Below are 57,671 nucleotides of genomic sequence, written 5' to 3' on the forward strand. Positions count from 1 at the left end.
CGGCTCACTGGGAAAACTCAGAACAAAGAGACACCCAACTCGCCCCTTGGACAGACTTCTACAACCAACAAAGACCTCATGCTAGCCTCAACCTACGCCCGCCCATCAGCAGGCTCCAGATGTCAACAACCTCTTGACCTCCTACAGGTATCCCGAAGACAGGGAGGATGCTCTATCGTGACTTCCGTGGGCCTAGTTGGCCAAAGATTACATCCTGGTGATAACCGGGCAGCAATCGCTTGCTAAGGTCATTCGCAAGAGGGACAGAAAGAGTCCCCCGGCACGTGTCAGTTTCCACCTCGCGGAGGGGTTACCCATGCACGACCTGATTGTCGCTTTTGCCCTCGCCACCATGCTGCTTGCTCCCTGCCTTATCACCTTCAACAGCAACGACGAAGACCCTCACGACACCTGTATGAAATAGGCCGCAAGTATCTTGCGCCTGTGGCCCCGCGCCTGTACTCTTTCCCCCAGTGCCACGCATCCTCATCATTGACGATGAAGACGACATCCGGGAGGTCGCCTCGCTTGCCCTCGAAGCTACCGCCGGATGGGAGATTCTTACGGCCTCCAACGGGCAGGAAGGCATCCAGCGCGCCGCGCAGGAGAAGCCCGACGCCATCCTGATGGACGTAATGATGCCCGGCATGGATGGGCCCACAACCTTCAAGGCCATGCAGGAGAATCCTGAAACAGCGGGTATTCCAGTCATCCTGCTTACGGCCAAAGTACAGGGCGTGGATCAGCGCCGCTTTGCCGGCCTCGGTGTCACCGCGGTACTCTTCAAACCCTTTGATCCCATGACCCTCGCCGACCAGATGGCTGAGGCCCTTGGCTGGTAGGTATCGATGTCGACTGCCCAGGAAAAGACCTCTGCTCTCATCGCCGCGCTGTGGCAGAAGAACCGGCCAATTGTGGAAGAGCGTGTCGCCGTGCTCGGAGCAGACAATGCGGACCACACAGCAATGCTCGAGGCCGCACACAAGCTCTCCGGGGCGCTTGGTATGTATGGATTTCCGGAGGCTTCGGCAATCGCGTCGCAGATCGAATCTGCTCTTCGATGCGGTGACGTGGCGCACATCCCGCAGCTTGTAATCGCATTGCGGGCTGCGATTCCGCCAAGCTAGGACTAGCTATACACTGGGTGCCCCATTCACGCGCCAGCGTGAGTGGGATCTTCGAGCGTAGCTCGAACCGCTTTTCCTGCCTCCTGAAGCATTGAACCGAGCCACATCCCACCCATTGCGCTGCAATGGATGGGGCACCCAGTGTGTGGGTCATCAAATTACAAATGCGAATAGCCCGCTAAGCAGGTCCTTCACGAATCACCCCAGCGAACAGGATGACAACGAGAGACGAGACAGGGATAGAGCTACCGGATGCGCTCCATCTCGCTGCCTGCCATCAGGAACGCGCCAATTCCCTTCAGATCGTCGGCTACTGTCCTCTCATGGATGTAGTAGTCGTACGTCCCGTCGCGATACGGTTTGCCCCCCAGCCCTGATACGGCCACGATGCCGGTCAAGCTGATGGTGCCATCAGGCAGCGTCTTCACAAACTCTCTCTGGATACCTGCCCAGCCACGTACCGCGGACGCCTGGTACCTCTTCGGCACCCAACCCATACGCGCGCCCTTCGCCATGCCGTAAACGAACATCGACGAGGCCGAAGCCTCCACGTAGTTTCCGTCCGACGATCCCTTGTCCAGGACATCCCACCAGACACCGGTCTTCCGGTCCTGCACCTTCTCGAGCGCGGCGACACAGTCGTTCAGATCCTTTACCAGAACTGCCTGCTTGGGATGATCCTTCGGGAAGTACTCCAGGACATCGACAAGAGCTACGACGTACCAGCCCATTGCGCGAGCCCAGAACTCTTTCGAGCGCCCTGTCTTCGAATCGGACCAGCGTTCCTTCCGGCTCTCATCCCAGCCGTGATACATCAGCCCCGTCTTGGGATCGCGCAGATGTTCATCCATCAGCAGGAACTGCTTCGCGATGTCGTCCCACGCTGCCTTGTCATCGAAGGTCGCAGCGTACATGGCATAGAAGGGCTCGGCCATGAAGGCGCCGTCCAGCCACATCTGGTTCGGGTAAATCGCCTTGTGCCAGAAACCACCGCTCGGGGTTCTCGGTTGCTCGTCGAGCTGCGCACGGACGAAGCGAGCCACTGTCTCGTACTTCTTGTCCTTGGTCTCGCGATAGAGCATCAGGGCGGCGCGGCCCATCTCCAGATTGTCCAGCGAGTGCGCATCGGACTTGAAGCCTTTGATCGTTCCATCCTCGGTGATCAGTGCATCCACCGTTTGCTTCACGTAATCGAAGTACTTCTCATCGTTGCTAGACCTCCACTCGGCCGTCAGGCCGTCCAGCATCGTGCCCTCTTCATAAACCCAGCGCGGCGTGGGGTTCCGGCGGATCACCGCGTCTGCCATCTGGCGCGAAGGAGATGCCTGTCCAAACGCCACCCCGGCGAGCAAAATCAGCGGTAAAGCGAGCTTCGAACCACATTTCATATGCCTTGCCAGCATACAGGATTGGTCAGACCGATTTACAGGTGCGTCTGCTCCCAGAGAAACCCGTTCACAGGAAAATGACGCAGATGCAGAAGCGTCTTCCATCCCGGGCGGCAACTCTGTCATCCTTGCTTCTATGACCAACGTGTTAGCTGGCAAGCCTGCTCCGGAATCGATTCTCGTCAATGTCCCACGGCTCATCACGGCCTACTACACACAGAAGCCAGACGTCTCCAATCCTGCTCAGAAGGTCGCCTTCGGAACCAGCGGACATCGCGGTTCCAGCCTGCACTCCAGCTTCAACGAAGACCATATCCTCGCTATTACCCAGGCCATCTGCGAGTTCCGCAAGAATGAAGGCACGACCGGTCCCCTGTTCCTCGCGGCCGACACGCATCCGCTCTCCGATCCCGCATGGGCCTCTGCGCTTGAAGTGCTGGCAGCCAATGGCGTGGAGACGATGATCGACTCCGAACAGGGCTACACTCCCACTCCTGCTCTTTCGCATGCCATCCTGGTCTACAACGCTGGTAAGACCTCCGGCCTCGCAGATGGCATCGTCATCACGCCATCGCATAATCCACCTGAGGATGGCGGCTTCAAATACAACCCACCCAGTGGCGGTCCAGCCGACACTACGGCTACGAAGTGGATCGAGAATCGCGCGAATGAGCTTCTTGCCTCCGGCCTCAAAGGTGTTCAGCGCATCTCACTAACAAAAGCGCTCGCCTCTTCCACGACGCACAAACATGACTTCGTCAGCGAATATGTCGACGACCTCGGTTCAGTACTCGATCTTCGTTCCATCGCGTCCTCGGGTCTCATCTTTGCGGTCGATCCTCTCGGAGGTGCAGGCGTTGCTTACTGGCCTCGCATCGCGGAGAAGTTCAAGCTGCCGCTCACCGTACTCTCGCGGACAGTCGACCCAACCTTCCGCTTCATGACCTGCGACTGGGACGGCAAAATCCGCATGGACTGCTCTTCTCCCTACGCCATGGCCTCACTCATTGCCGGCAAAGACCGCTTCGATGTCACTTTTGCCTGCGACACCGATCATGATCGCCACGGCATCGTGACCCGCAGTTCGAGTCTGCTGAATCCGAACCACTATCTCGCGGTGTCCATCCAATACCTTTTCACGCATCGACCGCAGTGGAGTGAGAAGGTCGGTATCGGCAAGACGCTGGTCTCTTCATCGATGATCGACCGCGTCGCCGCGGGACTCAAGCGCCCCATGCTGGAGGTCCCCGTAGGCTTCAAGTGGTTCGTCGACGGCCTGGTAAACGGCACGCTTGGCTTCGTCGGTGAAGAGTCCGCCGGCGCCAGCTTCCTGCGGCAGAACGGCTCGGTGTGGTCCACCGATAAGGACGGGCTCATCCTTGGCCTGCTCGCCGCGGAGATGACCGTTCGCACAGGAAAGGATCCGGGACAGCTCTATGCCGAACTCACCGCGAAGTACGGCTCGCCGGTGTATCAGCGCATTGATGCTCCCGCAAACCGCGAACAGAAGGCCAAACTGGGTAAGCTGAATCCCTCGCAGGTCACCAGCAAGGAGCTGGCCGGTGAGGCTATCACCGCGGTTCTCACCGAAGCCCCCGGAAACAAGGCGGCCATCGGCGGTCTTAAGGTCACAACGGAGAACGGCTGGTTCGCCGCACGTCCCTCCGGAACGGAAGATGTCTACAAGATCTACGCCGAGAGCTTCAAAGGCGAAGCACATCTGAAGCAGATTCAGCGCGAAGCACAAGAGCTGGTGACGGCCGCGATCAGCTAGCAACTTCTCGACAATCCTCGGCGAAACGGAATTCGCTGAGGATTGTCTTTTAAAAACATGAGTCGTTTCAACTTCGCGCGCAGCGGCACACCAGGCTCTCCTCCCCGCCCGCAACACATATCTTCCACATCCAACTCTTCCTATCGATACGGGAACCATATCCGTCTCACACACGTATGCCCTTGTGAATGCAAAGTTTCGGCACCTCAACGTGAACTTTCGACCGTTCGCTGTGGAAGAGCCTGGACTCCGCAGTGGCTTCAGCTACCATTAAGGTTGAAGCTCGAGGAGAGTTTGTAAGTATGGCTACCGCTACTCCGGAAGCAACCGCCGCCTGTACCCCCGTCGACCAGATCATCGCCGCGCTTCGCCGCGTAGAGGCTCTGGACGGCCTTGCGGAACAAGACTATCTCTGGCTCGCCGAGAACGGCACGGAGCAAAAACTCTCCGCAGGTCAGGAGGTCTTTCAGGAAGGCGATCCCGCTGACCGTATGACCATCCTGCTGAAGGGTGAGGTACACGTTCGCCGTCGCGAACGCGGATCGGTTGCGTTCTTTATCTCACGTGTAGGACAGCTTTCAGGCCTGCTTCCCTACTCCCGTATGAAGACCTACGGCGGCACCGGCTGGGCGGTAGGCGATGTCTGGGGCCTGCACATCTATCGGCACCAGTTCGACGATATGCTTCGCGCTATCCCCGGGATGGGACAGCGCTGCGTCTCCACGCTGCTGAATCGCGTTCGCGATGTCACGCGTATGGAGCAACAATCGGAGAAGATTGCCGCGCTCGGAAAGCTCGCCGCGAACCTTTCGCATGAGCTCAATAACCCAGCCTCTGCGGCGCAGCGAGCGGCTTCGTCACTCCTGGGAGAGCTTCGCACGTACGGCGACTTGAAATACCAGCTCGGCTCACTTTGCCTAACCGAAGATCAGAAGGCGCAGTATCGCGAGTGGGTCACGCGTATGCGGACCAAATCGCCCACGGGCAGCCGGCCGGTGATCGCTCGCGACTCCATTGCCATCGCGGCCCGTGAAGATGACTTTGCGGAGTGGCTGACGGATCACAATGTCAGTGAACCGTGGAAGTATGCCCCCGTGCTGGCGGAGACTACACTCGAAGTCTGCGACCTGGATAATCTGTCGCATATTGGCGACGAGGTATTGCCTATCGCTATAGGCACCATCACCTCCGCTCTCAAGACGGAGCGCATGACTGAGACTGTCATCGACGCGACAGTTCGCATCTTCGACCTGATCTCGGCCATCAAGGACTACTCCTATATGGACCAGGCGCCGATCCAGGAGATTGACCTTGCAGCCGCTCTGGACAACACCCTGGCCATGATGGCGTCTCGGCTTGGCCGCGTAATGGTAGAGCGGGATTACGACCCGATGGTGCCCCACGTGCCCGCCTACGGCAGCGAATTGAATCAGGTCTTTACCGCACTGATCGAAAACGCCCTGGACGCCATGCAGGACAATGGCACGCTACGGCTGCGCACCCGCACCTCCGGCCAGCTTGCCCTGGTTGAGATCTGGGACTCCGGCATCGGCATCCCGCCTGAGATGCAGTCGCGTATCTTTGAGCCCTTCTTCACCACCAAGGCTCCGGGAGAAGGTCTGGGGCTGGGGCTGGACACAGTGCAACGCATCGTCTCCAAACACTCCGGGCACATTTCGGTGGAGTCGCGGCCTGGAGCCACCTGTTTCCAGATTCGCCTTCCGATCGAACAAATGCAGGCATACTAAAGAAATTAAAAGAGATAAGGCCGCCTATCAGGCGGCCTTTCTTTATATTGAAGCCCGACGGTTCAGCCGTGGTGGAGTTGGTGATGATGTTGCACGACCGACCGGGCAAGCGCATACAGAAACGCCCCGAAGACCATCGGCAAACCAGCGATCAGAAATAACAGAGAGTAGACGACAAGCTCTCCCCGTTTCGGTTGCGCCAGGCTGGAGTGGCGGAAAGAAGTATGAAGGGCGATGCCGAGGAGAATATTTACCAGGCAGTACAAAATGATGGTCTCAGACGACATGAAAACTGAGTCCCCCTTTCCATAGGGGATCAACACTAGTACCTCGGTAATGCATTCCGCAAGAAATATTTACGAGGTTGTAGTGTGTCGTTTTACTATTTTGGGACTTTTTGTTTTACTTCGAAACTTCGACGCCGCGCCAGAACGCGACATGATGTTTCACCTGGCGCGCAGCCGGCTTCGGGTCGGGATAGTACCAGGCAGCATCAGGGTTTTCCTGACCGTCGACCACGATGGTGTAGTAGCGAGCCTGGCCCTTCCAGGGGCAACTCGAGGTGGTCGAGCTGGAACGTAGAAACTCACGCTTGACGGTCTCTTCCGGGAAATAGATGTTACCCTCGACCGTTTCGAAATTGTCACTTTCGGCCAGAAGCTGGCCATTCCATACTGCCTTCGCCATGAAAGCGTCCTAATCTTTTCAACAACTTACAGCGTACTTGGACCTTAGTCCCTGCCTATGTTGTATCAGGTTCGGCGCAAAAACGAAAGGCCGGGTAACCCCGGCCTTTCGCATTGGTAAACGTGGATCAGATTCAGGCTTCCACCAGGGGACGCGTCTTCTCAGGATCAGGCCGCTCCAACTCTTTTGGCGCAGGAGCGTCGCCGATTCTCTTCTCGAAGTGGCACTCAGTCGCTGGCTTCGCGGCCTCTTCCCCGGCCTTTACCTTCCGCTTCGGCAGAGCTTCCACATTATTCGGGCAAACCAGGAAGACGCCGTCCTTCCGTTCGACCTCAAGCAGGTAGGTGGAGTTGCACTGGGGGCATGGTCCCGGCACCAGTTTCTGGTTCGAGGTGAAATCGCACTTCGGGTAGTTCGTGCAGCCGTAGAAGGTGGTGTTACGGCGCGTACGCCGTTCGGCGATCTTGCCGCCGCACTTCGGGCAGGGCACGTCGAGCAGGTTCTGCTTGACGTACTTGCACTTCGGATATCCCGAGCAGGAGACGAACTCGCCGTAGGGTCCCTGGCGCTTTACCAGCTCGTTCTTACCGCACTCCGGGCAGATCTCACCTGTCGGCTCCGGTGGCTTCTGCTGGACCTTCTGGTTCAGCTTACGGATGGTCTTACACGGCGGATCGGCGTTATAGTCCGGGCAGCTCATGAACGGACCAAAAGGACCGTTCTTCAACACCATCTGCTTGCCGCAGTTATCGCAGTACTCCTCTTCCAGCTCCGCGTCCTGCGCATCGGGCGACGCGAGATCGGGCTTGTCGGCGAAGTTCTCCTTGGTGAAGTCGCAGGAGAACGGCTCGATGACGATCTTCTTGGCACGCTCAGACGCTTGCGCCAAAGCATCGCGAAGCTGGGCGTTATCCTCGACCTCTTCGGCGAAGGCTTCCGCGTCATCCACCATGCCCTTTACCGTCAGCGGATAGCCGAGCTTGGCAGTGATCTTCTTGATGGCTGCCTTCGGATCCTTCTTCACGCTCGAACCCGCGATGGACATCGGCTTCGCCTTCGAAAAGTTGGAACAGGAGAAGAAGCTGCCGAACTTACCCCACTTCAGGATCAGCGGAGATCCGCACTTTTCGCAGACTTCCGTGGTCGGCTTCTCCCAGCGCTTGATCTCCTCCATGTTCTTCTCGGCGACCGTGAGCTCCTGCTCAAAGTGGTCGTAGAAGCCCTTCAGCAGATCCGTCCACTTCTCCTTGCCGTCCTCAACGTCGTCGAGCTCAGTTTCGAGCTGCGCCGTGTAGTCGTACTTGAAGATGTACGGGAAGTTTTTGACCAGAAGCTCGGTCACGACCATGCCGATTTCAGTGGGCACCAGCTTCGCCTTCATCTTCTTGACGTAGTCGCGCTCCTGGATCGTGTTGATGATCGACGCGTAGGTGGAAGGGCGCCCGATGCCGAGCTCTTCCAGCGTCTTCACCAGCGAAGCCTCATTGAACCGCGGAGGCGGATCGGTGAACTTCTGCTGCGGATCGAGCTTGTTCAGGTTCAGCGCATCGCCCTGGTTCAGCGCCGGCAACCGCGTATCGGTATCGTCGGAGTCATCGTCCTGCTTGCCGGCCTCGTCCTGAGCCTTCTTCGCAACTGCCTGTGGAGCCTCGTAGACCTTCAGGAATCCATCAAACTTCAGCACCGAACCCGAGACGCGGAAGTCGTAGGTCTTATCGCTCTTCGCCGCGATGTCGACCGTGGTCTGATCAAAAACAGCCGGGGTCATCTGACTGGCCACGAAGCGATTCCAGATGAGCTTGTAGAGGCGGTACTGCTCGTCGGTCAGATATTTGCGAATCGAATCCGGCGTGTACTCAACATGCGTCGGACGGATGGCTTCGTGCGCATCCTGCGCATCTTTCTTGCCCTTGAACTGATTCGGCGAAGAGGGCAGATACTGCGTTCCCAGCTTCTTGCCGATGTAGTCACGCGCTTCGGTGATGGCATCCGGCGACACGCGCACCGAGTCAGTACGCATGTAGGTGATGAGACCCACAGTGCCGTCGCTGCCGACATCGATGCCCTCATACAGACGCTGCGCTACACCCATGGTGCGGCGGACATTGAAGCCCAGGCGTCCGGCAGCATCCTGCTGAAGCTTGGAGGTCGTAAATGGTGCCGGCGCGTTACGCCGCCGCTCCTTCTTCTCGACCGCACGAACCGCCCACGTGGCCTTATTCAGAGCCGCGATGGTAGCGTCCGTAATCTTCTGGTCGGGCAAGGCATTCGACAGGAACTGCGCCTTGCCTTCCTTATCTTTGCCATTGGCGACACGTGCCGGTTCTCCATCGATACCGACAAGACGTGCGATAAAGCTCTGCTTGCCGGCCTTCGGCGTCAACTCAGCATCAATGGTCCAGTACTCCACTGGCTGGAACGCATTGATCTCGCGCTCACGTTCCACGATCAGCCGCAGCGCTACGGTCTGCACACGGCCGGCGGAGAGCCCGCGCTTCACCTTGTCCCACAGCAGTGGAGAGATCTGGTATCCCACCAGGCGATCCAAGACGCGGCGCGTCGTCTGCGCATCGACGAGATGTTCATCGATATCACGGGCGTGCTGGAAAGCAGCCTTCACGGCCTTGGGAGTGATTTCGTTGAAGGTAACGCGCTGCACCCGCTTGCCCCGTGCGGCGGGCGAGATCTGCATCTTCAAATGGGCGGCAATCGCCTCGCCTTCGCGGTCAGGGTCAGGCGCGAGGTACACAGCATCAGCCTTGGAGGCGAGCTTTTTCAGGCGGTCAACGACCTTCTCCTTGCCCGGAGAGACGATCAGCGTCGGCTCAAAGGTACGTTTCTTGAGCTCTACCCCGATATCGTTCTTCGGCAGGTCCATGATGTGGCCGATTGAGGCCTCCACCGTGTAGTCGTTGCCAAGATATTTTCCGATTGTCTTTGCCTTCGCCGGGCTTTCGACAATCACCAGTGACTTCGCCATGAGTCTTCCTTCTGCGCTTCCAAACCGCCCGCCGCCGTCGGCGGCCTACTCGCTCTTAATACTGTTGGAGAACCTAACACGCCTCCCGGCCCCGCGGTCAACTGCGGAACATGGCTGCTTCGACGGACTGCAACACAAAACGTAACGAAACCGGGAAAGGTTCACACCATCACACGGACGTAGTTTTTGCCCGGTAACTGCCGCACCAGCCCTGCAAGTTCCAGTTCGAAAAGCGCCGCAAAGATCTCGGCGGGTCCCATCGAACCCTCGAGTTTCTCAATCAACTCATCGAGTTGGACGGCACTATCCATGGCCAGAGCACTGAGCACCTGCCGCTCCTGCTCTCCCAGTGCCGCCAGCCTTCCCTCTCCGTTGGCTGTGTTCTCGGGGAATAGAGATGCGGTTCCACCCGGTGAGGATTCATTCCCGGCCGTAAGCTGGACTCGGACGTCGCTTGGCAGATCCTCCCAAATGTCTTCCCATGTTGCAGTTAGCCGGGCTCCCTGCTTGATCAGCGTATTCGGTCCCCAGGCGTTCTTGTTGGTCACATTTCCGGGAACCGCGTAGATATCTCTCCCCTGCTCCAACGCGCAACGGGCTGTTACCCGGGTGCCGGAATACTCCCCGGCTTCCACTACCAGCACTCCGACGGACATGCCGCTGATAATCCGGTTCCGCACGGGAAAGTTCTGCGGCGCCGGGAAGGTTCCAAGCGGGAATTCGCTTACGATCGCCCCGCCCTTGAGAAGAATTTCTTCCGCAAGTCTCTTGTTTTCTTTGGGATAGATTACGTCAACACCTGTCCCCCAGACGGCTACCGTCTTTCCACCAGCGGTCAGCGCCCCTTTGTGGGCGGCGGTATCGATGCCTCGGGCCATGCCGCTCTGGATGACGAGCCCTCGCGCGGCAAGATCACGCGCTAGCAGCTCCGCCATTCCCTGGCCGTAGGTCGAGGGATGCCGTGTGCCAACCACCGCAATTCCGGGCAGGTTCAGGATTGCAGGATCTCCCCGCAGCCACAGCACTGCGGGCGGGTCATAAATCTGGCGCAGGCGTTCGGGATAGGCCTCATCCTCCGGAGTGAGAAAGGCTACTCCGGCCTCTTCCGCCTTCCGCACCTCGTCCTCCGCCGCAGCAAGCGCCCGCCCGTCGGCGACAAACTGTGCCGCGGCTGCAGGCAGTCCCAGGCCTTCCAGCTCCGTCAGCGGCAGGGTCAACAGGCTCGCGGCGTCTCCCAGGCGCTGCATCGTACGCCAGCTGCGGATCGCCCCCATGCCGGGGGAAAGGATAAGCGCCATCCATGCCAGACGCGCGTCGTTGGTACACGCATTCATTTTTGCTGCTCGGCTCCTGCACTGCAGTTGATGATGTGTAGAAACATTTTCCCTGTTGCTGGGTATCCCGGAAGAGGAGTGTGGCGGCGTTTTCATTGCGGAAAACGCCCCATGGATGAGGAAGCCCTACTCTACACCTACAGAGAAAATGCTCTAGCCACCTTACACCATGCCCAAAGGCAAAACAGAACCGCCGCTGGACAGCGATTGAGTAAACTCGAAAGAGTGGGACGTTTACGTATTTCGGCGATCGGTTTTCTGAACCCTGCACCTCTGCTCTACGACTTTGAGCACTCTGCCAAACGCGAAGCTCTCGCGAAACGGTACGACATTCACTACACGCTGCCGTCGAACTGCGCCCATGAGCTGGCGGAGGGCGAAGCTGATCTGGGACTCATTCCCATTGCCGCGCTTGCGACCATCCCTGATCTTCTGATTGTTCCCGGGTGCACGATCGCCTCGTTGCGCCGCGTCCGCTCCATTCAAATCGTAAGTCGCGTTCCTCTGGATCAGATCCGGACGCTCGCGGCGGACACTTCGTCACGTTCCTCCGTGGCCTACGCAAAGGTGCTCTTCCGGCATTTTCTTGGAACCGATCCGGAGTTCCGGCCGCATGCTCCGCTGGTGGACACCATGCTTGAGCACGCCGATGCTGCCCTGCTGATTGGCGATCCTGCACTCGTCGCCAGCGAATCGCATCCGGTCATCGAGATGCGGGCCGGCCAGCGTCTCTACTGGTACGACGTCGCCGAAGAATGGACGACGCGCACCGGGCTGCCGTGGGTAGCCGCCATCTGGGCTCTACGCGCGGAGGCTTTGGCGCAGACCGATGCCGCACAACTGATCGATGATCTGACCGCCTCTCGCAACGCTGGTCTGGCGCATATCGAGGATCTCGTAACCCATTGGCAGAAACGCATCGCCGTCTCTCCTCAGATCATCCGCACCTACCTCACTGAAAACATCCACTACGTTCTCGATGAGCGGTGTATCGCAGCCATGAAACTCTTCTTCGATCTCGCAGCGGCTACCGAAGCTATTCCGCAGGCTCCGGAACTGCGGTTTGTCGAATAACAACTTTTCATTTGCTCAACCAGAACTTTGCAACACAACTCCGCGTCCTAGCAGGATATGAGGCTCCAGGCCATCCATTCCCGCCGCGGATTAGTGCAACTTGTAACTGGCATGGGCATGGCGGGACTTTTTCTTCTGGCCGTGGTGGACTCATCGTTCATTCCACTGCCCATTCCCGGCGCCACGGACATCCTGCTGGTCATTCTGGCGGCAAGGCAGCATGCATGGCTCTGGATAACCGTCGTGGCGACAGCAGGCTCTCTGGTTGGCGGCAGTATGACTTACCACCTGGGCAAGGTGGGCGGCATGCATACGCTTGAAAAGCGTGTCCCACAGCGTTACCTGAAACGCATCACCAGTTGGACAGCCAAACATGGACTCCTTGCAGTCGCCCTGCCCGCGATTCTTCCTCCTCCTGCGCCGTTGACGCCATTCCTTCTGGCTGCGGGCGTTCTCCAGGTTCCCCGCAAAAAGTTCTACACCGCCTTTGGCATCAGCCGCCTGATACGTCATGGCGCAGCCGCTTGGCTGGGCTACCGCTATGGCCGCTCCATCCTGCGAGGATGGACGCACTTCTCCAGCGAGTGGTCCACGCCGTCGCTGATTGTGCTGTGGGGAGCGCTGATCGCTGTCTGCGCCTGGGGGGTCTATCGTCTGGTAAAGCGAGAACGCAGAGAGGCGCATCAGCACCTCTCTGCGTGAGTGCAGGATTATCGGATCTACTTCCCTTTGAAAGGCTTCTTCAGGTATTTGCGGGCTTCATCGGCCTGACTCTGGTCTCCGACCGGCGCCGAGGCCAACTGGTACTGACGCACGGCATCGTCGCGCCGTCCAAGAAGATCAAGCATCTGGCCCGCATTCAGTTGCGCACGCTTCTTTACCCAGTCGCTTGCGGCAGGAGCCGACGCCGCGGCAAGGTAGTGATCGGCAGCGTCATGGATCAGGTTCTGTCCTCGTTCCGCTTCCGCCAGGCCGTAGTAGGCCATATGCAGCCGAGGCTCGATGAAGTACCCATTCTTGTGCGCGTCGGCAATGACCGCCCGATAGGAATCGACCGCGCGCAAGCCGGTACCGCCGTCCTTCAAAAGATTCGCCTCTTCCAGGCGGAAGAGGTAATCATGCGGATATTGCGCCACCAGAGTCTGCGTTACGCCCAGGGCCTCACCGTATCGTCCATCGTGCCGTAGAAACAGGCTGAGCGCCGTACGAGACTCCACGCTGGTCACGGTCCCGCGGGCAGCACAGTCCCGCAGCAGGACCAGCCCCTTCTCCTTATTGCCGCCTACGCCGAAGATTCCGACCATGATGCGGACCAGCCTGGGAAGGCTGGCGACGGCGAACTGCTGAATTCCCATGGCCATCTTTGCGTCGACATAGTCAGGATCGATCCTTAGCACCTCTTCCGAATCAGTACGGGCGGACAGGCCTTCCTTGGCGGCCTTCGAAAAAGAATGGTCCACGAGTGTGGCGAACGACGCATGCATGCCCTTGGCGTATCCGCGGGCGAACAACGCATCTTTGTCCTTTGGATCGGCCTTCAGGCGGCGCTCCGCAAGATCAACTGCTTTGTTCGTCAGCTCTTCGATCCGCTGGCGCGTCGCAGGACTGACATTCGTCTCGCGCTTGTTGAAGATAAAGCTGTCGTGGGCGTAGTAGGTGGTATCCAGCAGATCCTGCCGGTAGAGTTCGCGATAGAGCGTAACCAGGAGCTGATACCCCACCGCCATCGGATCCTCGGGATGCGCTGCTTCAACCCTGTCAAAGCGCTGGAGCGCGCCGTCGTAATCCAGGTCGTAAAAACGCTCAAACCCTTCCCGGACTATCGGATCCAGGTTCAGGGGATTGGTATGGTGAGCCTGTGCCCACACCGGCTGCGAGATTGTCAGAATCCCCGCCGCCGCTACACTCGCTACAACGCTTCGTACCTTCATCAGACTCCATCTCACCATCAAATACATCTTTTTGTCTTGACCACCTGCCGCAGGCGACCTAGCGTAAGGTCACTGCAGTATTTGTAATTGGACGCTTCTCCTGTCTTTATGACGCGGTACGAACTGTTGACTTTGCTTGTGGGAAAGGCCCATACCAACGGCTTTCCCTTCCGAAAGTGGTACGTTAGCCGCCTTGGTCTGCCCTGGACCAGTGGCGAAGACGCCATTGCTACGCTCTGTGAGCAGCGCCGTTACTACGCCCTGCTTTTCTCTCATGAGTTTGCGTACGCCTTCTGGAAGCCGGGCGAACCCATCACCTTCCAGGTTCCATCGCAGAGCTTTCAACGCCGCATGGCGGACGGCACCATAGGCACCGTCATCCGCAAGCCTTATACGCGCCGTTCTGCACGAACAGATGCGTGGAAGTACCATCTTCGCGAGATGGCTTCAGCAGAGGAACCCCTGCGCTACATGCGGCGCTACCTGCATATTGAAGAAGAGTTCGACGACGCCTAGCTACTTCAGGGAGGCTAATGCCTTCTCTGCCGCTTTTTTTGTCTTTGGCTCGGCATCTGCCTTCAACACAGCCTCAAAGTGCTGCCGTGCTTCGTCCTTTTTGCCAAGCTTCAGCGCCATCTCCGCGGCGCCGAGGTGGGCGTCCGGATCGTCGGCAAACTGATCCAGCGCATCGATGTAGCGGCTATAGGCTCCCTGAATATTGCCGTCTTTGCGATAGAAATCGGCCACCTTCAGGTCTTCATCGAAGCGCTGTTCGGGGGTTTGCTTCTTGGTAATCTCACCTCGGCTGCCCAGATCCTTCAGCTTTACACCTGTGGGCGTCGCCGGACCGGCATCCTCATCCTCAGCCGCCTTCGACTCGTCGCTGGGCTTGCCACCATTCGGCGATGAAGAGGAAGAACCGGAGGAAGACGAAGAGGAAGAATTTCCCACAGGGTCATTCGCTGGGGGTGGATCTTCCCCCGGAAAGGGGAAGCTCTTCTTGGCATCGGCCGGCGTTATCGGCTTCTGCGCAGAAGGCGCATCGGCCTCAGACGTTGGTCTTCGGGGTGCGTCCTTTCCTTCGGCCGCATCGGCCTCAGGCTTTGGCTCCTGCGGCGTGTCTTTTCCTTCGGCTGCTTTACGTGACTCTTCTTCAGGGAACGGAAATGCCTGCTTTACCTGCTTCGGCGTCTGTTGATCGTCTGTCTTTGCTTTGGGGTCGTCGCAGGCCACGGTTTTACCTGCCGCATCCTGGCACGGCTTCGCGGGCTGCTGTGACTGCGACCAGCAGAGACCACTCAACATCACGACCGAACTCAAAACCAGCCAACGCATATGTCGTATTAGACGCCGTGACCGGTGGCGCCGCCAACCCAGGTCACCCCATTTGTTCACAGCCGTTCCGTGCTACTCTCTCCCCACAGGGATACACCCACACAATCTATGCCAGCGACACTCGTCATCCGTTCCAGCGCCATCCACGCAGCCGGTTGTTATACCACTACGCCCATCCGTAAGGGCGCACGCATCGTTGAATATGACGGCCCGCGCATCACTAAGGATGTCGCCGACGAACGTTATGCTGACCGCTTCGTCACCTACCTGTTCGGCGTGGGCGATCGCAATACGGTGATCGATGGCTTCGGTGCGGCGATGTTTATCAATCACTCCTGCGACCCGAACTGCGAGACGCAGGAGATCGATGAACGTGTCTTTGTCGTCGCCCTGCGCAATATCGCCCCCGGCGAAGAGCTGACCTACGAGTACAACCTCTACGACTCTGACGAAGAGGACCAGCCGTGCTACTGCGGCGCTAACGTCTGCCGCGGCACGATGTTCAGCGAAGAGGAGATCCGCCGGCGTAAACGCATCGCCGCACGAACTGCAAAAGTCGGCCGGGCGTAACCAACTGACCCCGATTCAGACAGGATTCATTGTTCAGGAGGGACTGTATCGGCATCGCCGCTGATACAGTCCTTAGGCAGGAGGCCTCACCGAACGATGAAACACCTACTGCCCGCTCTCATCTGCTGCGTACTTACCTCCCAAGCGGTATTTGCGCAGACGATCATTTCCCCCGCCTCAGGCGGCGACATTGCAGCGCCGCTGAATGCTGCGATCGCAACCTGCTCGTCCACCACAGGATGCACTCTCGAGATCGCTCCGTCGACCTCGACCCTCCTACTGAACAGCGTTGTCACGGTGACGAAATCCAACGTCCGTATCCATTGCATCGCCTCGGCGCCGATATATACCAATATCTCGTCCACCCCACTCAGCAGTACGACCGGTGATTATTCGGGGGTGATTGACATTGTCAATGTCGATAACGTCGAACTCAGCGGTTGCACCCTCTACACCGATTCGCTTGGCACGACAGCGGTTCCGACAATCCGTGTGTGGGGATCTTCAAACGTGCGTGTTCACGATATGACGCTGCACTCCTCCGTTTCCCCCGTTTATCCTGCTTTACTCGGAATACGGGCTGAGGGATCCACATCGGCACCAAGCCAGAACATTACCGCTGATCACAATAAAATCACGACGCCATCTATCGGCTTGTCCGTTGGGGACAATGGCCAGCATATCGATTATCACGACAACTCTGTGACAAACAGCTATCAGTGTTTCGATTTCAACGGCCAAAATGGCGGAGCACATCCGGATGCCACGGACATTAACTTCCATGACAACTCCTGCGCAGGCAATACCGCATCCAGCTACGTGGAGTCTGCCAGCAATGTCAGGGTCAAAAATAACTCGTTCTGGAAAGACAGTAGCGGACAAGCCGCCATCGTCATTCACAATACGTTGCCTACTGTCCCCAATCTGCATGTGGATATCAGCGAGAATTCATTCGTCGGCGCCGGGGTCACAGCCTACGCAGCGTGGTTCTACCAGAATGGAAACCATTGGGCCTTCAGCAACAATCGGGTGCAAACGATGAGGATGGATGGAATCCTTGTCGATTCGACCAGTGGAACTCCCGTTTATGGCGAGGTCACAAACAATCAATTCATTGATAATGGGCAGGCTGGCGCATCAGGCGGTTATTGCGGCGTCCGGTTACACCAAAGCGCCGGCAACAACGTCGGCTTCCTCACGATATCGACCAACTTGTTCGTCGATGACCAGGGCAGCAGCCCGACCCAAGCCTATCCTGTGTGCTCCGACGGTGGACAGACACCGTTTTATTTGAAGATCACCAACAATCAAAACTACCTTGCCAACGCGGAATCCCTGCCCGCTGGCTGCAACGATTGCATGGTCTCAGGCAACTTCAAGCCATAAGAGAAACTACGACAGGAGACCCGGCTGCCTTCAGGGAGCCGGGTCTCCTATTTGCGGCTCCCCAATCCACACCCCGCACAGCGATACAATCAACGCCAGTAACAATGGCCTATCAGGTTCTTGCCCGCAAGTATCGCCCTCTCCGTTTTGCCGACGTGGCCGGACAGGATCACGTCACCCGGACGCTTATCAATGCGCTGGAGCAGCAGCGCATCGCGCATGGCTATATCTTTTCGGGCCATCGCGGTATCGGCAAAACGACCATCGCCCGCATTCTTGCGTCGGCCCTGAACTGCCGCAATGCCATCGGCTCGGCTGAGCGGCCCACCGCCGAGCCCTGCCTGAAGTGCGACTCGTGCGTCGAGATCCGTCAGGGTAATGCCGTGGACGTCATCGAGATTGACGCCGCCACCAACCGCGGCATCGATGAGATTCGCGAGCTGCGTGACGCCGCCCGTTACCGCCCGGCACGCGACCGCTACAAAATCTACATCCTGGACGAGGCACATCAGATCACCGATGCCGCCTTCAATGCTCTGTTGAAGACGCTGGAGGAGCCACCCGACCACATCGTCTTCATGATGGCGACCACCGAGCCGGAGAACATTCCGCAGACCATCCGCTCGCGCTGCCAGCACTTCAGCTTTCACGCAGTTCGCCATGATGACATCCTGGCCGAGCTGCGCGGTATTGCCCAACAGGAAGAGGTCGCTGCGGATGACGCCGCACTCGCTCTTCTGGCGGAAGCAGGTGACGGTTCCATGCGCGACGCGCTCTCCATCATGGACCAGGCCATCGCCTCCGCTCCGGTGGTGGACGGCAAGGCACAGCTCGTCGCTACCCAGATTCGCGATCTGATGGGGAGTGTCCCGAACACGGTCTTTGAAGAGATTCTCGAGGCTGTCAGCGCGAACCAGTCGGCTGTTGTCATTCAGACAGCAGCACGGCTACTGGACGCCGGGAATTCCCCGACACAGATCTCCCGTCAGTTCGTGCGCTACCTGCGCAACTGCGTCGTCGCCAAGATCGCGAACCTGACCGAAGAGAACAATCAGAGCGACCTGCTGCAGATCTCGCAGGATGAACGCCGTCGCGCCGCCCGCAGCTCCAAGCTGTTCACCGAAGAAGAGTTGACGCGTTTTCTGCAGGTGATGCTGCGCACCTTCGACGATCTCGGTTTCCGGCAGGAGCCCCGTTTCCATCTGGAGCTCGGCCTGCTGAAGCTGGTTCATCTGCAGCGGCTGCTGCCGGTGGAAGACCTGCTCAGCCAGCTCCCTGTACCGACGGGGGCCAGCCCACGCCCTGCTGCAGCGCCGCCGGTACGATCCGCAACGCCTCCACCGGCACGTCCCTCCGGCGGGCAGCCTGGAAGCACCACCTCGACCACAGCAGCCGCTCCGGCGAAACCAGCGTTCTCTCCCTTTGAGGCAGACCGCTCCCGCAAGACAGAGATGTCTTCGCGGCCAACGCTGAACAACGTCATTCCTATCGATCAAACAGCAGGCAACCTGGCATTGGCTCCTGAACCCGTGCTTCCGGCCCCTGCGCCCCTGCAAGAAGTCGCAGCCCCAGTTGTTGTCGATGACCCAGTAATGGAGGCACCGCAGGCATCGATTCCTGCTGCTACGCCGGAACCGGTAGCACCCTCCATAGCCGTATTTGCTGAGCCGGTTGCTACACCCATTGCTGAACCTGTGATGGCTCCTCCGCCCGCTCCCGTCATGGCGCCACCTTCACCTCCAGTGGAGCTAGTGATTCCAGCTCCCTCTCCTGTCGCTACAGCGGTCGCAACGCCAAGCCCCGCCGCAGTTCAGGCTGCCGGAGGCTACGACATCGCTGCCCTGCAGAACGCCATCGTCAATGAGCTTTCCGCCAGCAAGGGCCACAGTTCCGCTGCCGACCAGATGGATGAGTCCACCTTCACCATCGAAGGCAATGAGCTGCGCATCCAGACGACACTCTCTGCCGGCATGTTGAAGCTGCTGATCAACGCGGAGGCGGAGAAGATCATCAAGACCTCGCTGCGACTGCAGGGCGCCGGAGACCTGAAGCTGATGCTGCTGGCCGGCTCAGCAGCGAACGCCGCCGCGAAAAAGGATAGGCCTGCCGCAGCGGGCTCCATCAAGGCCTCGGCCATGGAGCATCCGATTGTGCAGCAGGCGCAAAAGCTCTTCAACGCAGAGATCCGAACCGTGATCGATCTGCGCGAAAAATAGAATCCTCAACCGAACGACAAACCGTCCAACAAGCGTATGAATTTTTCCGACATCGCGAAGATGAGAGAGATGATGGGCCAGGCCCGTCAGATGCAGGAGCAGATGGAGCAGAAGCTCCGTCAGGCCGAGGTCGAAGCCTCCTCGGGCGGCGGCATGGTTACGGCACGCATGAACGGCAAGAAAGAGCTGCTCTCTCTCAAGATCGACCCCACGGCCTTTTCCTCGGGCATGGGCTCTCCTGCTGATATCGAGCTGCTCGAGGACCTGATCAAGGCCGCCATCAACGAAGCCGGCCGCAAAGCCGACGAGATCATGAAACAGGGCGTTCAGTCGGCCCTCGGCGGTCTCAACATTCCTGGATTAACCTAAGAACATGGCCCGCTTCGCAGAACCCATGGCGCGGCTGATCGAAGAGCTGCGCAAACTTCCCGGCATCGGTACCAAGTCGGCGCAGAGGCTCGCCTTTCACATCCTGCGTTCCAGCACGACCGATGCCGAAGCTCTCTCCAAGGCGATTCTTCAGCTCAAGGCGAGCCTTCGCCTGTGCTCGCGCTGCAACAACATCACTGACGTCGATCCCTGCGCCATCTGCTCCAGCCCCACTCGCAACCAGCGCCTGGTCTGCGTCGTGGAAGAGCCCACCAACATCGGCGCGATCGAGAAGACCCGGACGTGGAACGGAGTTTTCCACGTCCTTCACGGCACTCTTTCTCCAGTAAATGGCATCGGTCCGGAACAGCTTCGAACGGCAAATCTTTTCAATCGTTTAGCAGAGATAGAGGAAGTGATTCTTGCACTTTCTCCAACCGTTGAAGGAGAGGCGACAAGTCACTATTTAGCCCAGGAAATCCACGGGCTCGCTCCCAGCCTTCCGGTCACCCGTATCGCCACAGGCGTTCCTGCCGGAAGCGATATTGAGTACGCCGACGAGATCACATTGAGCCGCGCTCTCGACAATCGCCGTCAGCTGTAAGGCGTGCCCTCAAATCCAATTAAGTTCATGCGCTGGGTTGTCCCCAGCGGGCTTCGCTCGTTGGGAAGCATTTGCTACATGCCGGGCACGCTGGACCATCGCTTTACGTGCAGGAGCGCTGCACGCAAAGCGACGGTCATGACAGCACGCCAGAAAGCTAAGCGTTTGGAGGAAGCACCCGCAGGTCGCCTCCCGTCATCTCCTTGGGCTGCGGGATTCCGAGGAGCCCGAGAATCGTCGGAGAGATATCGCGCAGTGAGCCGCCCTCGCGAACGCCGATCTTCTTGCCCTGATCGGTCACCAGGATGAACGGCACGGGGTTGGTGGTATGCGCCGTGTGCGGACCTCCGCTGACCGGATCGATCAGCATCTCGGCATTGCCGTGGTCGGCCGTTACGATCATCGCGCCTTCACGGGCTCTGATTGCCTTGTACAGGCGGCCCAGGCAGTAATCGACCGTCTCCACACCCTTGACCGTAGGCTCTATCTTGCCCGAGTGGCCCACCATATCCGCATTCGCGAAGTTCACGACAATCACATCGAAGGCTGTATCGTTGACGGCCTTCTCGACGACTTCGGCGATTCCTTCGGCGCTCATCTCGGGAGCCAGATCGTACGTCGCCACCTTCTTCGACGGCACCAGCTCGCGCTCCTCGCCCGCGAAGGGCTTCTCGATACCGCCGTTGAAGAAGTAGGTGACGTGCGCATACTTCTCCGTCTCGGCGACACGAAGGTTGCGAAGCTCTGCGTTACCCATCACATTGGCCAGGAGATTATCCATGCTCTCCGGCAGCAGATACATGGGCAGAGTGAAGTTCTTGTCGTACTGCGTCATCGCGACGATGTGCAGGTTCTTCGGTACGCCGGCACGCGGAATCTCCAGGTCGAGCTCGGCGGACTTGGGCAGCTCGCGCCCGTCGTCTTTGGAGAGGTGCGAGTTACGAGCCAGCACGCGAATGATCTGACGAACGCGGTCGGCGCGGTAGTTGAAGCAGATGACCGCATCCTCATCCTGAATAGTTGCTACCGGCTTGCCATGCTCGGTAACGACAAAGGGGACAATGAACTCATCGGTGACGCCGTTGTTGTAGCCCTCACGCACGCGTGCGATGGCATCCTCATAAGCTCCGCCCTCGGCCTGCCCCTTCACCATGGCGCCGAAGGCCTTGGCCTCGCGCTCCCAGCGCAGATCGCGGTCCATGGCGTAATAACGTCCGCTGACGGAAGCCAGCTTGCCTACGCCATACTCACGGAACTTCTGGGAGAGCGCTTCCAGATAGCCGGCTCCGGAGCTCGGCAGCGTATCGCGGCCGTCCATGAAGGCATGCACATAGACGTTCTTCAGTCCCTGCTCTGCAGCCATCTTCAACAGCGCATAGAGATGCCGCTGGTGCGAGTGCACACCGCCATCTGACACCAGGCCGATCAGATGCAGCGCGCGTCCGTGCGCAGCCGCCTGCATCGCCTTCACCAGCGTGGGATCGGTAAAGAAATCGCCCTTTGAGACCGTCTCATCGATGCGGACGATGTCCATGCGCACAATACGTCCGGCGCCGATGTTCAGGTGACCGACCTCGGAGTTGCCCATCTGTCCATCGGGGAGGCCGACGAAGTGATCGCTGGCGCGGATCGTCGTATTGGGATACTCCGCCAGCAGAAGGTCGTAGTTCGGCTTGCGGGCCAGAGCGATGGCGTTGCCCTTGGTCTCGGTGCGGATACCCCATCCATCAAGGATGGTCAGGACGAGCGGCTTATTCTTTGACATTACTGATTCACTTTCCGCGTTGATGTGCTGCTTCGGCTGCTCGCGGCTCAGCCCCTAGAGCATTTTCACTGTTGCTGGGTATCCCTGAAGAGGAGTGCAGCGGCGTTTTCATTGCGGAAAACGCCCATAGATGTGGAAGCCCTGCACTATACCTACAGCGAAAATTCTCTATTGCAACAATGGGTGCGGCTGCCGGCAGCAGCGCACCCATCGTTGCAAAGGAAGTTTGAAGAGAGCCCCTCACAACGGCTACTCACCGCAGTTGATGGACTCAATACCGAGGAACTCTGCGCCCGGGCCCAGCTCTTCTTCGATGCGGAGAAGCTGGTTGTACTTGGCGATACGATCCGTACGGCTGGCAGAACCGGTCTTGATCTGCCCCGCACCGGTTGCAACCGCCAGATCGGCGATGAAGGTGTCTTCAGTCTCGCCCGAGCGGTGCGAGATGATCGAGGTGTATCCATAGCGGCGGCCGAGAGTGATGGCTTCCAGAGTCTCCGAGACGGTACCGATCTGGTTCACCTTGATCAGGATGGAGTTGGCTACGCCCTGCTCGATGCCCTGCTGCAGACGGCGGGAGTTCGTCACAAAGAGATCGTCGCCGACGAGCTGTACGAAGTTGCCGATCTTATCGGTCAGCAGCTTCCAGCCGGCCCAATCGTCTTCCGCTAGACCATCTTCGATGGAGACGATCGGGTACTGGCGGCACCAGCTCTCCCAGAACGACGCCATCTCTTCGCTGCTCAGCTCGCGCTTGTCGCTCTTCTTGAAGACGTACTTGCCCGTCTCCTTGTTGTAGAACTCAGACGAAGCGGGATCGAGCGCGATGGCGATCTGCTCACCGGCCTTATATCCGGCCAGTTCAATCGCTTCGAGGATCACTTCGATTGCCTCCACGTTCGACTTCAGCGAAGGAGCGAAACCGCCCTCATCACCCACGGCCGTGTTCAGGCCCTTCTTCTTGAGCACGCCCTTCAGCGTGTGGAAGACCTCGGTGCCCCAGCGCAGTGCGTCAGAGAAGCTCTCCGCGCCGACGGGCATAACCATGAACTCCTGGAAGTCCACCGTATTGTCGGCGTGCGCGCCGCCATTGAGGATGTTCATCATCGGCGTGGGCAGAATGCAGGCATTCACGCCACCGAGGTAGCGGTAGAGCGGCAGCTTGAGCTGTGCGGCAGCGGCGCGAGCGGTGGCCATGGAGACGGCCAGAATGGCGTTGGCGCCCAGCTTGCTCTTGTTCTCCGTGCCGTCGATGGCGATCATGGTCGCATCGATCAGGCGCTGGTTGCTGGCGTCCATGCCGGCCAGCTCAGGAGCGAGGATGCTCTCGACGTTCTCGACTGCCTGCAACACGCCCTTACCGAGGTAAACCTCTTTGTCGCCGTCACGCAGTTCAACAGCCTCGTGTTCGCCGGTAGATGCGCCCGAGGGCACAGCGGCACGGCCAAATGCGCCACCGGCGAGCAGGACATCTGCCTCAACGGTCGGATTTCCACGCGAATCCAGAATCTCGCGGGCGTGAATGGAAACAATCTCGGTCATCTCTCTCCTCAAATCTGTAGACAACACGCCCGAGGGGCGCACGATGCGATGGGCAAGGCGGTCGTTGAGTTTCGGTCGGCGATCGACAGCGATAGCGCTGCCACTCACTCCGGCGATCATCTCGACAAGCTCTGCCATACGGAATAACTCTCGTTTCTAGAAAATTTTAGCAGCCGAAAACCACCCAGTGGCCTGACCACGCCAGCTTTAACGGTGCTGTAGCAGTGTTTGCAACCAAGATTCCCGGGGGATCACATCCGCAACCTATGGGGCTACGCTTGGTCTATACAATTGCGCTTCTTGCGCGCCCGAGGTTTTATGTCCGTCAAGCACTCTGTGTCCACCGCTGCCCTGCTTCTGTCCATTGCGCCGCTGTTTGCGCAGCAAAGCGGCGTGTCCGTGCCCCCCAATGAGGACTATACGCAGGACGCCGCCCCGCAGAAGCCCAGCGCAGCCAAGCCCGTCGCCACCGTTCCCCCCGCCCTCGGCGAGGAACCGGCGCCTGTTCCGGCTCCCGTTCAGACCATGCCTGCTCCCGTTGCCGCTCCCAAGCCGGTACCGGCAGCCCCTGCTCCCACCGCAGTCGCCGAGCTGAAAACGCATGCCGACGCGGACCCCGATAGCGGTGTCGTGACCTACGTCCCCTCCCCCAAGGGTGAACTTCCGCAGGGCACGTTGATTCGTGTGCACCTCAACGATGAGATCTCCACAACCGACACCCCGCTCGGCGCTCCCTTCCACGCCCGGATTGCGCAGGATGTCTCGCGCGACGGCCATGTCATCATCCCCGCCGGTTCGGAGATGGTCGGGCGCGTGACAGAAGTACGGGGTGGCAAGCGGATCCGCGGTGCAGCCCTGATTCACCTGGAGCCACAGCAGATCAACCTGCCTGACGGAACGCACTTCGTAGTCCATGCGCAGGTCATCGATACCGACCAGCAAGGAACCGCTCGTATCGGCAGCGAAGGCGATATCGTTCGCCGCGATCACGCCAAGGGAACTCTGGCCGCCATGGGGCTCACCACCGGCGGCGCCACTGCTGCAGGAGCCATGGTGGGCGGCGGTGTGGGAGCTCTGGTAGGCGCGGGTATCGGTGCCGGCGCCTCGACCGTGGTCTGGCTGAAGCAGGACCGCCAGCTCACCATCATGAAGGACTCCACCATCGACTTCGCCCTAAGTGTGCCGATGATGACCACGCCACTGCACAACTAGAGACTGGTGAAAGAGCAAAGCCAAGGGGCCGGAATATCCGGCCCCTTGGCTTTGCGTTGAATGGTTGAATAGTTGTTCGTAGATGGTGATACTTTCAACCTAATCTTCGGACGTTGCTGAGCAGGCGCTTCCAGTTCTTCTGGTTTCTCCGGAAGCTCTTCTTCAGGTCTTCAAGAATTCGCTCGAAGTCTGCGTGGCCGCGCAGCTTGCTCCACGCCGGGTTGATTGAGAACCAGGGATAGTTCTCGTTCCCCAGGTAGATGGCGCGGCGCAGCCAGTGCAATGCTTCGCTCTCATCGCCCTCCACCGCGAAGTACGTAGCCAGGCGATAGGCCATCTCGGAGTCGGCCTCGGCGGCTGCCAACGTCTCATCCAAGATGAAGGTCGAGGCTTTCTGCCGATCTCCAAGCTGCACGTAGCACATCGCAATCGTCGGCGAGATGATGCGCAGCGAGGGATCGCCCGCAACCACCGACTCCAGTGTCTCTACGGCCTTCTGCAGCTCTCCCCGGCGCATCAACTGATATCCCTCGGTGATGCGCAGCAGAGCGTGATCGGGCTGCAGTGTCAGACCCTTCTGAATCTCATCACCGGCCAGCTCCAGCTGGTTCTGGTACTGGTACACGCGGGCGCGATGGTTGTAGATATTCGGGGCTCCCGAGGGATTGAGGCGGAGGGCGGTCGAGAACTGGTCGAGCGCTTCTTCGTACATGCCATCGAGCCGTAACGTAATACCCGCGATGGTATGCACGTTCCACTCATTTTCTGCGGTCTGCAGCAGATTCTCGATCCCGTGACGGACACTCTCTTTCTCACCGCGTGAGAGCAGCATGTAGACACGATAGAGATTCGCCTCAATCGATCCGGGATCCAGTGACAACGCCTTGTCGAAGGCACGGCGTGCCTCCAGCAAATGCATCTGGCCACCCAGGCCATGACGGGCATACTGCAACTGAGCGATGCCCAGACCAGTCCATCCCGGAGCAAAGTTCGGGTTCCGCGTTACCACCGCCTCCAGCAGGGTGCGAGCACGATCAAGATCGTCGCGCGATCCGGTCGTCTGCATGAAGCTGGAAAGAATCGCGCGGCCCTGAAGATAGTCTTCCGAGGTGTCTTCCGTCAGCGGTATGGAGGTACTGGGAACTGCGGCACGCTTGCGTTTCAGACCACCAAAGCCCTGCAGTGAGGCGAAGACCTCGTTACTGATCTCCGTCTGCACGGCAACCAGATCGAACGATGCCACACTGATGGCGCCGCCGGCGAGAATGCTTTGTCCGGCGACGTCCAATAGCTGCCAGTTCAGGTCAAAGCCCTTCTCCGACCGCAGGAAGTTCCCGGCCAGCACAAACTGCACCAGCAGCTTCCGGCCGATAGCCAGCGGATCAAGCTGCTGCACCGGCACATTCATCAGGGAGCTGGTGGGACGCACGACGAGATCCGAGATACGCGCCAACCTGGCCGACATAGCATCGGCAAGTGCATGCCCGTAGAGCGGAGAGACATCGCCTGCCGGAGCGAAGTTCACGAACGGAAGAACAACGATCGAGTTTTCCTTGGTAGGAGTCTCGGTGCTGTCGCGGAAACGCTCGGCAAGCATCGACAGAATGCCGGTGGAGCGCTTCTCTTCCTCCTGCGGCGTCTCCAGACGGGCGAGCGGCGAGCCTCCCGGCACAACGACAGCTTCAAGCTGCATCGTGGTCAGAATGGTCTTCAGGCTTTCGCGCAGCTCTAGTGCTGATCCGAAGCGGGCCGACGGCTGCTTCTCCAGGCAGCGGAGGATGACACTCTCAAGCTCCTGCGGAAGCGAGGGCGCAATCTCGCGCAACGGCGGCGGATCAGAAAACTGAATGGCTCGAATGGACTGGAACTCCGGCGCATCCGGACGATGGAACGGATGRCGCCCGGCAGCGAGCTCATACAGGATGAGTCCCAACGCAAAGATGTCGCTCTGCACACTCGACTGCCCGGTCACGAACTGCTCGGGAGCCATATAGGCCACAGTTCCGCCGCGAGCGGTGTATGTCGGCCCTACAGGCGCGTTGACATCGCGCTTGTCACCGGGCTTCACCGGGTCAAAGTGCATGTCCTCTGCCGAGAGCCGCCGAGCGAGGCCGAAGTCGAGGATCTTGATCAGGCCGCCATCCGTCAGCATGACGTTGGCGGGCTTCAGGTCGCGATGGAAGATGCCGAGCGCATGCGCGGCGGCGAGGCCGTCGGCCATCTGCATACCTGCCGAGAGGATGAGCTGCAGGCTCGCCGGTCCCTCACCGATGACCTTGTCCAGGCTCTTGCCGGGAATGTACTGCATGGCAATGAATGCCTCATCCTCGGTCTCACCCGTGTCATAGATCGCGCAGACGTTGGGATGGTCGATTGCGGAGGCCAATCGCGCCTCACGCAGAACGGTCGAACGGATCTGCTCGACGGTCAGGGCTCCACGCTTGATCAGCTTGAGAACGACTGGACGTTGCAGCAGGGTGTCCGTGGCAAGATAGACGACGCCGGAACCGCCTGCACCCAGCTTCCGGACAATCTCATATTGCTCGACCTGTCGTTGCTTCATATCTTGATTATCGCAAGTCGGCTGTGGAACTTTACTCCAGCACAAGCTCATGCGCTGAGTTGGGCTCGCTAAAGACGACATGGGCGGGCAAATCACTTCGCCCGCCCATGCTGTACCTCTTCAACTTTCAACTTGCAACTTTTAACTCTTACCCTAGTGCGGATACTGCGGACGTTCCCACGGCCGCGGATTTACCGGATCGTTCTTCCAGCTCTGGCGCTTGCCCAGGTACCACATCAGCGCGCCAAACAGGAACATCACGATTCCCCATTCGATGTTCAGATTATCGCCCAGCGACTTCTGATAGATGGCTGAGCCGCGGGTGAAGAATCCATAGACGGTCATCAGACCGCCGGTCACAAGAAACATCAGGCCAAGCGGAAAACGGATATCGAGTCCCATGCATTCCTCCTTACGCGAACACCAGGTTGAGAATCACCAGCAAGACCAGCACGGCGATCGCCAGCGATGCCGGCTTCTGCCACCAGGCGAGGTGCTCCTCCACCGGCTTGGGTGTGAGTGAATAGACCAGGCCGACCAGTTCAGGCTCAGGCCGTGGTTTCGTCATCAAGCTGATAGCGACGGTCACCAGCAGATTGACGGAGAAGGCCACAATTGCGGTCCAGAAGTTCTGGGCCATGTCACTCGGATAGGTGTGGACCAGCTTGATCCAGGCGCCATGGAGACCTGGGGCTGCGTTCTGCGGCAGCGTCAGACCATGATGCAGCAGAGCTGCACTGGTACCCAGGATCAGACCGCTGAAGGCGCCGTGTCCGGTCGTGCGCTTCCAGAACATTCCCAGCAGGAAGGTGGCGAAGAGCGGCGCATTCACAAAACTGAAGACCAGCTGCAACGCGTCCATGATGTTGTTGAAGCTGGTCGCTGCGTACGCCGCGCCGATCGATAGCAGAATGCCACCGACAGTCGCTATGCGTCCCATCATCAGATAGTGGGCGTCGGTAGCACGCTTATTGATGTAGCTCTGATAGATGTCGTAGGTCCACACCGTATTGAAGGCGGTTACATTGCCCGCCATGCCTGACATAAAGCTGGCCAGCAGAGCGGTGAGTCCCAGGCCGAGGATGCCCGAGGGAAAGTAATGGAGCAGCAGAGCCGGAATGGCCAGGTCGTAGTTATAGACCGGCTGGCCCTTCTCGTCCAGCATCGGAGCTCCGCTGACCGGGTTTACCTTCTGCGGAATAATGCCGAGGCTCGTTCCCGCAGTGCTGGCGCCGACGAGATGGTTTTGCGCGGCGTGCTGCGCGACAGGAATGCTGACCGCGATCAGGCCAGGCAGAATGACCAGGAAGGGGAAGAACATCTTGGGGACGGCCGCGATCAGAGGAACGCGGCGGGCGCTCTCCTCAGAGTTAGCCGCCATGGCGCGTTGGACGACGAGGAAATCCGTACACCAGTAGCCAAAGCTGAGTACAAAGCCGAGTCCCATGACCAGGCCGAACCACTCCACGCCAAGCGGGTTGGTGTTGGCATGAGTCATGCCCTGCCAGGAATGGGTCATCGGGCCGGGCAGGCGCTGCTGAATTCCGTGCCATCCACCGACATTCTTCAGGCCGACCCAGACCAGCGGAGCGAAGCCGGCCACAATCAGGAAGAACTGAAGCACTTCGTTGTAGATGGCCGAGGTGAGTCCGCCCAGGAAGATATAGGCCAGCACGATGACAGCGCTGAGCAGGACCGAGACGTGGAAGATGTATTGGTCGGGAATAATGTTGTGGAACAGACCCAGCGTCTGGATCAGCAGCGCCATGGCGTACATGGAGATGCCCGAGCTGAAGACCGTCATGATGGCGAAGCTGAAGGCATTGACCGACCGGGTCTTCTCATCGAAGCGCAGCCGCAGATACTCCGGCACGGAACGGGCCTTGGAGCCGTAGTAGAAGGGCATCATAAAGATGCCGACAAAGACCATGGCAGGTACGGCGCCGATCCAGTAAAAGTGGCTGGTGGCGATGCCGTATTTGGCGCCGGAGGCGCCCATGCCGATGACCTCCTGGGCTCCCAGGTTGGCTGAGATGAAGGCCAGACCACAGATCCAGGCCGGAATGGAGCGGCCGGCAAGGAAGAAATCGTTGCTGGTCCGCATGTAACGCTTCAGCGTAAATCCGATGCCGAGCACGAAAACGAAGTAGACCAGCATGATCAGCCAGTCAATGAAGGTCAGGGTCACGTATGGAATCCAGTCCTGACGATTTTTGCAACATCGTCATCGCGCTCATTCTAACCGGATTACTGATATCTCACGGAAGCCCTTCCTTTGGTGTCGGCAACCTTACCGAGGGGGAGGTGCATCGTACGTCGTTAACCAGGAGAGTTCGGCTGCGCCGCGTGCCCCTCTGGCCCGGGACGACGGTCAGGCTAATATGAAGCTCGGTGTCCCCCCGCTGTTCGGGAACAGGCCCCTGAAAGATTGCGGTACTCATGCTTCATTTCCTGCCGAACAAACGTATGCAATCCACGGTTCTCTTGATTGACGACAACGCGGTACAGGCAGCCACCCGCCAGACGATCCTGAAGCGTGCCGGCTACTTTGTCATTCCCGCCTTAAATCCACAGCGAGCCCTCGAACAGTTTCGAGCGAACGAGTTTCCGGCAGTCATCGACCTCGTGATTACGGACCACATCATGCCCGGCATGACCGGGGCGGAGTTTGTGCGTGAGCTTCGTACTTTTGCCCCTACCCTTCCGGTGCTGGTCATCAGCGGCATGGAGGAGGCGGAGGACGAATACGTGGACCTGAACGTGAACTTTCGCCTGAAACCTCTTCTGCCGGATAACCTTCTGGCCAGCGTTCACAGGTTAATCAACCCTGGCGACGGGGACGAAAAGCGCGATATCGCGTAGCTGGACCAAGCTTGGGACGGGCGATCTCCGGCCAATCAGTCCGCTAACCGCGCAAGCTCATTGCCCAGCATGCCTGTGGCCTGAGAAAATGAGCGGTGGAGCCTCCTCATGCCGCACCCCATGCCTACCTTTGGCAGTTTTTCCCTGCTGCTGGCCCTCGTGCTTGCTGTCTACTCCCTGGCCATGGGCGGAGCATCGCTATGGCAGATGGCAACCGGCCGTTCCGGACGCATCGCCCCTGAGCGCCTGTCGGAGACTGCCCGCCGCGCCGGCATTATGACCTTCGCCGCCGTTTCCTGCGCGGCCTTCGCCCTGGTATGGGCGGCATTCACCAATGATTATTCGGTGGCGTATATCTTCCACCACACCAACCGCGACCTGCATCCGGCGTACAAATTTTCCGCGCTATGGTCCGGTCAAGAAGGTTCGCTGCTGCTGTGGAGCTGGCTGTTGGCCGCCTACGGATTCGTCCTCCGGCTCCGCCATAAGGTCGATGTCCGGCTGACCGCCCACGCCTCCACGATCCTGGCCGGGGTTCAGGTCTTCTTCCTTCTCCTGCTGGTCTTCGCCGCTCCACCGTTTTCCATCCAGCCGGGAGAGGTTCCTCCGGACGGCGCCGGTCTCAATCCCCTGCTGCAGTATCCGGAGATGGTGATCCATCCCCCAATGCTTTACCTGGGTTACGTTGGGTTCGCCGTCCCCTTCGCCTTCGCCCTCGGCGCCCTGATCATGCGCTACCCCGGCGAGAAGTGGATCCACATCACCCGCCGCTGGACGATGGTGACCTGGCTCTTCCTGACCGTCGGCATCTTCCTCGGCGCGCACTGGGCGTACTCAGTGCTCGGATGGGGAGGCTACTGGGGGTGGGATCCGGTTGAGAACGCCAGCCTGATGCCATGGCTAACCGGCACGGCGTTCCTGCACTCCGTGATGATGCAGGAGAAGCGCGGCATGATGAAGAGCTGGAATGTCTGGCTCATCTTCTCCACCTTCATGCTGACGGTGCTGGGAACGCTGCTGACGCGCTCCGGCCTGGTCAGCTCCGTCCATGCCTTCGCGCAGTCCAGCATCGGAAACTGGTTTTACGGCTTCCTGATCCTCATCTTCTGTGTCTGCCTCTTCGTCTTTGTGCGCCAACGCGACCATCTGAAGACGGAGAACAAGCTGGAGTCGATCGTCTCCCGCGAATCCAGCTTCCTCTTTAATAACCTCATCCTGCTGGTTGCCTGCTTTACCGTGCTGTGGGGCACGCTCTTCCCGGTCCTGAGCGAGTATGTACAGGGCTCCAAGGCAACAGTCGGCGCTCCGTTCTATAACCGCGTCGCCCTGCCGATCGGCCTCTTCCTTCTGTTCCTTACAGGTGTGGGTCCATTGCTGGCATGGCGCAGCACCACCCTGCGGACGATTCGCCGGAACTTTATTCTGCCCTCCATTGCGACTGTCGCCACCGCGATCGGCCTGATGATCGCGCATGTCCGGCCTTGGGAAGACCAGTCAGAGCTCTACTCCCTGATGGCCTTTTCCCTCGGCGCCGGGGTCATCACCGCGATCCTTTCGGAGTTTCTGCGCGGCGCCAACGTTGTCGGCACGCAGACCGGCAAGAACCTCTTCACCGCCTCACTGCAACTGATCCAGCGCAATACGCGACGCTATGGCGGGTACATTGTTCACTTTGGCGTTGTTGTGATCATTGTCGGTATCGCCGGAGGAGCGTTCAATCAGTCGACAGAGCAGGAGGTCGGTTTCGGCGACAAGATCAACATCGGTCCGTATGAACTGCGCTGTCAGTCCTACACACAGGACTCGAACGCCAATTACGACACCGAGTACGCCTTGCTGGATGTTTATCGCCATGGCAAATACGTGACACAGCTTGCGCCAGAGCACCGTTTTTACGCTGCCAGCCAGACGAACTCCACCATCGTTGCGAACCGTTCAACCCTGCAGCACGATCTGTACGTCATCTATGAGGGCAAGAATCCGGAGACAGGCAAACCCATTATCAAGGCCTTCCTGAATCCGTTGATCGCCTGGATCTGGATTGGCGTACTGATCATCATCCTAGGAACCTTCGTGGCACTCGCGCCGGCCATCAAACCAGCGCTGGCAGCTTCTCGTGTCATCCACACGGAAGCCGTTGCAGTCGGGAGTGGTGACTAATGCAGATCCGTTCTTTTATGCATCGCTTCACCACACGTATGCTTCGCCATCGCATGATGCAACTCTGCGTGGTTTTATTTGGAGCGGTCCTTTTGATGGCTGCCGCAGATGATAGCGGTACACGCTTCAATAAGATTGGCCACGCCATGATGTGCGCCTGCGGTTGCGGCCAGATTTTGCTGGAATGCAACCACGTGGGTTGCCCAGACTCTGACCGCATGATCGGCGAGTTGCGGACACAAGTTGCAAGCGGCGGCGACGATACCTCGATCTTCAACTGGTTCGCCGCGAAGTACGGTCCAACGATTCTTGCTGCCCCGATCCGCGGCGGCTTCGATACCGTAGCCTGGATCACCCCGGTGGTTGTGTTCCTCCTGGCCACCGTCGGAACGGCGTTGCTGGTACGCACCTGGGTACGCCGCCGGAGAAACACTGTGACCACACCCGAGGGCATTCCGGTTCAGTTGCCGGAGAACGATGCCGTACGCGAACGAATTCGCCGGGAGACGGAGTACTGATGGGACTGGTTGCCGCTGCTGTTCTGACCCTTGCCTCACTGGCCTACATCTTTTGGCCGGCCGAGAATCCCTTTTCGCAACGTGCCAAGTCGCAGCTCGACTATCTCCGTGAGCGCAAAGAAGCCGTGTACGAGAATCTGCGTGACCTGAACTTCGAGTACAAGGCCGGCAAATACCCGGAAGAGGACTATGTCACTCAGCGGTCACTGCTGGAGAATGAAGCGGCAGAGATCATGGGCGAGATGGATCGGCTGGAACGCGCGTAACAGGAACCTCGTCAATAGTGCCAATACTCTAGTTGCCCCACCCTTCGCGATAAAACCGCGAAGAATCGGGCAACGAGGATATGGGCTCTCTTTTAGAGGGTTGGTTCCACAGACCTTCCGCGCTACGATAGTGGCATTCGCGGAGGCCGTATGACCCAGTCGATCTTCCCGATGATCCATGTGCCGGACGTTCGAGCGACAGTGGAGTGGTACGTCTCCGTCCTCGGCTTCACCAAAACAGGCGAAAACATTGAGTGCGGCGAGATGAACTGGGCCCGTCTGCGTTACGGCGCCAGCGAGATCATGCTGAATATCGAAGGCCGCCCCAGCGACGCCTTCCGCCGAGAATTCGACCTCTATCTCTACGCCTCAGACGTGGATGCGCTCTACGATCGTCTCCATAAACGCGTCGACATCGTCGAACCGCCCCATGACACACACTACGGCATGCGTGAGTTCATCCTGCGCGACTGCAATCGCTTCTGGATCACCTTCGGTCAGCCGGTGGCGAATTGAAGAATTGAATGATTGAAGAATTGAATAAGGGTCAAGCTCTCGCTTGAATGGGCGAGTCAACGAGCGTTCGAATACCGATGCCCTACCTATTTAACTTTTAACTTGCAACTTTTAACGCCGACCAATGGGGCTATCCAGAAGCCACATTCCTCTCATTGGCACTGGCCGCAAATGTTACATTCCTTTTAAAGCTGAACAATCCATCCAGGAGTCCTGCTGTGAGTCTGCGCCGCACTGCTTTGCTGGTCGTGTCTTCGCTTCTCTCCTCTCCCCTGCTGGCGGCCGGCCATGAGCCGCCGAAGTACACCCCCCAGAAGGGCACCGAGATCCTGTGGGATACGTGGGGTGTTCCGCACATCTACGCGAAGTCCGTCGAAGACATGTTCTACGCCTATGGATGGGCGCAGACAGCGGCTCACGGCAACCTGCTTCTCACCGTCTACGGGAACTCACGCGGCAGAGCCGCGGAGTACTGGGGGACGAAAGGAAATCCCATCAGCCCCGCGGCTAATAACCTCAACAACGATAGCTGGGTGTGGACCAATGGGATTCCCCAGCGCGGCGAAGAGTGGCTGTCGGCGCAGACGCCTGAGTTCCGTAAATACCTGGACGCCTTTGCCGCCGGTATCAATGCCTACGCCACGGCTCATGGAGACATGCTGAGCGGAGAGGCCAAGCGTGTCCTGCCCGTGACGACACTGGACATCATCACGCATGAAGAGAAGTTCGTGAACTTTACCTTCGTGGCGGGTTCGCGCCTCATGTTCCCGACGCGCAATGCAGGCACATCCGATGCCGCGTTGGATCTTCGCATGGCTCCGTTTGCGGATGATGATCCCTCCGTTCCGAATATGGACATGGAAGATGGCTCCAACGGCTGGGCTATCGGACCGTCACATTCCGCAAGCGGAAAGGCCATGCTGCTGATGAATCCGCATCTGGCCTGGGCCGGCGAACAGAGCTACTTCCAGGTGCAGCTTACAGCGCCGGGCATCGACCTCTCCGGCGCTACACAGATCGGACTGCCCGTCTTGCGCTTCAGCTTCTCGCCGTACAACGCCATCACCAACACGGTGAATACCAACGACGGCGCCGACCTCTACAAAATTGTCCTCAAAGACGATGGTTATCTCTTCGATGGCAAGGTGCTTCCCTTCAAGGTAGAGACACATACGTTGAAGGTCCTGCAGGCGGATGGCAGCACCAAAGAGCAGGAACTCACGATCAAGTCCACCGTTCACGGCCCTATCGTCCGCACCGATAATAGCTCGCCTATTGCTCTCCGCGTCGCCGGCCTGGACAAGCCGCAGATGTTGGATCAGTACTGGCACATGGACACTGCCCATACCTTTGCCGAGTACGAAGCACAACTCAAGCGCCTGCAACTGCCGATGTACAACGTGATGTACGCCGACCGCGATGGGCACATCATGTACTTTTTTGCCTCCACCCTGCCGAAGCGCAGCGAGGGTGACTATGCCTTCTGGGGCGGTGTGGTTCCGGGCGACGAATCGAAGTATCTGTGGAACGAATACCTACCCTATGAGAAGCTGCCAAAGCTGATCGATCCGCCGACCGGCTATGTACAGAACTCCAACCAGCCACCGTGGGATGCGGGGTGGCCGACGATGATCGACCCGGCGGAGTATCCCGCCTACGTCGCTCCGAAGTTCCCGCACTTCCGTTCTGACCGCGGCCTGCGCATGCTTTCGGAGGACAAGAAGATCAACTTCGACGCGCTGATCGCCAAGAAGCTCTCGACCCACATGGAGCTTGCCGACCGCATGCTGCCCGAGCTTTTGGAGGCGGTCAACCAGTACGGAAGTGACAGCACGAAGAAGGCTGCCGATCTGCTGAAGAGCTGGGACCGCAACGCCGAAGCGAATTCGCGGGGAGCCTTGCTGTTCTACGTCTGGGCGCAGAAGTTCACCAACGCGCAGTTGACCATCTCCACGGCTTCCGGCTCACGCAACTTTGCCGTTCCCTACAAGGTGGAAGAACCGTTGACTACGCCGCGCGGCCTGAAGGACCCGAAGTACGCCGTGCAGTTGCTGGACGAGGCCATCGGCGAGACCGTCAAGACCTATGGCGCAATCGATCGCCCCTGGGGCGAGGTCATGCGCTTCCAGATCAATGGACAGTCCGACGGCAACACCACTGCGGAACGCGGCGCGCCGATCGACGGAGTGGACCTGCCGGGCAACGGAGGTTACGGCAACCTGGGCATCTTCCGCGTTGTCACCTTCGGGCCGATTGCCAACGGAATCAAAACACCGGTCCACGGTGACACCATCACCATGGCGGTAGAGTTCACCAAAGTACCGCATGCCAAGGTGCTGGTCAGCTATGGCAACTGCTCGCAGCCGGGCTGCAAACACCACACTGACCAGCTTCCCCTGATGCGCGACAAGCAGTGGCGCGATCTGTGGCTGAGCCGCAAGGATGTGGAAGGCAACCTCGAAAAGCGCGACCCGCTGAACTAGCTCTACGACTCCGGCTGTACGAATACCGTGCAGCCGGGACCGTCCGTTTTATCCTGAAGAGGTGACTTCCTCTAAGTTTCAGCGCCTGTGCGCTTCCCTTCTCTTCGCGATTCCTGCCATTGCCGCCGCGCAGGGCACCATCACCGGCACCGTCATGAACTCGACGCGCAATAAGCCTTCCGCCGGCGACGAGGTAACGCTGATCCGCCTGCAGCAGGGCATGCAGGAGTCCACCAAGACCACCACCGACGCCAAAGGCAAATTCACCTTACAGGTACCGGACGCAGGTATTCACCTGGTGCGCGTCACGCACGACAAGACGCCGTACTTCCGTCCTGCCCCTCCGGGAACCGAGTCCGTTGAGGTTGAGGTCTTCGACAGCGCGCCCAAGGTAAACGGCATCGAGTGGGAGGCGGACGTGATGCGTCTGCAGACCGACGAGAGCGGCAAGCGGATGCGCGTCGTCGAGAACTTCTTTGTGAAGAATGACTCCAACCCAAAGAAGACGCAGTACTCTGATCGCCCCTTTGACTTCTGGCTGCCGGCCGACGCCACCATCTCGGGCTCAGCCGCGCTTGGACCGGGCGGTATGCCGGTGCAGTCTCCGCCGATGCCTCTGGAAGAAAAGGGCCACTACGCCTTCGTCTTCCCCATCCGTCCCGGTGAGACGCGCTTCCAGGTCTCCTATGAACTTCCGTACAGCGGAACGCTGACGCTCGGGCCGCGTCCGACGATGAAGACCGGCACCATCGCCCTGATGATGCCCAAGACCTTCAAGTTCGCGGCAACCGGGGGAGCGCAGTACAACCTTGTCGAAGAGCTGAATGCCCAGACCTATGTGGCGCGTGATATCGCTCCCGGCGCCAAGCTCGGATTTACCGTCTCCGGTACCGGCCAACTGCCGCGCGATGCGGCGCAGACGAGCGCTGATGGTCAGCCAGCAGCGGGTGGCGGCGACAGCCAGGCAGCAGCACCAGGCGGATCGGCAGCGACCGATACTAAGCCGGGCGGTGGACTCGGAACGCCAATCGACACTCCCGATCCATTGACCAAGTACAAGTGGTGGATTCTGAGCGGTCTGGCGCTGCTGCTCGCAGTCGCCGCAGGGTTCTTCCTCAGCGGAAAACCCGCGCAGCCTGCTGGCGCAGCGGCAGGAGCTTCGGCAACCGCACCGGCGGCGCCTTCCGCTCCTCCCCTGTTGCAGACCCTCAAGGACGAGCTCTTCTCCCTGGAAACGGATCGCGCAACCGGAAAGCTGACCGAGGCGGAATACACGGAACAGAAGGCGGCGTTAGAAGTCGTACTCAAACGCGCTATCAACCGCACATAGAAATACTTGAGGCTGCCCACGGGCAGCCTCAAGTATTTTGCGGCTCTTTCTCTTAGCTCAGAACCGTAAGCTTTCCTTCCGGTGACTTCTCGATGGCGTGCAGAAGACGGCCGTCGCCGTCCAGGTGCTGCAGCGTCAGCTTCTTCGGTGTGACCGAGAGACGGCTGAAACCATAGACCTTGTGTGCATACGGTCCACGCACCGTGGGATCGACCTTGAGCTCGTACAGATCCGCGCCGCCGCCTCCCGAGAGGAAGTAGGTCGTCGGATGCCCTTCGAACTCCAGATGCTGCAGGTCGTGGTCATGCCCGGCCAAATACGCATGGACACCGTACTTGCGGAAGAGCGGATCCCAGTCACGAATCAGTACCTTGTGGTCGCCGTGAGGCCCGTCGGAGAAGACGGGATGGTGCGCGATCACCACCGTAAAAGGGGTCTTGCGAGGCTTCTGCAGCTCCGCCTCAAGCCATGCGAGCTGGGCGATGCGTTCCTCTTCCGTCAAGGTGAAGTCGATCGTCGGCTTGCCGTCCTTCCGCGGACCAATCGGATGCGGCATGTTGCTGTCGAGCGCGATGAAGGTGATCAGCGGATTCTTCTTCGGGAACTCGAAGGTGTACCACTTTGCCGGCATGGTCCAGCGGCTGTGACCACGCCGGGCGTACTCCAGCTCTGCCTCGACCTTGCTGTTCGGAAAGTACTGGTAGTCATGGTTGCCCAGCACAGCGTATGCGGTGCAATCAAAGACGCTCTTCGGATACATCTCCTCGAAGCCGGTCTTCCAGCGGTCGGAGTCTACACCACCCTCCAGCGCTTCATACCAGTTATCTCCCAGCATTAGCAGCGCTTGCGGCTTCAGCTTCTGGCTGAGCGTGTAGTCTGCCATCCCTTTGGCAACAACCTGCTGCGCAGCGGGATTCAGATATCCCCAGTCGCCCAGCATCAACAGCTCGGCGGCCGCCGGATCCTTCGGCATCATCTTAGCCAGGCCATGGCGCGAAGCCCACAATGCTGTAGCGCTGAATGCAAAACTCTGCCGGAGGAAGCGGCGCCGATCGAGGTGCAGGTTTTCCATACGCCTGGTATATCACCGGCGTATGAACGCCGGATGACTGCCCAGCATCGTCCGCCGATCCCGCCACGTCTAATAGGAAGAAGGACGAGAACCGCCATGAACACGCYAAAAACTGCCCTGCTGCTGACATCCCTGACCCTGCTGATGATGTTCGTGGGAGGGTACTTCGGCGGGCAAAACGGCATGGTGTTGGCATTTCTGCTGGCCGCCGTCATGAACTTCGTCAGCTATTTCTTCTCGGACAAGATTGCCCTGGCGATGTACCGCGCGCAGCCGGCGACCCAGGAGCAGCTGCCACGCGTGTATTCCATCGTGGAGCAGCTTGCTTCCAAGCAAGGCCTGCCTGTGCCGAAGATCTATCTGCTCCCTACCGAATCTCCCAATGCCTTCGCAACGGGCCGCAATCCGAAGCATGCCTCCGTCGCTGTGACCGCGGGCATTCTGGATCTGCTGGACGATGAAGAGTTGGAGGGCGTCCTCGCGCACGAACTCGGGCATGTACGCAACCGTGACATCCTGACCAGCTCGATTGCCGCCACCATCGCGGGAGCTATTACCTTGCTGGCGCATATGGGCCGCTTTGCCATGATGTTTGGCGGATATGGAGGCCGGGACGATCGTGAGCGCGGTGGCGGTGGCATCGGTGCGCTCCTGATGCTGATTCTTGCACCCATCGCAGCCACGCTGATCCAACTCGCGGTCTCGCGCTCGCGGGAGTACGCCGCCGATGCCTCCGGAGCGGAGATGACCGGTAACCCGCATGCCCTGGCGCGCGCACTGCAGAAGATTGACGCCTACTCCCGCCGCCTCCCGATGGATGCGACGCCGTCGACGGCACATCTGTTCATCTCTGCGCCGCGCCTGCGCGCCAGCGATCTGGCAGGCCTGTTCAGCACGCATCCTCCGATGGAAAAGCGCGTGGAGCGCCTCATCGGCCGCGAGCGGATTTAGGAACAGAGCTGGCAGCCAACTTGCTCCAATAGCCTGCTGCGATGAAACTTGAAGCATGGTCGCCTTTCTTCGTGCCCTCCGGCTGCTCTCGCTCGTCACCTGGATGGGCGGCATCGTCTTCTTCGGCGCCATCGCCGCACCTGCGATCTTCTCTCCGCAGGTGTTGGAGATGACACAAGGCAACACACGGATTCCCGGCATCATCGTCGGCCTATGCCTGACGCGGCTGCACTGGGTCGGTCTTGGTTGCGGCATTGCTCTTCTGCTGACCACGGTCCTGCTCTATCAGCGCAGCCACCGCAACCGGCTGCAGATGCTGACCATCGTCAGTCTTACAGGACTCATGCTGTGCCTGACGATGTATATCGGCTTTCACATCATGCCCCTGATGGAACATGACCGCCAGCTCGTGGGCGGCGATTTCACCAACCTGCCCCTCACCAACCCGGAGAGAGCCGACTTCGACCGTCTACACCAGGTCTCCACGCGCCTGGAGCAGATCGTCCTCCTCTGCGCGCTGGGTGTCACCCTGGCCATGGCGAGCGAAGATCTGCCACAAGACCGGACCGTCTAGGGCGTGTCATCAAACTCGTGCCCGTCAGCGCCGGGAGCAGATTTTTTCTCGATCGAGGAGCGAGGAGAGAACTGTGGCCGGTCCACTGGAACGACGAGTGACAAAGAGATCGGGAATCGGGGTCCCCAGTCAGCCTTGCTGGCTGGGGTGAAGAAAATCTGCCCCGGCCCTCCGGGTTGCGGCGCAAATTCGCCCGTAATTCGTTGTCGGCCTCGTATGGACTAATTTGCGCTCGCAACGCTGACGGCAGGAGTTTGATGACACACCCTGGCTGCACCCTTTCCGCAGCTGTCCCATCCAATGAGAGACTATTGAATGGAAAGAAGTTAACTGAACTCTCCTGATGTCTGCCTTTGCCCTAAGCCTTGCTCTCGGTACTATCGCCGGTCTCGCCGACTTCCTCGGTGGCCTGCTGCTCGTGCGCCGTTCGCCAACGACGCGCTCGCTGCGCTATTTCGTCGCCCTGGGTTCGGGCTTCATGCTGGCTGCCGCCGTTCTGGAGATGCTTCCCGAAAGCCTGAAACTCGCCCCGACCTGGGCTCCTCTCATGGTTCTGGTGGGCTACTGCGGTGTCCACCTGATTGAGCACACCATCACGCCACACTTTCACTTCGGTGAAGAGACCCATCACGACGAGTTCATCGCTCGCTACAAGTCGTACTCCGTGCTCCTGGGTCTAGGTGTTCACACGCTCTTCGACGGCGTGGCGATTGCCTCAGGCTTCCTGATCTCGAACTGGCTGGGTTACATCGTCTTTCTGGCAGTCTTCCTGCACAAGCTACCCGAAGGGTTCACCGTGGCCTCGGTCATGCTGGCCAGCGGGCAGTCCCGTAAAACGGCCCTGAATGCTGCTCTTTCGTTGGGGCTGGCTACTCTGGCCGGGGTCTTTCTTATCAACATCTTCCCCTCATGGGTCCACATTGGTCTGCCGGTCTCTGCGGGTGTCACCATCTATGTGGCCGCCACAGACTTGGTCCCGGAGGTGAACCGTGAGCCCGGTATTCGCATGGCGCTTGTCTTCTTTGCCGGCGTCGCGATTTTCTTTTTACTTCGTCTCCTCGCCGGTTAAAAGCTAAAAGCTTTCTTAAGCGACGTTTCCCCCGAAATTCGGTAGGCTTAAGCAAGTGTTCGTCCGCGTCCTAACTCTCTGTCTGCTCAGCGCGACCGCCTTCGCCGCCGAGCACATCACGCTGCGCACAGGCTTTACGCTGGACTGCGTACGCCGTGAAGCAGCGGCAGAGCCCGGCCGGGTACGGCTTTACACCAGCGAACAGAGTTACCTCGAAGTTCCACAGGAAGCCATCGCTCAGGCTGAATTCTTCGAGGCGCCGGCGCCGTCTATTCGACCGGAGCCGAAAGAACCAGTGGCAAAAGACGAGACATCGCTGACGCCCGCCGAGTTGCAACAGTTGCTAGCTTCAGCCGAGGCAGCACATCGCGTCGACGCCGACCTGCTGGCCGCGGTCGTTCGTGCCGAAAGCAACAACCGGCCTGCCGCAGTATCCCGCGCCGGGGCGCAGGGACTCATGCAGCTCATGCCCGGCACTGCCCGCGAACTCGGTGTTCACAACAGCTTCCACCCTGGCGAAAACGTCAATGGAGGCTCGGCCTACCTGGACACACTGCTGACCCGTTATCACGACAATATGGCCATGGCGCTGGCGGCCTACAATGCAGGTCCTGGAGCGGTAGATCGCTATCATGGCATCCCTCCCTACCGGGAAACTCGTGCCTACGTAGCACGCGTCATTCACGAATTCAACCGGCGTAAACTCGAGGCGCAGACCCGCAACGCAACGGCACAGGCCCAGGCTCAATGAAGGACAAGAAAACTCCGGTCTCTTTGGCGGTACTCGCAGTTCTTGCCATCCTGATCTATTTCTTCCGGTCGAAGATCCACTTCGATTTCGGGCTGTTTGTGCGCCAGCTTCGGTTGATCGACTATAGGCACGTCACTGCCGGCATTGGCTTGATCTGGGGAACTTATCTTTTCCGCTCCTGGCGCTGGACCATCCTGCTGGGGAAGCTCCGCAAGGTTTCGCCGCTCTCGCTGACGGGGTCGCACTTCATCGGCTTTACCGCAGTCGCCATCTTCGGACGTCTGGCGGACCTGTCACGCCCATACATCATCGCTAAACGCACCAGGACCTCGATCGCGCCTCAGATCGCGATCTATACCCTGGAGCGCATGTTTGACCTGGGATCAGCGGCCCTGGTCTTTTCGACGGCACTGCTCTTTCTGCCCAAGAACATGCCACACCACGAGACCTTTGTCCGGGTTGGCGCGTTCTCGCTGGCGGCAACCATCGCAATCGCTATCTTCGCAATCGCCATTCGGATCGCCGGTTCTGCACTGGCAGCCATGGCCAAAGCAGTTCTGGGCCGGCTCTCGGAGGGGCTCGGTGAAGCCGTTGCCGAAAAGATCCTTGGCTTCCGCGAAGGATTGGGCGCCATTCCCAGCGTTGGCTCGCTGGTCGTCACCATCATCCTTTCCATCGTCATGTGGGCGATGATCGCCGGAGCGTACCTGCAGACGACCCACGCCTTCGTACATACCCCGCAGCTTGGAACACTCACCTTTGCCAGTGTGATGCTGCTGATGGCCGCGTCGCTCGGCGGATCGCTCCTGCAGCTTCCTGTCATTGGCTGGTTCACCCAGATTGCTGCCACCGCCGCCTCCATGCAGGCGTTTTACAGCGCGCCGATCGAGGCTTCTACAGCCTGTGGAGCGCTGCTTCTGATTGTGACCTCACTCAGCATCATTCCCGTCGGCCTGGTCTTCTCACGCATCGAAAGCATCTCTATCGGTAAAGTTGCTGAGGCCAGTGAGCACGCAGCCGAGACATCGGCTTGATAAAATGAAGTTATCCCAATGAAGTGTCCCTACTGCGGATTTACGCAAGACAAGGTCGTTGACTCTCGCGAAAGCAAAGAAGCCGACTCCATACGTCGACGGCGCGAATGTGAGCGCTGCAATAAGCGCTTTACCACCTATGAGCGCATCGACGAGATTCCCTACATGGTCGTAAAGAAAGACGGCCGCCGCGAGAAGTTCGACCGGCAGAAGGTTCTTTCCGGCATTCTGCGCGCTTGCGAAAAGCGTCCGGTCTCGGCGGCAAAGCTGGAACGTGTGGTCGACGAGACCGAAGCCTATGTGGTGGACTCGCCGGAACGCGAGCGCTCCACCTCCGAGGTTGGCGAACTCATCATGTCCCGCCTCAAAGAGCTGGATACGGTGGCCTATATCCGCTTCGCCAGCGTCTATCGCGATTTCAAGGACGTTCGCGAGTTCAAAGAAGAGCTGGAAGAGCTTCTCCATCGTGAGAAGCGATCGATCTAAGTTCCCATCCAAAAAAAGGGCACGGCAAGCGCCGTGCCCTTTTCCGTTTAGAACTCCGGAGTTACCGGCAATGCAACGGCATTGACACTCTCAGGATCATCCAACAGTTTGACGAAGAGCACGGTGCCGTACGGGCGCGGCACTTCAAGCTGGCTATCGCCGAAACCCGGCGGGACATCCTTGGCGTTGTCGAACTTGCTGGTCGCTGCGACTGCTTTCAGTAAGTACAAATTGCTGCCGATCAGGTGGCAGGGCTTGGTGTCGTCCACCGGGCAGCGAATCTCTTTCAACATCGGCGCCCGCACCAGCGTTGCCAGCGGCTGCCAGTCTCCCTGAGAACCATCTGCTCCGACAGCACGGAACTGCAGTTTGCCAAAGCCCGAGGCTCCCAGCGCTTTCGACGGATCAAGGTTCGCGATAGCGGTAGATGCATCCTGCAACACCAGCGTGCCATCGTCAAAGCTGAGCATCGTCTTCAAGGAGCCGTCTTTGGTCGCAACCTCGATCTTCTGGCTGCGAGGAAAGGCGCCATTGGCTTTCAAAAAGAACGTGAGCTTATCTGAAAGAGGAAGGTCATCCTTATTCGATAACCGAATGGAAGGAACACCGCCATTAGGCGCTGTAATATGCCGGTTCACCAGTGTAACCGTCGGACGTGCTTCCAGAATCGAGGCTTGAACATCGACCGTCCGTCCATCTTTCAGATGGGCGTGTGCTGTCGCTGTCTCACCGGGCTTGACCTTCAGTACCGGAGCGTCCTTGGAAAGGCTCAGATTCAGGATGCTGCCAGGCTCTCCGGATGGCGTGAAGGTCGCGCCGTTCAACTCTACGGATTGCACCTGATCGAGCGAGTTGCCCTCTAACACTCCGGCCGTATCACCGGCGTGCAGTTTGAATGAGGTCAGCTTCGCAGCCTCGTTGTAGGCCTTGGTCTCGACCTGTTGCGGCTGCTGATCTCCATACTGCTCTAATTCAACACGCAGATCACCTGGGTTCACATCTTTGAGCATCGCCTTGGCAATAAGCTGATGCGATTGTTCTCCGGGATGAAAGTCCGCATTGATCTTCTTCGGACCGCTGACGACCTCTACCTTTTCGACGCAGCCAATGCCGGTAGAAGCGAGCGTAAAGGCGTGTTCGCGTCCGACGATGACACCATCTTCCGAGGTCAGCTTCCAATCCTTGCCTGGCTCGTTCTGCAGCGGCAATGTCGGTCCATCAAAGGAGTCGAAACCCCACTGGCCGTGAACGGTGCCGGTCAGCCCACCTCCTGCAGACGACGCGGGTTTAGAAGCAATCGACGTATCATCCGCCGTCATGGAACGCCTGCTATCCTCTGCCGCGGAGGTCAGCACAAGCCCGCCCTTGGAGGCGTCGGCAACCAGCGGAATATCCTTCCCTTCCGGCGTATTCACATGCAGCACCAGATCGTGCGCGATGCCGGTCGAGAAGACCAGAGGGGCATTCTGCAGATGCAACACAACCTCCGGCTTCAGCAGGCAGGTCACTTCCTTGGGATTGCCCGGCTGTAGCGGAGGCAGCTTCGTCGGTTGGATGCCCGGCAGTGCAATCACAATCACCGACTTTGGATTGTGGAACGAAGGAGCGGCATTGAGGCGGAGATTGAAGTGATCGGTATCAGGAAACGCCACCGCCGGAATGTACTGGTACTGGGCGGTATGCATGTTGGTCAGCAGCTTGGTCAGATCCACCACTGCACCGACATACGCGCTATAAGCGCCACCACCGAATGGAGCGGTCGAAGCCGCAGCGCCAGCGAGGTCGGCGCCGCCATTGTTGGCCAGCTCCGTTACGATGCTGGCGCCATGGCCATCATCGAGCAGGGTCTGATTCCCGCTCTGCGTCAGGCAGACGATCTGCTGCTCCGCGGGCTGGTTGAAGCAGTCGGAGTTGGGCTTCAGAGCGAGCGTCCGAGCCAGAGCCTCAGAGCGGTCCGAGAGCAGTTTGGCATCGTTCGTCGCCGGAATCTGGCGCATTCCTGCCAGATAACGCTCGATGCGGGCCTGCTCGAAGCCAAGCTCCGTCAGGTCCTGCGAGGCGCGGACAAAGATGCCGGGACGGCCGCGCACAGCCGACTTCAACGTTCCGAAGTCTCCGCCCGTCTCAGGAGCGAGAAAGAGCAGCGCCTGCTGCGCGTCTTTCGGCACAGTGACGAAGACTCCCTCTTCCTTTACCTTTTTGTTCCAGCTCTCGATCTTGGTAAACCACTCATCCGGTGGAGGGTTGGTGGTGCCCCGCAGAAAGGCCGCAATCAGCAGCAGATGCACCGACTGGGATTCCGGCAGCTCCGGACGCAGCCAGAGCCGGTCCCCGGGCTGCAGGTTTGCAACCTGCGCAATCGGGAGCGTACGGCTGCCGCGCGTGACGCGGATATCGACTTTGGGGCCGGTCAGATCGAAGCGGGCAGGGTCCGCCTGGACCGCCGTAGCAGCACAGAGTGCGGCAAGAGAGAGGAGTCGAACAAACTGGCTCATCGTTCTAGGTTAGATTGACCAGACCCTCGGATGGTTATCCGCCTAGAAGTTGTACAAAATAGATCGGTTAGCTCGCTACGGAACCTTTGTGCCGAACGTCGGCGCCCCGCACCCAGAAGATCACGTCTTCGGCAACGTTGGTTGCATGGTCTCCGACCCGCTCCAGATTGCGCGAGATGATCAAGGCATTCAGGGCCTGCGGCGTCAGTTCCGGCTGACGCTTGATGAGCGCGCTCAATGCGGTGAAAGCCGCATCATTCATCGCATCCACCTCATCGTCCATCGCGAGTACCGAGCGCGCCAGTTCAGCATCGCCTTCGATAAACGCCTGCAGAGCCTTGCGGACCATCGCCGAAGCGAGGGACGCGGCACGTGGAATGTCTACCGGGAGATCGACATTCGAATAGGCTCCCATCTCCCGCACGCGGACGGCGATGTTTACAGCCTGGTCACCGACGCGCTCAAGGTCAGCGTTAATGCGAATGACAGAAAGAATGAACCGCAGATCAATGGCCATGGGCTGTTCCATCGCCAGCAGATCGAGCGCTGCCTGGTCGATCTCACGCTCCAGCCGATTGATGGCCGGCTCCGATTTGAAGACCAGTTCGCAGATCTCTAAATCACGCGTGCGATATGCCTCAATGGCACGCTGAATCGCCTGCTCGGCCATACCCGCCATGACCAGCAGCTTTTCTTTTAACTCATCGAGACTCTGATGAAACCGGATACGCATTAGAGCACTTCTCCTAATACTGTAACTTTGGATAAACCTGCGAATGCCGTTTTCTTCGCCGGAAAACGGCGCAGACAGCCAAGACTTCACCCCAGCGAACGAGTTCGCTGGGGACCCCGAGCCTCCGCTCTGCAACTTTTAGGAGAAATGCTCTAGCCGAACCTGCCCGTGATGTAATCTTCGGTCCGTTTGTCGCTCGGGTTTGTGAAGATTTTGTGAGTCGAATCGAACTCGACAAGATGTCCGCTTAAAAAGAACCCTGTCTTCTCGGCCACACGCGCCGCCTGTTGCATATTGTGGGTCACGATGACGATGGTGTACTCGTCTTTAAGCTGAAAGATCAAGTCTTCAATCTTCGCGGTCGAGACCGGATCAAGCGCCGACGCGGGTTCATCCATCAGCAACACTTCAGGATCAACGGCAATCGCTCGGGCAATGCAGAGACGCTGCTGCTGGCCACCGGAGAGCGAGGCTCCGCTCTTGGACTTCAGATGATCCTTTACTTCGTCCCACAGCGCCGCCTGCCGCAGCGAACGCTCGACAACCTCATCGAGTACACGCTTATTGCGGAATCCGTTCAGCTTCAGGCCGCTGGCTACGTTGTCGTAGATCGACATCGTCGGGAAAGGGTTCGGCCGCTGGAAGACCATGCCAATGCGTCGGCGAACCTCAACTGGAGAAGCATCTTTGTAAACATCAACATTACCGACGCGGACCGTTCCTTCTGCCCGAGCGACAGGGTTAGTCTCATGCATGCGGTTCAGGCAGCGCACAAAGGTGGACTTGCCGCAGCCGGACGGGCCGATCAGCGCCGTCGCCGAGTTGGCGGGAATCTGCAGATTGATGCCCTTCAGCGTGTGAGTCTGGCCGTACCACGCATTCAGGTCTTCGACTTCAATACCGACGCCCACTCAGTGCCCTCCATTGAGCATGCCACGCCCGGTCACCACCCGGACCAGCGTGACGGAGACCATAATCAGCACAATCAGCACCAGAGCGCCAGCCCAGGCCAAACGATGCCACTCGTCATATGGTGAGACCGCATAGACAAAGATCTGTAGCGGCAGTGCTGCTATCGGCTCATTCGGGCTGGTCGGCCAGAACTGGTTGCCGAAGGCAGTAAAGAGCAGCGGCGCCGTCTCTCCGGCAACACGCGCAAACGCCAGCATGCAACCGGTGATAATGCCCGGCGAAGCGGTCTTCAAACTTACCGTCATCACCGTGCGCCACTTTGGAATGCCGAGACCCAACGCCGCCTCGCGCACTGCATTGGGCACCGTTGCCAGCATCTCTTCCGTAGTACGTGTCACCGTCGGCACCATCATGATGGCCAGGGCCACACCCGCGGCAAACGCCGAAAAGTGCTTCTGGGGAACAACAATCAGAGAATACGCCGCAATGCCCATCACGATGGATGGCACCCCGTTCAGCACATCAGCGGTAAAGCGGATAGCATTTGCCAAAGTCTTGCCGCCACCAAACTCGTGCAGGTAGATACCTGCACCGATGCCAACCGGAATTCCAAGAAGGCTGGCGAGCGAGAGAATGATGCCCGATCCGACAATCGAGTTGGCCATACCGCCCCCGGGTTCTCCCACGGGCCGCGGCAGATGTGTAAAGAAGGCCACGTTGAGCGAGCGGACGCCTTGAAACAGCAGATACACCAGGATCGCGAACAATGGAGCAATCACCAGCACAGTGCTCAATATCGCCAGCACGCTAAATAGGTGATTGGCCGCCTGGCGGCGGCCAACATTCGCACGCGATGGACGATGAGGCACTCTACACCGCCCTCGCTGTGTTGCCGCGCGTCACCATGAAGACCAGCAGGCGAGCGACGGCATTCACGACAATGGTGACGAGAAAGAGCGCGAGGCCGATCTCAATCAAAGCACTCAGATAGAGGTCGCCGGTCGCTTCAGTAAATTCATTCGCGATGACGGAAGCCAGCGTATAGGCCGGTGCGAAGAGACTCTTCGGAATCGCCGCGTGATTGCCAATCACCATGGTGACCGCCATCGTCTCGCCAAGAGCACGGCCAAGTCCAAGGATCACGGCTCCGACAATACCGATGCGCGCATTGCGCAACACACCGATACGCACCATCTCCCACCGGGTGGCCCCCAGCGCCAGCACACCCTCACGCTGTGTATTGGGCACCGCCTTCATGACATCGCGCGCGATGGAGGAGATGACCGGCAACACCATGATTGCCAGAATCATGCTGGCCGTCAGCAGACCGATGCCGAAGTTCGGGCCATGAAAGAGGCCTGTCCAGCCGAAAAACTTCTTCAGAAAGGGCCCGACACTACTCCGCATGATCGGCACCAGGACGAAGATCGCCCACAAGCCATAGACCACTGAAGGAATCGCAGCCAGGAGCTCCGTAAGAAACGAAATCGGCGTGCGCAGAGCACGGGGACACATCTCGTTGATAAAGACTGCCACGCCAAGCGCCAGCGGCACCGCAATCAAAAGAGCCAGGAAGGCGGAGGCCAGCGTTCCCCAGATGAACGGAACCGCACCGAAGCTGCCGCGCACCGGATCCCAGTCTGAACGCAGAAAAAAGCTGAGGCCGAACTCATGCAGGCTGAGCCTGGAGCGTAGGATCAGAATTCCCAGGATGAGGGCGACGATAGCAAAGATGCTCAGGGCACACCCCAGCATCAGGGCTGCAAAGGTGCGGTCAGCCGCACCACCACTGCCGCGCTGCATCAAAAAGCGGCGTACCTCAGAGGCAGTCTGTGCCCCCTCCATCTCTGAGTGCTGTGTCGTCACCCGGCTCTTCCCGATCCCCTTCCTAGAGTATCTGGAATATGTGTGAACGCGGAATGAACAGCTTGATTAATAAGGCTTTGCGTGTGTTACCGGATACTGGCCACGGTATTTTTTAAACGCTCTGCTACAGGGCGAGGCAAAGGAGCGTAACCCATGGCGGCAGCCTCCGGCTCTCCTTCAGAGATCATCCAGAGCAGGAAGTCGTGCAGTTGTCTGCCCTTAGTGGAGTCAGCCGATTGCTGCGGAACGAGCAGCCAGGTAAAGGAACAGATCGGATAGCTGGCTGTCCCGCCGGCATTTGCCAGGGAGACCCGGAAATCGGCGGGAATCGTATCTGCCTGCGCCTCGGCTGCAGCCGTGACAGCCGCGGGACTGGCCTTGATCCACTGGCCTGCACCATTCCGTACCAGACCGAAGGTCATGTGGTTCTGTAAGGCGTAAACCAGCTCCACATAACCGAAGGCGTAGGGAGCCTGACGCACCATGCCGGCAACGCCCTCATTGCCCTTTTGTCCAATGCCGGCCGGCCACTTCACCGAAGTGGAGTTACCCACCTGCTGCGCCCAGACTGGACTCACCTTGGTGAGATAGTCGGTGAAGATGAAGGTGGTGCCGGAACCATCGGAGCGATACACCGGCAGAATCTCTTCATGCGGAAACTTTATGCCGGGGTTATCGGCAATGATCTTCTGGTCGTCCCAGAAGGTAATCGTACCGAGATAGATCCCCGCGAGTACCTCCGGAGAAAACCGTATCTCCGCAGAGATACCAGGCAGGTTGTAGACCGGAACCACTGCGCCGAGCACCGTCGGGATATGCAGCAGTGGATGGGACGACTGCTGCAACTGCGTATCGGTCATGGGATCATCAGACGCACCGAAATCGACGATGCCCTGCGAGACCTGTCGAATGCCGCCTCCGGAGCCAATGGGCTGGTAGTTGATGTGCACGCCAGGATGCAACCGGCCATACTCGGCAAACCACTTGGAGTAGATGGGATTCGGAAAGCTGGCTCCGGCGCCGTTGATCGTCAGTATGCCTGGGTCTGCAGTAGGAGTGCCCGTCTTCTGGGGCGATTTGCAGCCGGTCAGCAGGGCAAACGAGAGCAGGATGGGCACAACGGAGCGCACATCCCTCACCATATCAGCCCTGCACCACAGGCAAGGTGAACGCGAAGGTGCTTCCCTGGGTAAGGCGGCTCTCCACCCAGATATTTCCGCCATGCTGCATCACGATATGGCGCGCGATGGCGAGCCCGAGGCCTGTACCGCCGGTCTCCCGGGAACGTGCTTTGTCCACACGGTAGAAGCGCTCGAAGATGCGGTCGTGATGCTCCGAGGCGATACCCGCACCCCAGTCCCGGATGCGGAACTCCGCATGGCCCCCCTTTTGTTCGACAGAGACCTCGATCCGGGCGGGCTCCCCGGTCGTAGCGCGGCCATACTTCGTCGCGTTCTCAATCAGGTTGGAGAGCACCTGGGTCGTGGCATCGGCATCCGCCATCACATTGATCGCGTCCATGGTGCCGATGTCGAGCTTGGCCCCTGCGTCCCGCACAATCCCGCGGACAGCAGCGACTGCATCGCGTACCAGCTTCTCTGCGGGGACGACCGTCGGATGGATGGGATTCTCACCGCTTTCAACTCTGGCCAGAACCAGAAGATCCTCGGTCAGGCGAGTCATACGGGTGGCGTTTTTCAGGATCGTTTCAAGAAACTCCCTGGACTGAGGAGACAGCGACCGCTCAAAGTCCAGAAGGGTCTCGACGTAACCGGAGATGGAGGTCAGCGGAGTGCGCAGCTCGTGAGAGACGTTAGCAATGAACTCCCGCTGGGTACGCTCCACCTGCTCGATGCGGGTCAGGTCGTGTAATACGGCAACAGCGCCGCCACCGGGGATAGGACCGGCGTTCACTTCAAAGATGCGGCCGGGCTTGAGCGAAGTAGACCGGCGCTGTGTCACCAGACCATCGTCAAGAGCCACCTGCAAGCAAAGCAGCACCTCTGGATCACGGATGGTATGCACGATCGCCTGTCCGTGGCGGACTGCACCTTCGAGCTCGCGACGCATGGGTTCATTCGCCCACTGGATGCGTCCCGCCGAATCCACAGCGACGACAAGGTCTTGCATGGAATCCAGAACGGCTGCAAGCTTGGCCCGTTCTTCTTCAATCGCTGCGATCTGGGAACGAACCTTCTGCCGCGCTGCGTCAAACGCAGGCCAAAGATCCTGAAAATCACCCAGATCGGGCCGATTGGCCTGCTGTTCCGGCGTAGATGCCACGATAGCCAGACGAAGGCTGGAGGCATCTCTCCGCAGCGCACCGCTGATAATCGCGATGGCAAGCAAAGAGATGCCCAGCATGATGGCCGCAAGCGTGATGAAGCGCAGCCACACAGGCGAGTCGGACAAAGCCCAACCAGCGCCAAATGCGGCCAGAGCCGTAACCACGCACAGCAGTACCGCAATTCCAGTGATGGTCCGCTTCAAGGCGTTCCCTCAGACGGTCTTCGGCATTTCGAAACGATAACCGGCGCCGCGCATGGTTTTAAGGTAACGCGGGTTTTCCGGATCGGCTTCAATCTTCTCGCGAATTCGCCGTACATAGACGTCGACCGAACGCGGAGTGACGAAGCGAGCGTCGCCCCAGACGGCGTCAAGCAACTGATCGCGGGTAAAGACACGGCCTGGATGGCGGGCAAGATAATCCAGCAGACGGAACTCGGTAGCCGTCGTCGTCTGCAGGTGACCACCTACTTTCAACTGCATGGCAGCCTGATCAATCTCAATATTGTCGAAGCTAACAATGCTTGGCGCAGTAGGACGTTCAAAGCGGCGCAACACGGCCTTCACACGAGCCAACAGCTCCCGGGTGCCGAAAGGCTTGGTGATGTAGTCATCGGCTCCCAATTCCAGACCGAGCACACGATCGTTCTCGCTGGCGCGCGCGGTGAGGAAGATGATGGGGATCGTCGACAGCGCGGGGTTGGAGCGCAGACGACGGCAAAGATCCAGACCGTCACCGCCGGGCACCATGATGTCCAGCAGGAAGAGGGCCGGGGGTTGCCGCTCAGCGTCAGAGGCTACGTTAGTAGCCGCGTTGAAAGCCCGGACGATGAAGCCCGCAGCCTCCAGATGGTACTGCACCAGCCGCTGGATATCGAGGTCGTCTTCCAGCAGAAAGATGGTCTGGCTCACAGAGTATTTTTCTCCTGTGTTCGGCCTTAGGCTATCGCACCCGAAGGTCTGGAATGCAAAAATAATGTGAATCTGCTCATCTGATCTGTTGATTCGCAACGGATTTACGAGCCATCTACGAAGGTGATGGTGTAGTGTGGGCACACAGGCCCACGGATGCAGAACTCACCTTTAATCCTATGTGTCGATGATGAAGCCGTCGGGCTTCGGATTCGGAGCATGCTGCTGGAGCGTGCCGGCTACCGTGTACTCTCCGCTCCTGACGGCGCCTCCGGTCTGTCCCTGCTGGCGGCTCATCCGGTAGAGGCCGTGATTCTGGATTACTCCATGCCGGGCATGGATGGGGATGAGGTAGCACGGCAGATGCGGGCTATGCGTCCAGGCCTTCCTATTTTGCTACTCTCTGCCTATGTTGGTCTGCCGGCAGACGCAACCGCAAATGTCTCGCTTTACATGACCAAGGGAGAGGGCGCGCCCGCATTGCTGGCGAATTTGAAGCGCCTGTTCTCGGACCGCAGTCCGCAATAAGGTGCCGCTCATTGGACATTCGTGAATTTCGACGGATCCTTCTGCTGACATTTCTGCTGCCGATTGCCGCATTGCTGATCGTCAGTGGAGTCCTGTCGTGGCAGATCCGTTCCGCCAATCTGGCGGTGAACCAGCTACAACTGATCGACCGGAACCTGCAACGGCTGGGGCAGGCACAAAAGCTCATCCTCGACCAGGAGACTGGACTCCGGGGCTACCAGCTCACGCATGACGAACAATTTCTCGATCTGTATCGCGGCCATGAAGGCGAGATTGTCCAGAGATTGAATGACGTTGAACAGACACCCGGCCTGAGCTTGTCCCAAACCACCCGCATCCGTAATCTCCGGGCATCCTATCTGCAATGGAAACATGGCTTCGCCGATCTCCAGATAGAGGCTCTACGCACAGGTAAAGCCGAGAACCCGGTTGAGGTAAATCTGCAGGGCAAAGCGCAGATGGATACCATCCGCAGTCAGTTTTCAGAGACGATGCAGGCGACCAGCGTTCTGCGGCAGCAGAGCGTAGGGGTCTGGCAAGAGCGGGCACGCATCACCAGGGTCTACCTGCTTGTTCTTTCCCTTCTGACCGGGACTTTGATCGCAATCTACATGAACCATCAGCTCAACCGTGTCTCTCTCAGCTTCCAGACATCGGTGACGTCACTGCAGGAGCGAGCCGATCAGCTCTTTGCGTCAGAGCAGCGGCTGCGGACGACACTGGTTTCGATTGGCGACGGCGTGATCGTCACCGATGGACATGGGCTGGTGACCATGCTGAATCCGATTGCGTCGGAGCTGACTGGCTGGACGATTGATGAAGCCTTCGGTCAGCCCATCGAAGATGTCTTCGATATCGTCAACGAAGAGACCCGGTTGCCGATCGAAAGCCCGATCGCCCGGGTAAAACGTATGGACCGCGTTATGGGGCTTGCCAACCACACCATTCTGCGGCGCCGCGACGGGACCGAGGTTCACATCGACGACTCAGGAGCTCCTATTCGCGACGCAGAGGGGCTGATGGTGGGCGTTGTGATTGTCTTCCGCGATATCACCCATGAGAAGCAGACACAGCGGATTCTTATCTCCAATGAGCGGCTTGCTGTTACCGGGAGGTTGGCAGCCACCATCGCGCATGAGATTCATAACCCGCTGGACTCGGTGGCCAACATTCTTTACCTGCTTCGCACCGACTCCTACGAGGAAGAGGAGCGCCGTCAACTGCTGGCGATGGCTGATCAGGAGCTATTGCGGGTGACGCAGATCAGCCGCGCCATGCTCTCCCTTTACCGTGAGTCCCGTACGCCTGTGCCGGTCGAGCTACGGGAACTGCTCCAAGACCTCATCTCGCTCATCTCCTATAAGATTCAGCGAGCCCAGGTAACGCTGGAGCCGATTCTGCCGGAGACCGCAATGGTCGAGGGATATCCGGCGGAGCTCCGCCAGGTCTTCACCAATCTGATCACCAACGCCTACGAAGCCGCTGACCCCGGGGGATCCGTCCGAGTAGAACTAATCAAGCTGGGCGATGGGGCACGGGTCATACTGACCAACAGCGGACCGGCGATCGACGAGCAAACCCAGCAGAACCTCTTTCAACCCTTCTTCTCGACGAAGGGAGAAAGAGGCACAGGCCTTGGTCTGTGGGTCAGCCGCGGCATTCTAAGCAAGCATGGAGGCCGGATCGAGCTCGAAAGTCCCGCCTTCCCCGATGGTACGGGAGTCAAAGTGACGGTGACCCTGCCGCGGAAATTCGTCGTACACGCACCGGCAGAGACTGCCTAGGGTGTATCGGCAAATTCGAGATAGCCCATACATCGGGTGCCCCATGTCCCTCGGGGACATGGCCCGGCTCTCACCATCCCAAGTACTTATCTAACCTTTTCTGCATCATCGTCTGAAAGATCAAAAATACGGTCGCGCGAAGCGCGATACCCCACGCTAAACCCCAACGAACAAGTTCGCTAGTTGCCCCATCCTTCGCGATAAGACTGCGCAGAATGGGGCAACTAGAGCATTTCTCCTGTTGCGGGGTAGTCCGGAAGGGGAGTGCAGCGGCGTTTTCATTGCGGAAAACGCCCATAGATAACGAATCCCTACACTACACCTACAGGAGAAATGCTCTAGCGCCTTCTGTTTCCGAATTTTTCGATACAACCCTAGGCGTTCAGCTCTTCCACAATCAGCTTCGCTGCGGTTTCGCATTGCGCGTGCGAAACGTCGTTATGCGTTACCAGCCGCACTGCATGCGGACCGATGGCGCTGCAACGAATGCCCTTTGCTTCCAGGCGGCGAACAAGCCCTACCGCATCCCCCTGGCCGGCCAGACGGAAGATCACGATATTGGTCTGTACGCTTGAAAGATCGATCTCCGCGGCTGGAGAGGTGGCAATCGCTTCCGCCAGCAGACGGGCATTCGCATGATCTTCCGCGAGCCGTTTGGACATCTCCTCCAGGGCAATCAAGCCAGGCGCGGCCAGTACACCTGCCTGCCGCATGCCACCACCCAGGGTCTTGCGAATGACACGTGCACGGTCGATGGATGCGCGGCTGCCGACAATCATCGAGCCGACGGGCGCAGCCAGGCCTTTGGAGAGGCAGAACATGACCGTGTCGAAGCCACTGGTCAGCCGTGAGACGGAAACACCAAGCGCGATGGCGGCGTTGAAGACGCGGGCTCCATCCAGATGCGTCGGAATGCCACACTCCTTGGCACCAGCCCAGATCTCCTCAAAGACATCGAGCGGCGTGACCGTTCCTCCTGCCATGTTGTGCGAGTTCTCGAGCTCGATCAGCCCCGTACGCGCGCGGTAATACGCTGCGGTATTGAGGACAATCTTTTCGCGGATCTGAGCCCAGGTAAGCACGCCCCGGTCTCCAAAGATAGTGCGAGGCACAGTTCCCGCGACGGAGACCATCGATCCCATCTCCCAGTCGAGAATATGGGCGCGTGATTCGCAGATAACCTCCTGCCCCGGCCGTGTATGAACCATGATGGAGGTGAGGTTGCCCATCGACCCGGTGGGAACAAAGATCGCAGCTTCTTTACCGAAGACTTGTGCGGCTCGCGCTTCCAGCCGGTTGACCGTTGGGTCTTCCCCGTAGACATCGTCGCCGACCTCGGCGGTAGCCATAGCCTGGCGCATAGCGGCGGTGGGTTTGGTCAACGTATCGCTGCGAAGCTCGATAATCTCCATGCCTGTATTGTCTCAGGCAGTAGAGCATTTTCCCTGTTGCTGGCTATCCCGAAAGAGGAGTGCAGCGGCGTTTTCGTTGCGGAAACGCCCATAGATGCGGAAGCCCCACTCTGCACCTACAGGGAAAATGCTCCAGCACCCAGAAGCTCGGTGAAGACGTCGTTCGAGAGAAGACGCCCCTTCGGGGTCAAAGCGACCCGGTCTCCCTGAAGCTGCATCAGACCCTCTCGAACCAACTGCTGCATCACAGGAACGACGGGACCTTCTTCAGGAAGAAGAATTCCCTCATTCAGCCGCAGGCCGAGGAAGACCTCTTCCTCCGATGCCTCATGCGGCGAGACAGCAACCGGATCCGGCGATGCATTGCCTTTCAGATAGGCGTTCAGATCGTCTGTGTTCTGGAAGCGCCGATCGCCTAGCATAGAATGTGCGTCCAACCCCAGACCGAGGTATGGAAAGCGCTTCCAATACTTAAGGTTGTGGCGGGAGGCGTGGCCAGGACGGGCGAAGTTCGAGATCTCGTATTGAGGAATGCTGTTGTTCCCCAGGAACTCACAGGCCTCCAGATACATCTCTGCCACCAGGCCATCGTCGGGCACATGGTGGGCGTGGTAACGGACGCCACCGGCGATGAGTTCCCTTCCGAGCCGGGACTCTTCATCGACCTCCAGCATGTAAATACTGGCATGAGGCACACCTGCGGCAGCGGCCTGCTCCAGGGAGATGCGCCAGCTCTCGGGAGTCTGGTGCGGCAGGCCTGCGATCAGATCGACATTGATCTCCTGCACACCTGCGGAGCGGAGACGGGCGATCTCGGCCAGGCAGACATCCTTTGTGTGGAAGCGGCCGACGGCGCGTGATTCCTGGTCGACGAAGGACTGCACTCCCAGGCTGACCCGGTTGAGCCCGTGACCAAGCAGCTCCGCGAGGGTATCGTCCGCGAGCTGCCCGGGAGCGCATTCGAGCGTGAACTCCACATCGGTTTGCAGCGAGAAAACAGTCCGCAGGGCTTCAAAGATGCGCTGAAAGTGCGCGGCGGAGAGCAGGCTCGGCGTCCCTCCCCCGA

52 protein-coding genes (1 of these 52 running past the window's edge) are annotated in these 57,671 nt (G+C 59.0%); 29 read left to right on the plus strand and 23 right to left on the minus strand.

Features of this window, described 5'->3' with window-relative positions; genetic code table 11:
• From AB4Y89_RS14505 to AB4Y89_RS14515, 3 genes are all read left to right on the plus strand, one after another.
• A partial coding sequence (locus AB4Y89_RS14505; protein WP_442301836.1) for an integrase core domain-containing protein occupies positions 1 to 137 on the plus strand: 137 nt, incomplete at its 5' end.
• A 336-nt stretch (positions 138 to 473) separates the two neighbouring features.
• Complete coding sequence (locus tag AB4Y89_RS14510) at positions 474 to 842, plus strand: response regulator (RefSeq protein ID WP_442301653.1); 369 nt, start codon at positions 474 to 476, stop codon at positions 840 to 842.
• Positions 843 to 848: 6 nt separating this feature from the next.
• Entirely contained in the window at positions 849 to 1,127 is a 279-nt protein-coding gene (locus AB4Y89_RS14515; RefSeq protein ID WP_442301654.1) for an Hpt domain-containing protein, read from the plus strand.
• Positions 1,128 to 1,372: 245 nt separating this feature from the next.
• Here AB4Y89_RS14515 and AB4Y89_RS14520 read toward each other — a convergent pair whose 3' ends face one another.
• Positions 1,373 to 2,515, minus strand: a complete 1,143-nt coding sequence (locus AB4Y89_RS14520) for a glycoside hydrolase family 88/105 protein (RefSeq protein WP_442301655.1) — start codon at positions 2,513 to 2,515, stop codon at positions 1,373 to 1,375.
• 136 nt (positions 2,516 to 2,651) lie between these two features.
• Here AB4Y89_RS14520 and pgm point away from each other — a divergent pair, with 136 nt between their 5' ends.
• Both pgm and AB4Y89_RS14530 read left to right on the plus strand, forming a co-directional pair.
• Positions 2,652 to 4,289 (plus strand): phosphoglucomutase (alpha-D-glucose-1,6-bisphosphate-dependent), encoded by a 1,638-nt coding sequence (gene pgm / locus AB4Y89_RS14525; RefSeq protein WP_442301656.1) that lies wholly within the window; start codon positions 2,652 to 2,654, stop codon positions 4,287 to 4,289.
• Between the two features lie 302 nt (positions 4,290 to 4,591).
• Positions 4,592 to 6,037 (plus strand): sensor histidine kinase, encoded by a 1,446-nt coding sequence (locus AB4Y89_RS14530; protein ID WP_442301657.1) that lies wholly within the window; start codon positions 4,592 to 4,594, stop codon positions 6,035 to 6,037.
• A 62-nt stretch (positions 6,038 to 6,099) separates the two neighbouring features.
• On the opposite strand, the gene AB4Y89_RS14535 is transcribed toward AB4Y89_RS14530, so the two are convergent.
• The 4 genes from AB4Y89_RS14535 to dprA form a co-directional block, all read right to left on the minus strand.
• Positions 6,100 to 6,324 (minus strand): hypothetical protein, encoded by a 225-nt coding sequence (locus tag AB4Y89_RS14535; protein WP_442301658.1) that lies wholly within the window; start codon positions 6,322 to 6,324, stop codon positions 6,100 to 6,102.
• Positions 6,325 to 6,439: 115 nt separating this feature from the next.
• On the minus strand, positions 6,440 to 6,724 hold the full coding sequence (locus tag AB4Y89_RS14540; protein ID WP_442301659.1) for a DUF427 domain-containing protein: 285 nt from the start codon (positions 6,722 to 6,724) through the stop codon (positions 6,440 to 6,442).
• Between the two features lie 133 nt (positions 6,725 to 6,857).
• Positions 6,858 to 9,704 (minus strand): type I DNA topoisomerase, encoded by a 2,847-nt coding sequence (topA, locus tag AB4Y89_RS14545; RefSeq protein ID WP_442301660.1) that lies wholly within the window; start codon positions 9,702 to 9,704, stop codon positions 6,858 to 6,860.
• 161 nt (positions 9,705 to 9,865) lie between these two features.
• Positions 9,866 to 11,038 (minus strand): DNA-processing protein DprA, encoded by a 1,173-nt coding sequence (dprA, locus tag AB4Y89_RS14550; RefSeq protein WP_442301661.1) that lies wholly within the window; start codon positions 11,036 to 11,038, stop codon positions 9,866 to 9,868.
• A 225-nt stretch (positions 11,039 to 11,263) separates the two neighbouring features.
• Between dprA and AB4Y89_RS14555 the strand changes: the two genes are divergently transcribed.
• Both AB4Y89_RS14555 and AB4Y89_RS14560 read left to right on the plus strand, forming a co-directional pair.
• Complete coding sequence (locus AB4Y89_RS14555) at positions 11,264 to 12,112, plus strand: menaquinone biosynthetic enzyme MqnA/MqnD family protein (protein ID WP_442301662.1); 849 nt, start codon at positions 11,264 to 11,266, stop codon at positions 12,110 to 12,112.
• Between the two features lie 93 nt (positions 12,113 to 12,205).
• Entirely contained in the window at positions 12,206 to 12,814 is a 609-nt protein-coding gene (locus AB4Y89_RS14560) for a YqaA family protein (RefSeq protein WP_442301663.1), read from the plus strand.
• A gap of 17 nt (positions 12,815 to 12,831) precedes the next feature.
• Here AB4Y89_RS14560 and AB4Y89_RS14565 read toward each other — a convergent pair whose 3' ends face one another.
• Positions 12,832 to 14,043: a hypothetical protein gene (locus AB4Y89_RS14565; RefSeq protein WP_442301664.1), complete on the minus strand. Its 1,212-nt coding sequence runs from the start codon at positions 14,041 to 14,043 to the stop codon at positions 12,832 to 12,834.
• Between the two features lie 108 nt (positions 14,044 to 14,151).
• On the opposite strand from AB4Y89_RS14565, the gene AB4Y89_RS14570 reads away from it, so the two are divergent.
• Complete coding sequence (locus AB4Y89_RS14570; protein WP_442301665.1) at positions 14,152 to 14,559, plus strand: hypothetical protein; 408 nt, start codon at positions 14,152 to 14,154, stop codon at positions 14,557 to 14,559.
• Here the strand turns inward: AB4Y89_RS14570 and AB4Y89_RS14575 are convergent, their stop codons facing one another.
• Positions 14,560 to 15,378 (minus strand): tetratricopeptide repeat protein, encoded by an 819-nt coding sequence (locus AB4Y89_RS14575; protein WP_442301666.1) that lies wholly within the window; start codon positions 15,376 to 15,378, stop codon positions 14,560 to 14,562.
• Positions 15,379 to 15,486: 108 nt separating this feature from the next.
• Here AB4Y89_RS14575 and AB4Y89_RS14580 point away from each other — a divergent pair, with 108 nt between their 5' ends.
• The 5 genes from AB4Y89_RS14580 (at position 15,487) to recR (ending at position 20,523) form a co-directional block, all read left to right on the plus strand.
• A complete protein-coding gene (locus tag AB4Y89_RS14580) occupies positions 15,487 to 15,948 on the plus strand; it encodes an SET domain-containing protein (protein WP_442301667.1) in 462 nt (153 codons plus the stop codon).
• Between the two features lie 96 nt (positions 15,949 to 16,044).
• Positions 16,045 to 17,334, plus strand: a complete 1,290-nt coding sequence (locus AB4Y89_RS14585) for a hypothetical protein (RefSeq protein WP_442301668.1) — start codon at positions 16,045 to 16,047, stop codon at positions 17,332 to 17,334.
• 104 nt (positions 17,335 to 17,438) lie between these two features.
• Entirely contained in the window at positions 17,439 to 19,550 is a 2,112-nt protein-coding gene (gene dnaX, locus AB4Y89_RS14590; RefSeq protein ID WP_442301669.1) for a DNA polymerase III subunit gamma/tau, read from the plus strand.
• Positions 19,551 to 19,586: 36 nt separating this feature from the next.
• The gene (locus tag AB4Y89_RS14595) at positions 19,587 to 19,919 is read left to right on the plus strand and encodes a YbaB/EbfC family nucleoid-associated protein (RefSeq protein WP_442301670.1); all 333 of its coding nucleotides are present in this window, start codon (positions 19,587 to 19,589) and stop codon (positions 19,917 to 19,919) included.
• A gap of 4 nt (positions 19,920 to 19,923) precedes the next feature.
• On the plus strand, positions 19,924 to 20,523 hold the full coding sequence (gene recR, locus AB4Y89_RS14600; RefSeq protein WP_442301671.1) for a recombination mediator RecR: 600 nt from the start codon (positions 19,924 to 19,926) through the stop codon (positions 20,521 to 20,523).
• A 157-nt stretch (positions 20,524 to 20,680) separates the two neighbouring features.
• On the opposite strand, the gene gpmI is transcribed toward recR, so the two are convergent.
• On the minus strand, positions 20,681 to 22,288 hold the full coding sequence (gpmI, locus tag AB4Y89_RS14605; RefSeq protein WP_442301672.1) for a 2,3-bisphosphoglycerate-independent phosphoglycerate mutase: 1,608 nt from the start codon (positions 22,286 to 22,288) through the stop codon (positions 20,681 to 20,683).
• Between the two features lie 249 nt (positions 22,289 to 22,537).
• Entirely contained in the window at positions 22,538 to 23,830 is a 1,293-nt protein-coding gene (eno, locus tag AB4Y89_RS14610; protein ID WP_442301837.1) for a phosphopyruvate hydratase, read from the minus strand.
• Between the two features lie 318 nt (positions 23,831 to 24,148).
• Between eno and AB4Y89_RS14615 the strand changes: the two genes are divergently transcribed.
• The gene (locus AB4Y89_RS14615) at positions 24,149 to 25,042 is read left to right on the plus strand and encodes a TrbI/VirB10 family protein (protein ID WP_442301673.1); all 894 of its coding nucleotides are present in this window, start codon (positions 24,149 to 24,151) and stop codon (positions 25,040 to 25,042) included.
• Positions 25,043 to 25,136: 94 nt separating this feature from the next.
• Here AB4Y89_RS14615 and AB4Y89_RS14620 read toward each other — a convergent pair whose 3' ends face one another.
• The 3 genes from AB4Y89_RS14620 to AB4Y89_RS14630 form a co-directional block, all read right to left on the minus strand.
• Complete coding sequence (locus AB4Y89_RS14620; protein ID WP_442301674.1) at positions 25,137 to 27,605, minus strand: protein kinase domain-containing protein; 2,469 nt, start codon at positions 27,603 to 27,605, stop codon at positions 25,137 to 25,139.
• A 153-nt stretch (positions 27,606 to 27,758) separates the two neighbouring features.
• Complete coding sequence (locus AB4Y89_RS14625; RefSeq protein ID WP_442301675.1) at positions 27,759 to 28,007, minus strand: hypothetical protein; 249 nt, start codon at positions 28,005 to 28,007, stop codon at positions 27,759 to 27,761.
• 10 nt (positions 28,008 to 28,017) lie between these two features.
• Positions 28,018 to 29,793, minus strand: a complete 1,776-nt coding sequence (locus AB4Y89_RS14630; protein WP_442301676.1) for a sodium:solute symporter family protein — start codon at positions 29,791 to 29,793, stop codon at positions 28,018 to 28,020.
• 278 nt (positions 29,794 to 30,071) lie between these two features.
• Between AB4Y89_RS14630 and AB4Y89_RS14635 the strand changes: the two genes are divergently transcribed.
• The 7 genes from AB4Y89_RS14635 (at position 30,072) to AB4Y89_RS14665 (ending at position 37,740) form a co-directional block, all read left to right on the plus strand.
• The gene (locus AB4Y89_RS14635; RefSeq protein WP_442301677.1) at positions 30,072 to 30,467 is read left to right on the plus strand and encodes a response regulator; all 396 of its coding nucleotides are present in this window, start codon (positions 30,072 to 30,074) and stop codon (positions 30,465 to 30,467) included.
• Positions 30,468 to 30,575: 108 nt separating this feature from the next.
• Complete coding sequence (locus tag AB4Y89_RS14640) at positions 30,576 to 32,627, plus strand: heme lyase CcmF/NrfE family subunit (protein ID WP_442301678.1); 2,052 nt, start codon at positions 30,576 to 30,578, stop codon at positions 32,625 to 32,627.
• Positions 32,628 to 32,722: 95 nt separating this feature from the next.
• Positions 32,723 to 33,145: a cytochrome c-type biogenesis protein gene (locus AB4Y89_RS14645; protein ID WP_442301679.1), complete on the plus strand. Its 423-nt coding sequence runs from the start codon at positions 32,723 to 32,725 to the stop codon at positions 33,143 to 33,145.
• Positions 33,145 to 33,411: a hypothetical protein gene (locus AB4Y89_RS14650; protein ID WP_442301680.1), complete on the plus strand. Its 267-nt coding sequence runs from the start codon at positions 33,145 to 33,147 to the stop codon at positions 33,409 to 33,411. Before AB4Y89_RS14645 ends, AB4Y89_RS14650 begins: the two co-directional genes overlap by 1 nt.
• Positions 33,412 to 33,561: 150 nt before the next feature.
• A complete protein-coding gene (locus AB4Y89_RS14655) occupies positions 33,562 to 33,927 on the plus strand; it encodes a VOC family protein (RefSeq protein ID WP_442301681.1) in 366 nt (121 codons plus the stop codon).
• Positions 33,928 to 34,145: 218 nt separating this feature from the next.
• The gene (locus tag AB4Y89_RS14660; protein ID WP_442301682.1) at positions 34,146 to 36,410 is read left to right on the plus strand and encodes a penicillin acylase family protein; all 2,265 of its coding nucleotides are present in this window, start codon (positions 34,146 to 34,148) and stop codon (positions 36,408 to 36,410) included.
• A gap of 61 nt (positions 36,411 to 36,471) precedes the next feature.
• Entirely contained in the window at positions 36,472 to 37,740 is a 1,269-nt protein-coding gene (locus AB4Y89_RS14665; protein WP_442301683.1) for a carboxypeptidase regulatory-like domain-containing protein, read from the plus strand.
• Positions 37,741 to 37,792: 52 nt separating this feature from the next.
• Here the strand turns inward: AB4Y89_RS14665 and AB4Y89_RS14670 are convergent, their stop codons facing one another.
• Entirely contained in the window at positions 37,793 to 38,812 is a 1,020-nt protein-coding gene (locus AB4Y89_RS14670) for a metallophosphoesterase (protein ID WP_442301684.1), read from the minus strand.
• 96 nt (positions 38,813 to 38,908) lie between these two features.
• Here AB4Y89_RS14670 and AB4Y89_RS14675 point away from each other — a divergent pair, with 96 nt between their 5' ends.
• The 6 genes from AB4Y89_RS14675 to nrdR all read left to right on the plus strand — a co-directional run bounded on the left by AB4Y89_RS14675 (position 38,909) and on the right by nrdR (position 43,677).
• Complete coding sequence (locus tag AB4Y89_RS14675) at positions 38,909 to 39,763, plus strand: zinc metalloprotease HtpX (protein WP_442301685.1); 855 nt, start codon at positions 38,909 to 38,911, stop codon at positions 39,761 to 39,763.
• A 55-nt stretch (positions 39,764 to 39,818) separates the two neighbouring features.
• Complete coding sequence (locus AB4Y89_RS14680) at positions 39,819 to 40,337, plus strand: DUF4149 domain-containing protein (protein ID WP_442301686.1); 519 nt, start codon at positions 39,819 to 39,821, stop codon at positions 40,335 to 40,337.
• Positions 40,338 to 40,680: 343 nt separating this feature from the next.
• On the plus strand, positions 40,681 to 41,406 hold the full coding sequence (locus tag AB4Y89_RS14685; protein WP_442301687.1) for a ZIP family metal transporter: 726 nt from the start codon (positions 40,681 to 40,683) through the stop codon (positions 41,404 to 41,406).
• Positions 41,407 to 41,461: 55 nt separating this feature from the next.
• A complete protein-coding gene (locus tag AB4Y89_RS14690; RefSeq protein WP_442301688.1) occupies positions 41,462 to 42,157 on the plus strand; it encodes a lytic transglycosylase domain-containing protein in 696 nt (231 codons plus the stop codon).
• Positions 42,154 to 43,191 (plus strand): lysylphosphatidylglycerol synthase transmembrane domain-containing protein, encoded by a 1,038-nt coding sequence (locus AB4Y89_RS14695; RefSeq protein WP_442301689.1) that lies wholly within the window; start codon positions 42,154 to 42,156, stop codon positions 43,189 to 43,191. Before AB4Y89_RS14690 ends, AB4Y89_RS14695 begins: the two co-directional genes overlap by 4 nt.
• Positions 43,192 to 43,209: 18 nt before the next feature.
• Positions 43,210 to 43,677 (plus strand): transcriptional regulator NrdR, encoded by a 468-nt coding sequence (gene nrdR / locus AB4Y89_RS14700; protein ID WP_147647712.1) that lies wholly within the window; start codon positions 43,210 to 43,212, stop codon positions 43,675 to 43,677.
• A gap of 47 nt (positions 43,678 to 43,724) precedes the next feature.
• On the opposite strand, the gene AB4Y89_RS14705 is transcribed toward nrdR, so the two are convergent.
• The 8 genes from AB4Y89_RS14705 to AB4Y89_RS14740 form a co-directional block, all read right to left on the minus strand.
• Positions 43,725 to 46,172, minus strand: a complete 2,448-nt coding sequence (locus AB4Y89_RS14705) for a hypothetical protein (RefSeq protein ID WP_442301690.1) — start codon at positions 46,170 to 46,172, stop codon at positions 43,725 to 43,727.
• 67 nt (positions 46,173 to 46,239) lie between these two features.
• Entirely contained in the window at positions 46,240 to 46,905 is a 666-nt protein-coding gene (gene phoU / locus AB4Y89_RS14710; protein WP_263418954.1) for a phosphate signaling complex protein PhoU, read from the minus strand.
• Between the two features lie 152 nt (positions 46,906 to 47,057).
• Positions 47,058 to 47,816, minus strand: a complete 759-nt coding sequence (gene pstB, locus AB4Y89_RS14715) for a phosphate ABC transporter ATP-binding protein PstB (RefSeq protein WP_442301691.1) — start codon at positions 47,814 to 47,816, stop codon at positions 47,058 to 47,060.
• Positions 47,817 to 48,686: a phosphate ABC transporter permease PstA gene (pstA, locus tag AB4Y89_RS14720; RefSeq protein ID WP_442301692.1), complete on the minus strand. Its 870-nt coding sequence runs from the start codon at positions 48,684 to 48,686 to the stop codon at positions 47,817 to 47,819.
• Between the two features lies 1 nt (position 48,687).
• Positions 48,688 to 49,683 (minus strand): phosphate ABC transporter permease subunit PstC, encoded by a 996-nt coding sequence (gene pstC, locus AB4Y89_RS14725; protein WP_442301693.1) that lies wholly within the window; start codon positions 49,681 to 49,683, stop codon positions 48,688 to 48,690.
• A gap of 86 nt (positions 49,684 to 49,769) precedes the next feature.
• Positions 49,770 to 50,813, minus strand: a complete 1,044-nt coding sequence (pstS, locus tag AB4Y89_RS14730; RefSeq protein ID WP_442301694.1) for a phosphate ABC transporter substrate-binding protein PstS — start codon at positions 50,811 to 50,813, stop codon at positions 49,770 to 49,772.
• A gap of 13 nt (positions 50,814 to 50,826) precedes the next feature.
• Positions 50,827 to 52,173, minus strand: a complete 1,347-nt coding sequence (locus AB4Y89_RS14735; protein ID WP_442301695.1) for a sensor histidine kinase — start codon at positions 52,171 to 52,173, stop codon at positions 50,827 to 50,829.
• Between the two features lie 9 nt (positions 52,174 to 52,182).
• Entirely contained in the window at positions 52,183 to 52,881 is a 699-nt protein-coding gene (locus AB4Y89_RS14740; RefSeq protein ID WP_147647706.1) for a winged helix-turn-helix domain-containing protein, read from the minus strand.
• Positions 52,882 to 53,037: 156 nt separating this feature from the next.
• Here AB4Y89_RS14740 and AB4Y89_RS14745 point away from each other — a divergent pair, with 156 nt between their 5' ends.
• The gene (locus AB4Y89_RS14745) at positions 53,038 to 53,409 is read left to right on the plus strand and encodes a response regulator (protein WP_442301696.1); all 372 of its coding nucleotides are present in this window, start codon (positions 53,038 to 53,040) and stop codon (positions 53,407 to 53,409) included.
• 11 nt (positions 53,410 to 53,420) lie between these two features.
• Entirely contained in the window at positions 53,421 to 55,193 is a 1,773-nt protein-coding gene (locus tag AB4Y89_RS14750; protein WP_442301697.1) for an ATP-binding protein, read from the plus strand.
• Between the two features lie 374 nt (positions 55,194 to 55,567).
• Here the strand turns inward: AB4Y89_RS14750 and AB4Y89_RS14755 are convergent, their stop codons facing one another.
• Together AB4Y89_RS14755 and hemW are read right to left on the minus strand one after the other, a co-directional pair.
• The gene (locus AB4Y89_RS14755; RefSeq protein ID WP_442301698.1) at positions 55,568 to 56,605 is read right to left on the minus strand and encodes a threonine aldolase family protein; all 1,038 of its coding nucleotides are present in this window, start codon (positions 56,603 to 56,605) and stop codon (positions 55,568 to 55,570) included.
• Positions 56,606 to 56,721: 116 nt separating this feature from the next.
• Positions 56,722 to 57,671, minus strand: the 3' portion of a protein-coding gene (gene hemW, locus AB4Y89_RS14760; protein ID WP_442301699.1) for a radical SAM family heme chaperone HemW. Its footprint extends 196 nt past the window's final position; only the last 950 of its 1,146 coding nucleotides appear in the window; its start codon lies off the right edge, out of view; it ends in the stop codon at positions 56,722 to 56,724.

Origin of the sequence: Terriglobus sp. 2YAB30_2 (assembly GCF_052114765.1) — a bacterium.
Lineage (GTDB): Bacteria > Acidobacteriota > Terriglobia > Terriglobales > Acidobacteriaceae > Terriglobus.

Excerpts from the sequence above, each read along its gene's own strand:
- AB4Y89_RS14515 (WP_442301654.1), top strand. The coding sequence starts at position 849 with ATGTCGACTGCCCAGGAAAAGACCTCTGCTCTCATCGCCGCGCTGTGG.
- AB4Y89_RS14520 (WP_442301655.1), bottom strand. The coding sequence starts at position 2,515 with ATGAAATGTGGTTCGAAGCTCGCTTTACCGCTGATTTTGCTCGCCGGG.
- pgm (WP_442301656.1), top strand. The coding sequence starts at position 2,652 with ATGACCAACGTGTTAGCTGGCAAGCCTGCTCCGGAATCGATTCTCGTC.
- AB4Y89_RS14530 (WP_442301657.1), top strand. The coding sequence starts at position 4,592 with ATGGCTACCGCTACTCCGGAAGCAACCGCCGCCTGTACCCCCGTCGAC.
- AB4Y89_RS14535 (WP_442301658.1), bottom strand. The coding sequence starts at position 6,324 with ATGTCGTCTGAGACCATCATTTTGTACTGCCTGGTAAATATTCTCCTC.
- AB4Y89_RS14540 (WP_442301659.1), bottom strand. The coding sequence starts at position 6,724 with ATGGCGAAGGCAGTATGGAATGGCCAGCTTCTGGCCGAAAGTGACAAT.
- topA (WP_442301660.1), bottom strand. The coding sequence starts at position 9,704 with ATGGCGAAGTCACTGGTGATTGTCGAAAGCCCGGCGAAGGCAAAGACA.
- dprA (WP_442301661.1), bottom strand. The coding sequence starts at position 11,038 with ATGAATGCGTGTACCAACGACGCGCGTCTGGCATGGATGGCGCTTATC.
- AB4Y89_RS14565 (WP_442301664.1), bottom strand. The coding sequence starts at position 14,043 with ATGAAGGTACGAAGCGTTGTAGCGAGTGTAGCGGCGGCGGGGATTCTG.
- AB4Y89_RS14570 (WP_442301665.1), top strand. The coding sequence starts at position 14,152 with ATGACGCGGTACGAACTGTTGACTTTGCTTGTGGGAAAGGCCCATACC.
- AB4Y89_RS14575 (WP_442301666.1), bottom strand. The coding sequence starts at position 15,378 with ATGCGTTGGCTGGTTTTGAGTTCGGTCGTGATGTTGAGTGGTCTCTGC.
- AB4Y89_RS14580 (WP_442301667.1), top strand. The coding sequence starts at position 15,487 with ATGCCAGCGACACTCGTCATCCGTTCCAGCGCCATCCACGCAGCCGGT.
- AB4Y89_RS14585 (WP_442301668.1), top strand. The coding sequence starts at position 16,045 with ATGAAACACCTACTGCCCGCTCTCATCTGCTGCGTACTTACCTCCCAA.
- dnaX (WP_442301669.1), top strand. The coding sequence starts at position 17,439 with ATGGCCTATCAGGTTCTTGCCCGCAAGTATCGCCCTCTCCGTTTTGCC.
- AB4Y89_RS14595 (WP_442301670.1), top strand. The coding sequence starts at position 19,587 with ATGAATTTTTCCGACATCGCGAAGATGAGAGAGATGATGGGCCAGGCC.
- recR (WP_442301671.1), top strand. The coding sequence starts at position 19,924 with ATGGCCCGCTTCGCAGAACCCATGGCGCGGCTGATCGAAGAGCTGCGC.
- gpmI (WP_442301672.1), bottom strand. The coding sequence starts at position 22,288 with ATGTCAAAGAATAAGCCGCTCGTCCTGACCATCCTTGATGGATGGGGT.
- eno (WP_442301837.1), bottom strand. The coding sequence starts at position 23,830 with ATGACCGAGATTGTTTCCATTCACGCCCGCGAGATTCTGGATTCGCGT.
- AB4Y89_RS14615 (WP_442301673.1), top strand. The coding sequence starts at position 24,149 with ATGTCCGTCAAGCACTCTGTGTCCACCGCTGCCCTGCTTCTGTCCATT.
- AB4Y89_RS14625 (WP_442301675.1), bottom strand. The coding sequence starts at position 28,007 with ATGGGACTCGATATCCGTTTTCCGCTTGGCCTGATGTTTCTTGTGACC.
- AB4Y89_RS14635 (WP_442301677.1), top strand. The coding sequence starts at position 30,072 with ATGCAATCCACGGTTCTCTTGATTGACGACAACGCGGTACAGGCAGCC.
- AB4Y89_RS14640 (WP_442301678.1), top strand. The coding sequence starts at position 30,576 with ATGCCGCACCCCATGCCTACCTTTGGCAGTTTTTCCCTGCTGCTGGCC.
- AB4Y89_RS14645 (WP_442301679.1), top strand. The coding sequence starts at position 32,723 with ATGGCTGCCGCAGATGATAGCGGTACACGCTTCAATAAGATTGGCCAC.
- AB4Y89_RS14650 (WP_442301680.1), top strand. The coding sequence starts at position 33,145 with ATGGGACTGGTTGCCGCTGCTGTTCTGACCCTTGCCTCACTGGCCTAC.
- AB4Y89_RS14655 (WP_442301681.1), top strand. The coding sequence starts at position 33,562 with ATGACCCAGTCGATCTTCCCGATGATCCATGTGCCGGACGTTCGAGCG.
- AB4Y89_RS14670 (WP_442301684.1), bottom strand. The coding sequence starts at position 38,812 with ATGGAAAACCTGCACCTCGATCGGCGCCGCTTCCTCCGGCAGAGTTTT.
- AB4Y89_RS14680 (WP_442301686.1), top strand. The coding sequence starts at position 39,819 with ATGGTCGCCTTTCTTCGTGCCCTCCGGCTGCTCTCGCTCGTCACCTGG.
- AB4Y89_RS14685 (WP_442301687.1), top strand. The coding sequence starts at position 40,681 with ATGTCTGCCTTTGCCCTAAGCCTTGCTCTCGGTACTATCGCCGGTCTC.
- AB4Y89_RS14695 (WP_442301689.1), top strand. The coding sequence starts at position 42,154 with ATGAAGGACAAGAAAACTCCGGTCTCTTTGGCGGTACTCGCAGTTCTT.
- nrdR (WP_147647712.1), top strand. The coding sequence starts at position 43,210 with ATGAAGTGTCCCTACTGCGGATTTACGCAAGACAAGGTCGTTGACTCT.
- AB4Y89_RS14705 (WP_442301690.1), bottom strand. The coding sequence starts at position 46,172 with ATGAGCCAGTTTGTTCGACTCCTCTCTCTTGCCGCACTCTGTGCTGCT.
- phoU (WP_263418954.1), bottom strand. The coding sequence starts at position 46,905 with ATGCGTATCCGGTTTCATCAGAGTCTCGATGAGTTAAAAGAAAAGCTG.
- AB4Y89_RS14745 (WP_442301696.1), top strand. The coding sequence starts at position 53,038 with ATGCAGAACTCACCTTTAATCCTATGTGTCGATGATGAAGCCGTCGGG.
- AB4Y89_RS14755 (WP_442301698.1), bottom strand. The coding sequence starts at position 56,605 with ATGGAGATTATCGAGCTTCGCAGCGATACGTTGACCAAACCCACCGCC.